This window comes from Algoriphagus aquatilis (assembly GCF_042657405.1).
Taxonomy (GTDB): Bacteria; Bacteroidota; Bacteroidia; order Cytophagales; family Cyclobacteriaceae; genus Algoriphagus; species Algoriphagus aquatilis.
In genome coordinates this window covers 362018-419688 of record NZ_JBHSKS010000003.1, presented here as the reverse complement: position 1 = coordinate 419688, position 57671 = coordinate 362018, and the positions used below count along the sequence as shown (strand labels likewise).

At 44.3% G+C, this 57671-nt stretch carries 43 protein-coding genes (2 of these 43 running past the window's edge); 25 read left to right on the top strand and 18 right to left on the bottom strand.

Annotation, left to right across the window (positions count from 1 at the left end):
* Window positions 1-516, bottom strand: partial view of a glucose-1-phosphate thymidylyltransferase RfbA gene (rfbA, locus tag ACFPIK_RS06160; RefSeq protein WP_377913293.1) — the 5' portion only. 345 nt of this gene lie to the left of the window's left edge; the window shows 516 of its 861 coding nt (coding positions 1-516); its start codon is at window positions 514-516; its stop codon lies beyond the left edge, outside the window.
* A gap of 219 nt (window positions 517-735) precedes the next feature.
* Between rfbA and ACFPIK_RS06155 the strand changes: the two genes are divergently transcribed.
* The 16 genes from ACFPIK_RS06155 (at window position 736) to ACFPIK_RS06080 (ending at window position 20316) form a co-directional block, all read left to right on the top strand.
* Window positions 736-2223: a glycoside hydrolase family 32 protein gene (locus tag ACFPIK_RS06155; protein WP_377913291.1), complete on the top strand. Its 1488-nt coding sequence runs from the start codon at window positions 736-738 to the stop codon at window positions 2221-2223.
* 62 nt (window positions 2224-2285) lie between these two features.
* Window positions 2286-2630, top strand: a complete 345-nt coding sequence (locus ACFPIK_RS06150) for a hypothetical protein (protein ID WP_377913289.1) — start codon at window positions 2286-2288, stop codon at window positions 2628-2630.
* 66 nt (window positions 2631-2696) lie between these two features.
* Window positions 2697-3182, top strand: coding sequence for a hypothetical protein (locus ACFPIK_RS06145; RefSeq protein ID WP_377913287.1), 486 nt, complete (start codon window positions 2697-2699; stop codon window positions 3180-3182).
* Between the two features lie 69 nt (window positions 3183-3251).
* The gene (locus tag ACFPIK_RS06140; RefSeq protein ID WP_377913285.1) at window positions 3252-4901 is read left to right on the top strand and encodes an SLC5/6 family protein; all 1650 of its coding nucleotides are present in this window, start codon (window positions 3252-3254) and stop codon (window positions 4899-4901) included.
* A gap of 247 nt (window positions 4902-5148) precedes the next feature.
* Complete coding sequence (locus tag ACFPIK_RS06135; protein ID WP_377913283.1) at window positions 5149-5715, top strand: NAD(P)H-dependent oxidoreductase; 567 nt, start codon at window positions 5149-5151, stop codon at window positions 5713-5715.
* Between the two features lie 3 nt (window positions 5716-5718).
* A complete protein-coding gene (locus tag ACFPIK_RS06130; protein ID WP_377913281.1) occupies window positions 5719-7629 on the top strand; it encodes a monovalent cation:proton antiporter-2 (CPA2) family protein in 1911 nt (636 codons plus the stop codon).
* Window positions 7630-7699: 70 nt separating this feature from the next.
* On the top strand, window positions 7700-9208 hold the full coding sequence (locus ACFPIK_RS06125; RefSeq protein ID WP_377913279.1) for a tetratricopeptide repeat protein: 1509 nt from the start codon (window positions 7700-7702) through the stop codon (window positions 9206-9208).
* Window positions 9201-10814, top strand: coding sequence for a glycosyltransferase family 2 protein (locus ACFPIK_RS06120; protein ID WP_377913277.1), 1614 nt, complete (start codon window positions 9201-9203; stop codon window positions 10812-10814). Before ACFPIK_RS06125 ends, ACFPIK_RS06120 begins: the two co-directional genes overlap by 8 nt.
* Complete coding sequence (locus ACFPIK_RS06115) at window positions 10811-11962, top strand: glycoside hydrolase family 26 protein (protein WP_377913275.1); 1152 nt, start codon at window positions 10811-10813, stop codon at window positions 11960-11962. Before ACFPIK_RS06120 ends, ACFPIK_RS06115 begins: the two co-directional genes overlap by 4 nt.
* Window positions 11963-12022: 60 nt before the next feature.
* Window positions 12023-12640 (top strand): TetR/AcrR family transcriptional regulator, encoded by a 618-nt coding sequence (locus ACFPIK_RS06110; RefSeq protein WP_377913273.1) that lies wholly within the window; start codon window positions 12023-12025, stop codon window positions 12638-12640.
* A 56-nt stretch (window positions 12641-12696) separates the two neighbouring features.
* Window positions 12697-14052, top strand: a complete 1356-nt coding sequence (locus ACFPIK_RS06105; protein WP_377913271.1) for a TolC family protein — start codon at window positions 12697-12699, stop codon at window positions 14050-14052.
* Window positions 14049-15098, top strand: coding sequence for an efflux RND transporter periplasmic adaptor subunit (locus ACFPIK_RS06100; protein WP_377913269.1), 1050 nt, complete (start codon window positions 14049-14051; stop codon window positions 15096-15098). Before ACFPIK_RS06105 ends, ACFPIK_RS06100 begins: the two co-directional genes overlap by 4 nt.
* Window positions 15095-18130 carry an efflux RND transporter permease subunit gene (locus tag ACFPIK_RS06095; RefSeq protein ID WP_377913267.1) on the top strand — a complete coding sequence of 1012 codons (3036 nt, stop codon included), beginning with the start codon at window positions 15095-15097 and terminating at the stop codon, window positions 18128-18130. The genes ACFPIK_RS06100 and ACFPIK_RS06095 overlap by 4 nt, the downstream gene beginning before the upstream one ends.
* Before the next feature lie 5 nt (window positions 18131-18135).
* A complete protein-coding gene (locus ACFPIK_RS06090) occupies window positions 18136-18384 on the top strand; it encodes an acyl carrier protein (RefSeq protein ID WP_377913265.1) in 249 nt (82 codons plus the stop codon).
* A 95-nt stretch (window positions 18385-18479) separates the two neighbouring features.
* Window positions 18480-19148: a CAP domain-containing protein gene (locus tag ACFPIK_RS06085; RefSeq protein ID WP_377913263.1), complete on the top strand. Its 669-nt coding sequence runs from the start codon at window positions 18480-18482 to the stop codon at window positions 19146-19148.
* Window positions 19149-19239: 91 nt separating this feature from the next.
* Window positions 19240-20316: an MBL fold metallo-hydrolase gene (locus tag ACFPIK_RS06080; RefSeq protein ID WP_377913261.1), complete on the top strand. Its 1077-nt coding sequence runs from the start codon at window positions 19240-19242 to the stop codon at window positions 20314-20316.
* 16 nt (window positions 20317-20332) lie between these two features.
* Here the strand turns inward: ACFPIK_RS06080 and ACFPIK_RS06075 are convergent, their stop codons facing one another.
* Genes ACFPIK_RS06075 through accC form a run of 4 tightly spaced genes read right to left on the bottom strand, consistent with a single transcriptional unit; the run spans window position 20333 to window position 24508 of the window.
* Complete coding sequence (locus tag ACFPIK_RS06075) at window positions 20333-21118, bottom strand: AAA family ATPase (RefSeq protein ID WP_377913259.1); 786 nt, start codon at window positions 21116-21118, stop codon at window positions 20333-20335.
* Between the two features lie 27 nt (window positions 21119-21145).
* Complete coding sequence (locus ACFPIK_RS06070) at window positions 21146-21733, bottom strand: Maf family nucleotide pyrophosphatase (protein WP_377913257.1); 588 nt, start codon at window positions 21731-21733, stop codon at window positions 21146-21148.
* Window positions 21714-23012 (bottom strand): DUF1015 domain-containing protein, encoded by a 1299-nt coding sequence (locus tag ACFPIK_RS06065; protein ID WP_377913255.1) that lies wholly within the window; start codon window positions 23010-23012, stop codon window positions 21714-21716. Before ACFPIK_RS06065 ends, ACFPIK_RS06070 begins: the two co-directional genes overlap by 20 nt.
* Window positions 23012-24508: an acetyl-CoA carboxylase biotin carboxylase subunit gene (gene accC / locus ACFPIK_RS06060; protein WP_377913253.1), complete on the bottom strand. Its 1497-nt coding sequence runs from the start codon at window positions 24506-24508 to the stop codon at window positions 23012-23014. Before accC ends, ACFPIK_RS06065 begins: the two co-directional genes overlap by 1 nt.
* A gap of 182 nt (window positions 24509-24690) precedes the next feature.
* On the opposite strand from accC, the gene ACFPIK_RS06055 reads away from it, so the two are divergent.
* Window positions 24691-25941 (top strand): aminotransferase class I/II-fold pyridoxal phosphate-dependent enzyme, encoded by a 1251-nt coding sequence (locus tag ACFPIK_RS06055; RefSeq protein ID WP_377913251.1) that lies wholly within the window; start codon window positions 24691-24693, stop codon window positions 25939-25941.
* A gap of 102 nt (window positions 25942-26043) precedes the next feature.
* Window positions 26044-26220: a histone H1 gene (locus ACFPIK_RS06050; protein WP_111392415.1), complete on the top strand. Its 177-nt coding sequence runs from the start codon at window positions 26044-26046 to the stop codon at window positions 26218-26220.
* A 69-nt stretch (window positions 26221-26289) separates the two neighbouring features.
* Here the strand turns inward: ACFPIK_RS06050 and ACFPIK_RS06045 are convergent, their stop codons facing one another.
* Window positions 26290-28128 (bottom strand): M1 family metallopeptidase, encoded by a 1839-nt coding sequence (locus ACFPIK_RS06045; RefSeq protein ID WP_377913249.1) that lies wholly within the window; start codon window positions 28126-28128, stop codon window positions 26290-26292.
* Between the two features lie 168 nt (window positions 28129-28296).
* Between ACFPIK_RS06045 and ACFPIK_RS06040 the strand changes: the two genes are divergently transcribed.
* Window positions 28297-31443, top strand: coding sequence for a WD40/YVTN/BNR-like repeat-containing protein (locus ACFPIK_RS06040; RefSeq protein WP_377913247.1), 3147 nt, complete (start codon window positions 28297-28299; stop codon window positions 31441-31443).
* Window positions 31444-31528: 85 nt separating this feature from the next.
* A complete protein-coding gene (locus ACFPIK_RS06035; protein WP_377913245.1) occupies window positions 31529-32809 on the top strand; it encodes an APC family permease in 1281 nt (426 codons plus the stop codon).
* Here ACFPIK_RS06035 and ACFPIK_RS06030 read toward each other — a convergent pair.
* The 4 genes from ACFPIK_RS06030 to ACFPIK_RS06015 form a co-directional block, all read right to left on the bottom strand.
* Window positions 32806-33282 (bottom strand): tryptophan-rich sensory protein, encoded by a 477-nt coding sequence (locus tag ACFPIK_RS06030; protein ID WP_377913243.1) that lies wholly within the window; start codon window positions 33280-33282, stop codon window positions 32806-32808. The genes ACFPIK_RS06035 and ACFPIK_RS06030 overlap by 4 nt on opposite strands.
* A 77-nt stretch (window positions 33283-33359) precedes the next feature.
* Window positions 33360-33803: a DinB superfamily protein gene (locus ACFPIK_RS06025; RefSeq protein ID WP_377913241.1), complete on the bottom strand. Its 444-nt coding sequence runs from the start codon at window positions 33801-33803 to the stop codon at window positions 33360-33362.
* Complete coding sequence (locus ACFPIK_RS06020) at window positions 33800-34630, bottom strand: N-acetylmuramidase domain-containing protein (protein WP_377913240.1); 831 nt, start codon at window positions 34628-34630, stop codon at window positions 33800-33802. The genes ACFPIK_RS06025 and ACFPIK_RS06020 overlap by 4 nt, the downstream gene beginning before the upstream one ends.
* A 78-nt stretch (window positions 34631-34708) precedes the next feature.
* Window positions 34709-36076, bottom strand: coding sequence for a DEAD/DEAH box helicase (locus ACFPIK_RS06015; RefSeq protein ID WP_377913238.1), 1368 nt, complete (start codon window positions 36074-36076; stop codon window positions 34709-34711).
* 234 nt (window positions 36077-36310) lie between these two features.
* On the opposite strand from ACFPIK_RS06015, the gene ACFPIK_RS06010 reads away from it, so the two are divergent.
* From ACFPIK_RS06010 to ACFPIK_RS06000, 3 genes are all read left to right on the top strand, one after another.
* Window positions 36311-37375, top strand: a complete 1065-nt coding sequence (locus ACFPIK_RS06010) for a carboxypeptidase-like regulatory domain-containing protein (RefSeq protein WP_377913236.1) — start codon at window positions 36311-36313, stop codon at window positions 37373-37375.
* 194 nt (window positions 37376-37569) lie between these two features.
* Window positions 37570-39438, top strand: coding sequence for a gamma-glutamyltransferase family protein (locus tag ACFPIK_RS06005; protein WP_377913234.1), 1869 nt, complete (start codon window positions 37570-37572; stop codon window positions 39436-39438).
* 176 nt (window positions 39439-39614) lie between these two features.
* Window positions 39615-39995: a PH domain-containing protein gene (locus ACFPIK_RS06000; protein ID WP_377913232.1), complete on the top strand. Its 381-nt coding sequence runs from the start codon at window positions 39615-39617 to the stop codon at window positions 39993-39995.
* A gap of 44 nt (window positions 39996-40039) precedes the next feature.
* On the opposite strand, the gene ACFPIK_RS05995 is transcribed toward ACFPIK_RS06000, so the two are convergent.
* The 3 genes from ACFPIK_RS05995 to ACFPIK_RS05985 form a co-directional block, all read right to left on the bottom strand.
* On the bottom strand, window positions 40040-40486 hold the full coding sequence (locus ACFPIK_RS05995) for a GNAT family N-acetyltransferase (protein ID WP_377913231.1): 447 nt from the start codon (window positions 40484-40486) through the stop codon (window positions 40040-40042).
* A 205-nt stretch (window positions 40487-40691) separates the two neighbouring features.
* Window positions 40692-42185: a calcineurin-like phosphoesterase C-terminal domain-containing protein gene (locus ACFPIK_RS05990; RefSeq protein ID WP_377913229.1), complete on the bottom strand. Its 1494-nt coding sequence runs from the start codon at window positions 42183-42185 to the stop codon at window positions 40692-40694.
* A gap of 65 nt (window positions 42186-42250) precedes the next feature.
* Window positions 42251-43267 (bottom strand): alkaline phosphatase D family protein, encoded by a 1017-nt coding sequence (locus ACFPIK_RS05985; RefSeq protein ID WP_377913227.1) that lies wholly within the window; start codon window positions 43265-43267, stop codon window positions 42251-42253.
* Between the two features lie 237 nt (window positions 43268-43504).
* Between ACFPIK_RS05985 and ACFPIK_RS05980 the strand changes: the two genes are divergently transcribed.
* Window positions 43505-45121, top strand: a complete 1617-nt coding sequence (locus ACFPIK_RS05980) for a hypothetical protein (protein WP_377913225.1) — start codon at window positions 43505-43507, stop codon at window positions 45119-45121.
* Between the two features lie 21 nt (window positions 45122-45142).
* Here the strand turns inward: ACFPIK_RS05980 and ACFPIK_RS05975 are convergent, their stop codons facing one another.
* The 5 genes from ACFPIK_RS05975 to ACFPIK_RS05955 all read right to left on the bottom strand — a co-directional run bounded on the left by ACFPIK_RS05975 (window position 45143) and on the right by ACFPIK_RS05955 (window position 56933).
* Entirely contained in the window at window positions 45143-46084 is a 942-nt protein-coding gene (locus tag ACFPIK_RS05975) for an alpha/beta hydrolase (RefSeq protein ID WP_377913223.1), read from the bottom strand.
* A gap of 363 nt (window positions 46085-46447) precedes the next feature.
* Window positions 46448-47458 carry a UDP-glucose 4-epimerase GalE gene (galE, locus tag ACFPIK_RS05970; protein ID WP_377913222.1) on the bottom strand — a complete coding sequence of 337 codons (1011 nt, stop codon included), beginning with the start codon at window positions 47456-47458 and terminating at the stop codon, window positions 46448-46450.
* A gap of 62 nt (window positions 47459-47520) precedes the next feature.
* Window positions 47521-50664 (bottom strand): PKD domain-containing protein, encoded by a 3144-nt coding sequence (locus tag ACFPIK_RS05965; protein ID WP_377913220.1) that lies wholly within the window; start codon window positions 50662-50664, stop codon window positions 47521-47523.
* Between the two features lie 26 nt (window positions 50665-50690).
* A complete protein-coding gene (locus ACFPIK_RS05960) occupies window positions 50691-53720 on the bottom strand; it encodes a PKD domain-containing protein (RefSeq protein WP_377913218.1) in 3030 nt (1009 codons plus the stop codon).
* A gap of 150 nt (window positions 53721-53870) precedes the next feature.
* Complete coding sequence (locus ACFPIK_RS05955) at window positions 53871-56933, bottom strand: PKD domain-containing protein (protein WP_377913216.1); 3063 nt, start codon at window positions 56931-56933, stop codon at window positions 53871-53873.
* A gap of 241 nt (window positions 56934-57174) precedes the next feature.
* Between ACFPIK_RS05955 and ACFPIK_RS05950 the strand changes: the two genes are divergently transcribed.
* On the top strand, window positions 57175-57671 hold the start of the coding sequence (locus tag ACFPIK_RS05950; RefSeq protein WP_377913214.1) for an ABC-F family ATP-binding cassette domain-containing protein. The gene runs 1123 nt beyond the window's last position; 497 of the gene's 1620 nt are visible here — the first part of the coding sequence; the start codon lies at window positions 57175-57177; its stop codon lies off the right edge, out of view.

Genomic DNA, 57671 nt, shown 5'->3' with positions numbered 1-57671 from the left:
CAAACCTGGAACGGCAAAATTGGACTTCGGATTTAAAGGTTTTTCTTCGATGGAAATTGCCTTTTGATTATCATCAAATTCAACTACTCCATATCGCTCAGGATCATTTACATGATAAGCAAAAACTACCCCCCCTTCCGGATTCGTATTTTCCAGCAAGGTTTTGTGTAATCCTGAACCATAAAAGATGTTGTCACCAAGCACCAAAGCTACCTTGTCATCACCGATAAAATCTGCACCAATAATAAATGCCTGTGCCAGACCATCCGGACTCGGTTGTACAGCATACTCAAAACGACAACCGACTTGAGACCCATCACCCAAAAGCTTCTGAAATGCAGCTGAATCTTCAGGGGTGGTAATGATCAAAATTTCCCTGATCCCAGCCATCATCAAGACTGACAGCGGATAATAAATCATGGGTTTGTCGTAGACAGGCATCAGCTGTTTGCTGACCGCAATGGTGAGTGGATAAAGTCTCGTACCGGATCCTCCGGCTAAAATGATTCCTTTCATTAGTTCAACAAATTTTTAAAGATCAATTGAAACCAAGCCTTAAAGAATGTCGATCGCTGATCTAATTCTTACCTATTGGTTTCAAAGGAAAAAGAATGAATTAAGCGCAAAGCTAAAATCCTTGGAAGATATTTAAACAGAAAATTTCATTACTGGAGAATTTAATCCAGCTCAACTGAAGAAGAAAGAATAGATTTGAGGTAAAAAAGAATACGAATCATGGTAAAATCGCCTCTTTTGATCTTTATTCTGTCTCTGCTCACTTGGTCTTGTACTACACCACAGGCCACTTTTGAACCTAGCCAATTGGAGCAGTTTCGTCCCGAATACCATTTTTCCCCCGCAAAGGGCTGGATGAACGATCCAAACGGATTAATTTACATCGATGGAGAGTATCATCTGTTTTTTCAGCATTATCCAGATACCACGGTTTGGGGGCCCATGCATTGGGGACATGCAGTTTCCAAAGATTTGATCAATTGGGAAGAACTTCCTATTGCTATTTATCCGGATAGTTTGGGATACATTTTCTCAGGAAGTGCGGTCTATGATGAAGCTAACTCCAGTGGATTGGGCACTACAGAAAATCCCCCATTCGTAGCCATTTACACCTATCATGACATGGCGGGTGAAAAGTCAGGAGCCGGCGATTACCAAAAACAAGCCATTGCCTACTCTTTGGACAAAGGTCGGACTTGGATCAAATTTGAAGGAAATCCTGTCCTTCCAAATCAGGGAATCAAGGACTTTCGAGATCCCAAGGTATCTCAGGTCATCCAAGCGAATGGACAAAGACTTTGGGTGATGACCTTGGCTGTGAAAGATCGCATTCAGTTTTATGGATCTCCCAATTTGAAAGAATGGAGTCTTTTAGGTGAATTTGGACAGGAAATCGGTGCCCACGGTGGGGTGTGGGAATGTCCGGATTTACTACCCTTTACTGCTCCGGATGGCAGCCAAAAATGGGTACTCCTAGTGAGCATTAATCCAGGTGGACCTCAAAAAGGATCAGCAACCCAATACTTCATAGGAACCTTCGAAAATGGAAAATTCACTCCAGATGATACCATGATTCGTTGGCTGGACTATGGTCCTGACAACTACGCCGGTGTGACTTGGTCTAATTTGCCAAAGGAACAAAACCGGACCCTATTTATAGGATGGATGAGTAATTGGCTGTATGCCCAGGTAGTACCCACTTCCACCTGGAGATCTGCCACCACTTTACCAAGAGAATTGAGTCTATTTGATGTAGATGGCACGCTTTTGCTCAAGTCATCACCAGCAAAAGAACTTGCATCACTCAGATCTGCCTCTTTCGAGGGTTCACATGAGGAAACTAACCTACCCTCTCAAGCAGTAGAAATCCTTGCTGAAGTTGATAATCCCGAAACTTTTTCCATCACCTTTAGCAATGAATTGGGTGAAGAAGTAACAGTTTCCAAAGAAATGGGCTTGGTAAGTGTGGATCGAAGCAATGCCGGAAAATCTGATTTCCATGAGGATTTTGCCGCTCTTCACTCTGCTCCAATGAGTTGGGAAGCCAAAGAAATCCGAATTTTTCTGGATGGTTCTTCCATAGAAGTCTTTGTCAATGAAGGTGAGCTGGTCATGACTTCGTTACTTTTCCCAAATTCCCCTTGGAAAAAAGTCAAAGTCAACGGCGACCTAGATCAAATCCAAATCTTTCAGCTCAAAAAACCCTAATCGGTCGCTAGAATAATTGAAATCTTTTCGACTACATTTGAGGTCAATTGGTTTCTAAAGAAATGAAAAAACGGCTTTCTGCTTTCTTTATCTCGCTCTGCTGGGTGGTAGGTATGATGGCCGTTTTTTCATTTCCTCCAAAGATAGACCTGTATGAAGCCAATCCTGCTGGCAAAACAGTTTTAAAAGAACTGTCAAGTCCGGATTTGCATATCAGAACCTCATTCGAAGAGCTCAAAACACCTCCTTTTGAAATCGATTGGAGGTTAAGTGCGAAACTCAATTCAGAATGGATTCCGGGTTTTCTATCGACGGAGATTGCACATATTTCTTCTTCATTTTTTCAGAAATCAAGATCACTTCTTGACATCCGACAATTTTTTATCCGGTATTTCTATAGTTGGTAGGTGAGATTTTCTTTCAAGGCTATATAGCCAATTAAGATTTATTTCTCACCTCATTCTCATCAACTCATGTTTTCAATCGATCCCGTGACAGCTATCCTGTCATTCGTGCTGTTTTGCGCATTCTCAGTACCATTCATTTATCATATTCAAAAAAACAAGGCCAAGGAAAAACTCCTTCTCCAAAAAATCAAAGCTGAAGGACAATCTCAGGGAGTTCAAGCCACCGAACTGGAAACTTGGAGAAATCAATATGCTATTGGCCTCGATCCTTCCAAGAAAGTTCTACTCTACACCTTCCTAGGAGAACTTGAAATTTCGTGTTCAATTCACCTTTCTGATGTAAAAAAAGTGAGTATCTCCAGGAAAACCAGAGAGGCAGGAAATGAAGAGGCCAAAAGAACACTTATCGATAAAGTCGGACTGGAGTTCACACATGCATCAGCCAAGAAAAACACTTACTTCGAATTTTATGATTCTGAGCTGTTTTCAGATTTGGCAGGCGAGACACTTTTGGCTGAAAAATGGGCTGAACTCATTCAAAAACATCTTTGATTCAAGCACGGGATGGACAGGAATCTGTCCATCCTTTCAATTCATCTAGTTTACCTAACCCAATCATCTATGAAAAAAGAATCCTGGGGGTCAAGAACGGGTCTAATCCTGGCAATGGCAGGCAATGCGGTTGGCTTAGGAAATTTCCTGAGATTTCCTGTTCAGGCAGTTCAAAATGGCGGCGGAGCTTTCATTTTGCCCTACCTTATTTGTTTCCTTTTAATGGGAATTCCTCTCCTGTTTACCGAGTGGAGTATCGGCCGATTTGGTGGCAAACTTGGCAATCATAGTACCCCTTACATTTTGGACTCGATGAGCACTAAGTGGTATTGGAAATACATTGGGGTATTTGGAATCTTTACCAACATTGCGGTGATGGCCTATTATACCTACATCGAATCCTGGACATTCATGTATGTAATCCACAGTGTAATTGGGACCTTTTCAGGTTTGGGCAAAGAGGAGATCAGTCAGTTTTTTGATCAGTATGTACTTTTTCAAGGAGCTGATTTCGGCATTCCTCTATTTCCGGTTTTGGTCTATGTAGGAGTTTTGGGACTCAATGTTTACATCCTCTCCACGGGTTTGGGAGGAATTGAAAAAGTGGCAAAAATCGGGATGCCGTTGCTGATTCTTTTTGGAGTTATACTGGCAGTGAGAGGCTGGACCATGGGAAGTGATTTTGCTTCAGAGGCTTTTCCGGATGCCAATGCGTGGGATGGAATTAATTTTCTTTGGACTCCACAATATAGCTCGCTTGCCGATCCTAAAGTTTGGCTGGCTGCGGCAGGACAGATCTTCTTCACACTCTCGGTGGGCATGGGTTCGATCCAATGTTATGCCTCCTATCTCAAAGAAAATGAGGATATCGCGCTCAATTCTGTTACGGCGGGATTTACCAATGAATTGGTAGAAGTACTGCTTGGGAGTGCTATCGTTATCCCGATTGCAGCGGGGTTTTTAGGGTTGGATTGGGTATTGCAAAATGCAGGTTTTGGAATGGCATTTCAGACCATGCCGTACCTGTTCCAACAATGGGGTCCAATGATCGGCGCTATTGCCGGAGTGTGCTGGTTTGGTCTGTTATTCTTTGCCGGCATCACTTCTTCTCTGGCCATGGGTACGCCCTGGATGGGTTTTATGAAAGATGAATTTGGATGGGGAAAAGTCAAAGGAGCAGTTTCCTTTGGCCTTGTTTCCTTAGTTATGGGTTTGCCTACGGTGCTGTTTTTCCAATATGGCTATTTCGATGAATATGATTATTGGGCAGGAACAGTCAGTTTGGTGATTTTTGCTTTCCTTGAAACTTTGCTTTTTACCTGGATATTCGGAATGAATCGGGGTTGGGAAGAGCTCAATCGAGGAGCGGACATCAAGATTCCAAGTGCATACAAGTGGATCATGAAATATGTAACTCCGGTACTTTTATTCCTGGTTTTGATCGCAGCATTTGTCACTCCTCAGGGCAACGATTGGAATGCTGCCATTTCGGGACTCTTCAGTGGTGATGGATGGACACTGGACAACAGTTCCTTGATCTCCAAACTGACTTTTGCAGACCTTCAAGCCCAAGTCGCAGCGGATCCAAACCAAACAGCCTATTTGGAAGCTAAAATGTGGTACTCGGGTCTAGCCCGAACCCAGCTTGCAATGTTATTCCTGGTCATAACAGGCATCGTGTGGTATTCTTCTCTCAACCGAAAAAAATCAACTTTATGAACACTTCAGCTTTCATCCTATCCGTCATTACCCAAGGATTGATACTTGGAGTGACGCTCTATTGCTTTTACCTGGTTTTGAAAAAACCTAACACTGAAAACTAACTCTGCCTAAAGCCTTGATTTTTAATCAAGGCTTTTTTTATCCATTTCGGGCATTTTTCCACCATAGGAAGCTGAATTTGAATTCCTATTTTCTAATTTGTTTGATCCAAAGCACCCATTCCACTTCTTTTGATTATTTCTTCATGAGAAAAGTCCTTATACTCTTTGCTCATCCCAAATTTGAACAATCGGATGTCAATTTTGAGCTCATCCGATCGATTAGAAACTTAGAAAATGTCCAAGTCCGAGATCTTTATGAACTCTATCCTGATTTTAACATTGACATTCAGGCAGAGCAAGAAATCTTATTTGAATACGAAGTGATTATTTGGCATCATCCAATCTATTGGTACTCCTGCCCGCCACTGCTCAAACAATGGATTGATTTGGTGCTCGAATTTGGTTGGGCCTATGGACCGGGGGGAGTTTTCCTGAAAAATAAGTATGTGATGAATGTGGTGACTTCTGGAGGTTCGAAAGAGGTGTACTCAGAAGAAGGAAAAAACCGATACAGCATGGAAGATTTCCTGAGACCCTTTGAAGCCACTGCCTATCTGTGCCTGATGAGGTATATGCCTCACTTTCACATCGGAGGAACTCACCGAATGAGTCCTGATGAAATCAAAGGTAAAGCCGAGGTTTATCGCAATCTGATTTTGACCCTTAGAGATTCGGAAACGATTGATTTTCCCTATATCCAAAAAGGCTAAACCATGGAAAGTTTTTTTGCACAAGCCATCATCTACATAGTTGCAGCGATCATTTGCGTATCGCTTGCCAAAAAACTGGGAATGAGCTCAGTATTGGGCTATCTTCTTGCAGGTATTCTGATCGGACCTTATGTATTTAAGTTCATTTCCAATGAAAGCGAAGGTCAAGATATCATGCATGGAACCGAATTTGGAGTGGTGATGATGCTGTTTTTGATCGGGTTGGAACTGGAACCCAAAAATCTCTGGAGAATGAGAGATTTGATCCTAAAAGTAGGACTCGCCCAAGTATTGCTGACCACCTTGGCTATTTTCGGATTGGGTTTGGCATTTGGTGTGGCCTGGAATATTTCCCTCACGGCTGCGCTTTCGATTTCGCTTTCATCCACTGCTATCGTACTCCAATCGCTCAAAGAAAAAAATCAGCTGGATAGCATAGAAGGCAAGATGTCCTTTGGCGTGCTCCTGCTTCAGGACATTGCGGTCATCCCAATCTTGGCCATCTTACCTTTGCTCGCTTTAACTGCACCTGAAATGATCGCTCAAGGGGATCACAGTGGGTTTTTCGAGCAATTCCCCGGTTGGATTCAAACCTTAGCCATTTTTGCAGCCATCGGACTGGTGATCCTTTTGGGAAGGTATGGTTTTGGACCGCTGTTAAAATTGGTAGTAAAAACACATCTCCGCGAGCTATTCGTAGCCACTGCCCTGCTCATCGTGGTCGGAATTGCCTATCTGATGATATTGGTAGGATTGAGCCCTGCATTGGGTGCTTTTCTCGCGGGTGTGGTCTTAGCCAATTCACCATACAAACATGCCCTAGAAAGCGACTTGGATCCTTTCAAGGGGATTTTGCTTGGTTTGTTCTTTATTGCGGTTGGTTCTACCATCAATTTTTCTCTGATCCTATCAGACCCCACATTGGTAATCGGACTTACTTTGGGAGTGATTTTGGTCAAAGCCTTCATTTTAGTCGGGATAGGAAAATTCAGGAAACTAAGTGTACCTGAAAACCTCAATTTCTCCTTTGGATTGGCCCAAGCCAGTGAGTTCTCTTTTGTCACTTATTCGTTTGCTTTCCAGCTTTCGATCCTAGACCGAGTCACAGCTGATACCCTCATGGCAGTCACCGCCTTGAGTATGGGTTTGAGTCCTATTTTGATGCTCATTCTTGACAAAACCATCATCCAAAAAGAGGGGAAAAATGGAAAAAAAGCCACCGGCGAATCAGATGTGGTCAATGAAAAAAATCAGGTAATCCTTTTGGGGTTTGGCAATTTTGGTTCAACTGTAGGGAGATTTCTCCGCGCAAATGGCGTAGAAGCCACCATCATGGACTCAGACCCTGACCAAGTGGATTTTCTGAGGCAGATGGGATTCAAGGTGTATTTTGGAGATGGCACGAGGCTGGACCTACTGCATGCCGCAGGTGCTGAACATGCCAAAATCCTCATCTCAGCCATCGATAGTACCGAACACAGCATCAAGATTGTGAAGCTTTGCAAAGAACATTTTCCGCATTTAGAGGTAATGATCCGCGCCAGAAACAGATTTGACGCCTATGAACTCATGGATGTCGGAGTGGAAAACATCTACCGTGAGCACTTGGATACCTCCATCCGAATGGGAGAAGATGCTTTGAGAAAACTGGGATTCCGAGCACATACCGTCCACCGATTGGGTAAGCAGTTTAGAGACTATGACGAAAAAGCGCTAAGTGTCCTGGTGCAGTTTAAAAACAACAGGCAAGAGTATATTTCCAAAGTGAGAAAGCAAATCGAAATGCAGGAGACCCTTCTCTCCGGAGAATTGAGTAAAAAATTCTCGCTCAATGACCATGCATGGGATAGTGAGCAAATGAAAAATTCGACAGATCAAACCAACAATTCCCCAGAATCCAGTGCTAACCACTAATACTCAAATTTCCATTAAAGTCACCTTGCCCAGAACTAGGGTTTCTTGGAAATTTCAACAGGTATACCTCTTGACAACCATTTTCCTGTTGGTTTTTGGAATCGGAAAAGTAAAGGCTCAACGTTTCTATGATTCCCTTGAAAAAGCTCGATTCTATCTGAATGAGGGGAATTTTAAAGAAGTCTTTTTGTTTTTGGATGCATTGGAAAAAGCAAATCCCGGTGAGGAAAACATGATCCGCCTCAAAGGTCAAGCCTTCTACTGGTCAAAGGACTTCGAGCAAACCAACGTCTTTTTCAGAAAAAAAATCTCCGAATACCCTGAGTTGCAATGGATCAAACTTGATTATGGAAGGATCTTATACGAATTGAATCTATTCAAGGAGTCACAAGAAATAGTTTCTTTATTTCTTAAAGATCAACCTGAACATCCTGAAGCCAACCAAATGATGGCCGCGATGAATTATTGGACGGGAGGTAACCCAAAAGTTTCCTATCGATACCTTGACAAGATTCTTACTACCTATCCAGAAAATCCAGCGGCAAATGACTTAAAGTCTTCCATTCGGCTAGCCACTGCACCCTATATCATCGGCAAATCAGAATTTTCCACAGATACCCAACCCCTTCAATTTTTCAGATTTTCTACGTCAGGATCTTTCTACCAAAACACCTACTTGCAGCCTGGATATTCGCTGGATGCACGATCCTATACTATCGGTTCAGGAATTTTCTGGGGCCAATTTTGGAATAAATCCACTTTGCCGGCTACGGGTACTTCTTTAATGTTTCGGGCAGGATTAGCCAATTCTTCAACTTGGAGTGCTTCCGTAGTGACCTATGGGATAGCTGTCAGCCAAAAAATACCCGGCTCAATGACTTTAAGCGCATCCCTGGATAAGGAAGCTTATTTTTACACCTTAGCCAGCTTGAGTGAACAAGTATTGCCCATGAGCTACAGACTGGAAATCGGAAGAGATCAAGCTGAATCTTGGACTGGGAAAGCCATGGTCCAAAGAGCTGAATTTGAGGATTCGAATTGGGTTCAGACTATTTCTGTTTGGGCATTGTATCCTGTACTAAAAATCTCCACCATCCGAATGGATTTGGGATATGCATTTAATCAATCCAACTCAAAGGAAGTACGCTTTGAACCGAATCGCCCCATTCTGAATAGGCAAAATTCCACACCGTCCGGAGCCATTATTCCAGGGGTATACACGCCATATTTCACTCCTATCAACCAGCAGATTCATGCTGCACTTGCCAAAATTCAATTTCAATTATCAGATAAAATCACCCTCAAGCTCACCGGAAACGTAGGGGTTAAAGCTCAAATCGACAATCCCAACACGGTATTTTATGGGAATCCGGGAAATGGAAATGCTCCTATCAAAGAAAGTGATATCGTGCTGGAACTCTACCCTACTTCCTACACTCCAGTTGAACTTTCTACCGAGTTTAACTTTAAACTCACCAGCAAAGCAAATCTGGTAATTCAGCATGCCTATCAACGCACGATTTTCTTCGAAAGCAATACAATGGGAGCCGGTATTAATCTTAGAATCTGGAATGATTAACCCTTCTTTTCAAAAGCTCTGGAAATTTACCCAAGCTAAGTCGGTTTCGCGATGGGAAAAACTTGGCTTGGGAATCCTAGTCATTGCAGGGATTGGATCCATCCTGCGTATGGCGGAATGGTGGTTTCGGGCCCAACATGTAGGCAATCTATGGCTTTACCTTATCCTATCCTTTGTATTTTGGTATGGTATGGCCCGATTGATCATTAGTTGGGTCAATTATTTGGGAATAAAAAAACCGGTCAAACCTGAAACTCCAAGAGGTCTAAGAGTGGCTATTTTCACCACCAGCTCTCCGGGTGAGCCACTGTCCATGTTTGAAAAGACCTTGGAAGCATGTGCTCAAATCAACTACCCGCATACTACCTATCTTCTGGATGACACCCGAGATCCTGAATTTAGAAAAGTAGCTGAAAAACATGGAGCCGTCTGGCTCGAACTGGTAGGAATTCCGGGTGCAAAAGCAGGGAAAATCAATGCAGCACTTTCCAAAACTGAGGAGGATTTTATACTGGTTTTAGATCCCGATCATATTCCTTTTCCCAATTTCCTGGATGAGGTACTGGGATTTTTCAATGACCCTCAGGTAGGTTATGTTCAAGTTTCACAGGGGTATTACAATCAATATCGATCCTTTACAGCATTGGCTGCTGCAGAGCAGACCTATACGTTTTATGGCCCAACCCAAATGGGAATGCACGGATACAATTGTGCAGTGGCCATTGGTGCCAACTGCACCTTCAGAAGAAAGGCCTTGGAAACTGCAGGTGGTCATGGCGTAGGATTGGCTGAGGATCTCGTCACTGCTATTCGCATTCACGCAGAAGGTTGGAAATCTATTTATCATCCCGTGATTGTTGCGCGGGGATTGGTGCCTGAGGACTTTGGCTCCTTTTGCAAGCAACAACTGAAATGGGCTCGTGGAGTCCATGAAGTCTTGTTTGATGAAGTCCCACGACTTTTCTCCAAGCTTAGCTTTTGGCAAAAACTTTCCTATCTCACGATTGGCACCTATTATCTGGAAGGATTTACGACGCTGATCTATTTATTGATCCCATTTTTATACTTCTGGACAGGTTTGCTCCCTGCTCAAATGTCATTTTTGGAATTTATTACCTATGGATTTCCTGTTGTAATTTTCTCCTCAGCGATTTACCTCTATGTCCAAAAGTGGCTTTGTGATCCTGATACAGAAAAAGGAATCCATTGGAGGGGAATGATCATGAAATTTGCTTGTTGGCCGGTATTTTTTCTGGGTTTTATTCTTTCACTTTTGAATAAAAAAATCCCCTACATCCCCACAGCCAAGCAAGCTGTCATTGGAAGTATCTCTCCATTTGCAAAACCATTACTAATTCAAATGGCACTTTTCATCTTGACAATAGGGATAGTTTTGTACCAGAGAATCGGAGTACTCAGTGATGTTCAACTACTCAGCACAGCCGAAATAACTTATGGAATGTTATTTTTCGCCCTGATTCCATTCTTGATGGCATCAGCTGCAATGTATGCAGTTTGGGAATCGGGTAGATTAGACATTGCATCACCTTGGGAGAAAGTAGACATCCTAAACCTATTGAAGACAAAGGAGAATAAGGAAAAATGAAAAAGATCCTCACCCGATTTTCTGTTGTATTTACTGCCATCGTTTTGGGCTTGACCTTGGTCTACCTATTGGCTTTTCTTGGAGATAAATCATCTGGACCAGCGGAAAATTTTCTGAAGTCGCTCAATCAGTCGGTTTTCGAATGGGAGGAAGAATATATTCTAAAAAACAAATCCCAGACAAGGGCACAACGATTGGAATGGTTAAGTGCCTCCCTGAGGAATAAGGACTCCCTGCAGCAGCTTGATCAATTTTTATTGGGTGCCTATGACAATCAGGTAGATATTTCCTTTCAGCCAATTATTGATTTGGAAGATTCACTCAGAACTACATTTTCTCTTTTGCATATTTACACAGCTTGGGGAAGCAAAAAAGAACAAAGGTTTCCCATCGAAAAAGTAAGAACCATCGCTGCCTTGGGATCTATTCCCATGATTACCTGGGAACCTTGGCTCAATGATTTTACCGGAGGTGAAAATGAGGGGATTGCTGCCAATCAGGATCCAAACAAAGGTGGACTTAAGCGAATCATAGAAGGGAAATATGATGCCTACCTGTCTCAATGGGCCGAAGATGCAAAAAACTCCGGCGTTACCATTTTCCTGAGATTGGGACATGAAATGAACGATCCCTATCGCTACCCTTGGGGACCTCAAAACAACAGGCCTGAGGACTTCATTGCAGCATGGAAACATGTGGTGAGCCTGTTCAGGAGCGCTAAAGCAGAAAATGTGATTTGGGTTTGGGCGCCGCATTTGGCTTATGGAGAGTTGAATTCCTTTTATCCCGGAAGTGAATGGGTGGATTGGATTTCTACCGGCACGCTCAATTATGGAACCGTAGCACCCTGGAGCCAATGGTGGAGTTTTGAAGATATTTTCGGAAAGCACTACCCGGAACTTTCACTTTACAAAAAGCCTATTCTAATTGCCGAATTTGGATCATTGGCAGTGGGAGGAAATCGAGCGAATTGGTATGCACAAGCATTGAGAAATTTCAAAACCAACTATCCTCTTGTCAAATCCCTGATCATCTTTCATCATGGAAATGACAATAGCACTACTTACCAAAGCTTGGATTGGAAAATCTCCTCTGATCCAGTTGTCTTGGACTCCATTCGTCCTTTAATCCAACTTATTCAAAAATAATATTCTAAGGTTTTGGAAAATTAAACAGTGTTTAATTACATTTGAACGTTCAATAGAAAAATGGGAATCAGCGATCGTAAAGAAAGAGAAAAAGAAGAGCTACGCGAGAGAATCCTCGTGGCAGCCAAATCCTTGTTTCTCCAAAAGGGAATCGATAAGACTTCCATCAGAAATATCGCTGATCTGATCGAATACAGTCCTGGGATCATTTACCATTATTTCAGAGATAAGAACGAGATCTTTCATGCGCTGCATCAAGGAGGATTCAGCCAGTTGATGAGCAAAATGAGCGTGCTATCCTCGGTGAGAAATCCATTGGAAAGACTCAAAGCAATGGGAAGTATTTATGTAAGATTTGCTATGGAAAACCCTGACATGTACGATCTTATGTTTATCAAAGAAGCCCCCATCGATCACGTCGCCAACTCCGAGCATGACGATTGGAAAGAAGGCGGCGGCACGTTTAATTACCTCCGATCCACCATTGCGGAATGCATGAGCCAAGGGTATTTCCAGGGTCACGATACGGAGGCACTTTCCTACATGATATGGTCTACTGTCCATGGAATGGTCTCTCTAAACATCAGAAAACGCTGCGAAGTCATTCTGCCTGAGCGGCAGCATACCATCGTGGAGGAAGGATTGGAAGAGTTCTTTAAAATGCTGGATCGAATCTAAAAAAATTTACCCCATTATTAAACACTGTTTAATTTAAAAACACTGAATAATCATCTATGAAAAAATCCTTGCTAATTCTTTTGGGATACTTGGCTTTTTATCCTTCGACGAGTTACTCTCAGTCTATCTTGGACGGTTACCTCGAAGAAGGAATCAAAAACAACCTGGTCCTCAAGGAAAAAAATCTTGACTTGGAACGAAGTCTCCTCGATCTGAAAGATGCTAAAAGCTACTTTCTGCCTTCCTTGGATTTCAATGGCAATTACACCCTGGCAAGTGGCGGACGAACCATTGATATTCCGATAGGTAATCTGTTGAATCCAGTATACACTACACTCAACCAACTGACCGGCTCCAGTGCCTTTCCACAGCTGGAAAATGTCTCTGAACAGTTTCTGCCGGATAACTTTTATGATGCTCGATTTCGGGTTTCGATGCCTTTGTATAACCGCGACCTGATGGCTCAAAAGCAAATCCGGGCAAATCAGACCTTGCTTTCCGAATACGAGCTGGCCATCTATCGCGCAAATCTGATTCAGGATATCAAAACCGCCTACTACAACTACTGCATGGCAAGCACCGCAGTGGAAGTAATTGAAAGCAGTAAAAGCTTGGTGGAGCAAAACCTAAAAGTAAATCAATCGCTCCAGGCCAACGGCAAAGCACTTCCGGCTGCTGTTCTTCGTGCAGAAAGTGAAGTAGAAAGCATCGAAGCCATGCTCATCGAAGCCAAAAACCAACAGAAAAACGCAGCCAACTATTTCAATTTCCTGCTCAACCGACCTATGAATACCGAAATCAACAAAGAGGATTTGTCCCAATTCCCTTTGGAGTTGATGAGTGAATCTGGTGAATTTTCCATTCAAGGAAGACCGGAAAGTCTGAGAGTGCAAACGGCCACCTTGATTCAGCAGACTGCCTTGAAAGCAAATCAGAACTTTTGGGTACCGAAGATCAACACCTTTGCTGACTTAGGGTCGCAGGCTTTTGACTGGAGATTTGACAGCCAGTCCAGGTACTTGATTTGGGGGCTAAATCTGAGTGTACCCATCTTCCAAGGCAATCGAAACAGAAACCAGATCCAACGTGCTCAGCTTAGCATTCAATCCCTCCAAAACCAACAGCAACTCCTCGATCAAAAGTTGGAAATGGACTTACAGCTGGCAAAAAATGAATTAATCAGTCAAAAAGCCGCCTTGGAATCTGCCACCAAGAAACTCAGCTCAGCCACTGCCTATTTCAGACTGGTGGAGCGAGGCTACCGAGAAGGAGTCAATTCCCTGATCGAATTCATTGATGCCCGCAATCAACTGACCACCGCATCGCTTCAAAAAAACCTCAGCACCTACAAACTGCTCAAAGCAAACGCCCAACTAGAAAGACAACTCCACTCTGTAACTCCTAAGCCATGAACCATTTTTCAAAAGTAATCTTACTCCTAGTCACAGGCCTAAGTGTAGCCTGCGGCAAAACTGAAACGGAATCTTCACTTCCCCAAAAAGGAGCTGCCATTCCTGTAGAGGTGATTTCCTTGCAACCGGGTTCCTTTTCCTCCGAAATCACCGCCAGCGGCACGTTTACTACCAAAGATGAAACTTTACTTTCCTTCAAAATCGGAGGAGTCATTTCCAAAATTCTTGTAAACGAAGGGGATGCAGTAAAAGCAGGACAAGTCCTTGCCACCCTAGATTTGACTGAAATTCAGGCCGGCCTGACTCAAGCCAAACTAGCCTACGAAAAGGCACTGAGAGATCAGCAGCGCGTAGAGCGATTATTCAAGGACAGCGTGGCCACCTTGGAGCAGCTGGAAAATTCAAAAACAGGATTGGATATCGCTGCTCAGCAAGTAAAAACAGCCGAGTTTAACCTGAACTATTCACAAATCCGAGCCTCAAAAAGCGGCTTCGTTCTCCGAAAATTCGCCAACGCAGGACAATTGATTGCCTCGGGAGCACCAGTCCTGCAAGTCAATGGGGCCCAGGACGATAATTGGATCCTTCAGGCTACAGTGACTGACCAGCAATTGAACCAACTTTCTTTGGGAGACTCTGCCACCATTTATCCAGCTACCAGTGAAACCGGAGTAAGTGGCACCCTCATCCGAAAGAGTCAAGCTGCAGATACCCAAACAGGCACCTACTGGATCGAAGTCAGTCCTATTTCGAAAAACGGACTTAAACTAGCCGCAGGAATGTTTGGAAAAGTCACCCTCTCTCCTTCTGCCCAAAAAGACGGATGGCAAATCCCTTACCAAGCACTCTTGGATGCTCAGGGTGATACAGGTTACGTGTTTGTGACTGCAGACGGAAAAACCTGCAAGAAAATCCAAATAAAACTGGGTAATATCTCTCAAAATACCGTGCAAGTGATTTCTGGCCTGGAAGGCTACACGCAGCTCATCGTGACAGGCAGTGCATATTTGGCAGATGGTTCTACAATCGAAATCAAGAACAAATGAAAATCTCAGATTTTGCTGTAAAGAACTATCAGTTTACACTGGTCATCTTCCTGATGACTGTGGCGGTGGGATTGACCACCTTTCTGAACATGCCGAGAAGCGAGGATCCCGTGATCGATTCTCCGCAGTTTCCCGTGATTGTAATTTATCCCGGTGCCAGCCCCGAAGACATGGAAGAGCTCGTGGTCGATCCATTGGAAGAGGCCATCTATGCACTGGAAAGCATCAAGCGGATCAAAACCGAAATCAAAGACGGGGTAGCCGTAATGGTGGTAGAATACAACTACAATGAAGATGTAGACGAAAAGTATCAAGAACTCGTCAGAGAAGTCAACGCGGTACGCCCTGAGCTACCTGAGAATATCTTCTCCATCAAAATCAACAGGGTCCGACCATCCGATGTGAATGTGCTCCAGATTGCCCTGATCAGCGAAAATGCATCCCGAGAAAGCCTGAAAAAATCAGGGGAATTACTGCAGGATGAGTTGGAAAAAATCACACAACTGAAAAAGGTGGATTTATTCGGCCTACCTGATCAGCTCGTTCGGGTAGATCTTCGGCTGGAAAAAATTGCTGAAATGAATATTCCGCTCAATGCCATTTTGGGAAGTATCCAAAGCGAACTGAGCAACATTCCCGGAGGGCAGGTAGAAGCAGGCAGCAAATCTTTTAATGTCAAAACCAGCGGTAACTATACTACTACCGAGGAGATTGCCGAAACCATCATTTACAGCTTTCAGGGAAAAAACGTCAAGCTAAAAGATGTAGCAGCTGTTTACGAGGATTTTGAGGAGTCCAAGCATTTGACACGGTTGAATGGCTATCGGTCGGTTTTTGTGACTGCAGCACTCAAAGAGGGAAATAACATTTCCAAAGTGCAGGAAACCTATCGATCAGCGATTGAAAAAGTTGAAAAACAGCTTCCCGAAAACATCGATTTGGTCGTGGCCTTTGATCAGGCTGACTATGTCAACAGACGCCTGAGTGGTTTGGGAATGGATTTCTTGATCGCCATCGCCTTGGTTTTCATCACCTTGCTCCCGCTAGGTAACAGAGCCTCCATCATTGTGATGATTTCCATTCCCCTTTCCCTAGCAATCGGATTGGTCTTGCTCAATGCATTGGGCTATGGACTGAATCAGCTGAGCATTGTGGGCTTGGTAGTGGCCTTGGGGCTTTTGGTAGATGACAGTATTGTGGTGGTGGAAAACATCGAACGCTGGATTCGCGAGGGATACTCCAAAAAAGAAGCCGCCCTAAAAGCAACCAAGCAAATTTCACTTTCGGTGGTAGGCTGTACCGTGACCCTGATCATTGCCTTCTTGCCTTTGGTTTTCCTTCCTGAGGGTTCGGGCGACTTTGTCCGCAGTTTGCCGATGGCAGTCATCATGAGTGTGTTGGCCTCAATGCTGGTCTCGCTGACCATCATTCCATTTCTTTCTACCTGGATGCTCAAAGACAAAGGTCCGGATCATACCAACAAAGTATATGACTGGTTTCAAAAAGGAATCCAACTCAGCTATGCTCCGCTATTGGAGAAAGCACTCCGGAAACCGGTGGCAACATTGGTGATTGCAGGAACTGTCTTTCTAGGATCCTTAAGCCTATTTCCGGTGATCGGATTCAGCTTATTCCCGCCTTCGGAAAAACCGCAGTTCCTGGTAAACATCACCACCTCTTTGCAATCCAACCTGACCACTACGGATGAGATCACCCGAAAAGTAGAAAGTGAATTATCAGGTATACCGGAGTTATTGAATTTTGCCACCAACGTGGGAAAAGGAAATCCAAGAATCTACTACAACGAGATTCCTGAAAATGAGCGAACCGACTACGGGCAGATTTTTGTCCAGCTCAAGCCGGAAACCTCCCCTCCCCGAAAAATGGAAATCATCGAAGAGCTCAAAACCAAGTTCTCCCAAATTGTCGGTGCAAAAGTGGAAGTAAAAAACTTTGAGCAAGGACCGCCGGTGACCGCGCCTGTGGAAGTAAGACTATCAGGTGAAAACTTGGATACGCTGAGAAATCTTGCACTAAAAGTCGAATCCATGCTCAAGCAAACAGCTGGTACGATTTACGTCAACAACCCCGTAGCTAATTTAAAAACAGACATCAAAGTCGACATCAACAAGGACAAAGCCCGTCAACTAGGCATCAATACCGCCGACATTGACCGAACTGTCCGGTTGGCCTTGGCAGGACTCAATTTGGGTTCATTTACAGATCAAAATGATATCGAGAGAAGCATCTTGGTGACTTCTCCTCGACCGGAAAAAGCCACGCTAACATCTTTTGACAACTTGTATGTCAATAATTTTCAAGGGGTAGGAATCCCACTTTCTCAGGTAGCCAACTTGACCTTTGAAAGTAGCACCTTGTCTATTGACCACTTTAATAAAGAGCGATCGGTTTCTGTGTCATCCTTTGTGAATCAGGGAGTCCTTGCCGATCGAGTTATAGAAGATGTGATTGCGAAAATGGATGAAATGAAGCTTCCGGATGGGTATTCCTACAAAATGGGAGGAGAATACGAAACCCGGCAGGAGTCCTTTGCAGGCTTCAACACGGTAATTATTGTCACTGTCTTCCTATTTATCGCTGTTTTAATTTTGCTTTTCAAAACTTTCAAGAGCACGATCATCGTTTTATCCGTGATTCCACTCGGTATGGTTGGGGCGTTGATTGCACTTTGGATTACCGGGAACTCTTTGTCCTTTGTAGCGATTATTGGCCTGATTGCGTTAGCTGGAATTGAGGTAAAAACCTCCATCCTCTTGGTAGATTTTACCAATCAACTGAGACAGGAAGGCAAGCCACTGGATGAAGCCATCCGTGAGGCAGGTGAAGTGAGGTTTTTACCAATCGTGCTTACCACCATTACCGCTATTGGAGGATTGATTCCGATAGCACTCAGTACTAATCCGTTGATCTCTCCGTTAGCTATCGTGCTGATCGGAGGATTGATCAGTTCAACCGTATTATCCAGAGTAGTCACCCCTGTGATGTATAAATTATTACCTCCAAAAATCTGAAAACTATGAACCAACAATTCTCACAATTGAAAAAAGCGGTGGAGGTTTTTCACTCCTACGGCATCACGTTAGCAGGTCCGAGAAAGCACGATCATTTTATAAAACAGCTCAATATGGATCCGGTCTTTGTCAATGGGCTCATTTTTGAATTGGAATACAACCTGAAAGTATTTCTACAAGATGAACTTTTGGGCAAAGCCTGCACACCTAAAGAAGTCATTCAGCTTTTGCTGAATATCCCTCAGGACAACTGATAAACCAAAGCCTCTCCATACGAGAGGCTTTTTTTTGGAAAAGATTTTATCCATATCAAAAAATAAATGGCTCCTCCATTCGTCATTTGGTAGGCATGAAAAAAGCACTTTTAATTTTACTCCTCCTGATCTCCTCGAATGGATTTACCCAAACCCAAGCAGATCGTAATTTTTTTGGATTATCCCCTTCCGAGTTTTTAAATCTTACTTCACTCAACGAACCCATAGTCTTTCAAAAAGTCGATTATCCCCTGCTCCATGCAGCTATTTTTCACCTGACTAATGCCGAAAGAGTCCAACAAAATTTACCTCCCCTTTCCTTTTCCAAAGAAGCCCAGCTAGCCGCCGAAAGTCATGCGCAAGACATGGTGACCCACCGATTTTATTCCCATACCAGCCCGATCAAGTTCAAAAGAACACTCAGAGATCGGCTCAATAAACAAGGAATCAATCCCAAGTATATCGGCGAAAACATCAGCAGTACATTTGGAATACAGTATGAGGAAGGTAAAAAAGTAGCCAAACCGAGGATTCCAGGAGAATTCAGCTACTTAGCTGCATCGTATTCTGCACCGATTCCACCCCATACCTATTTATCTTTTGCCAAGACGGTAGTCAGACTTTGGATGAACTCACCCGGTCACCGGCAAAACATCCTAAACCCCATTTTCACGCACCTCGGATGCGGTACGAAAGTGTATTTTGATCAGAATTTCTACCAAATGCCCTACTTCATGTCGGTGCAAAACTTCATCAAGAAGTAGCATTGAAGTCACAAAATCAGAAATCAGATGAATCTATACCCCATTAAACTTTCCAAGAAAAATGGCTGTTAATGACTTCATCAACACAATTATGAAAAGAAGAACTTTTCTTACAGGACTAGCCGGAATCGTACCTGCCAGTGCCCTGATGTATTACCTCAGCCCCGAAGAAGAAATCACTGTGAGCCATACCTCCAATCCCAAACTGCCCTACCTTAAAAAGCCAAGCGACTGGAAAGGCACCCCGCTCCGCAGCGATGGAACCTTCCAAAACCTTCATCATCCCTTCAGCTCGAGCATGTATGAAGTACTGAAATGGAAGCTTGGAGGCAATCCCCAGGAAGAGGAAAAGAAAAAGGACACCAAAAGACTCTCAGTTGAAAAGATAAATGGACTTCCCCCAGATGGCAAAGACCAGCTTATTTGGCTTGGACATGCCAGCTACCTGATCCGAATCGGTGGAGTTACACTACTGACTGACCCCGTTTGGCTGGACAATTGGGTGCTGAAACGCTATTCAGAACTGCCCATCGATCCTCAACAGTTGCGGGATGTGAATTACATTCTCATCTCACATGATCACCGGGACCATTGCGACGAAGCTACGCTGAAGCTACTCGGAACGATTCTGCCCAATGCCAAAGTCCTGACAGGGCTGAGCATGACCTCTCTGCTACAACCCTGGCTACCCAAAAATCAGATTCAGGAAGCCGGTTGGTTTCAATCCTATGACTTAAAAGAATCGCTCCGAATCACCTTTGTGCCTACTCGGCACTGGTCCAGACGGGGATTGCTCGATACGAATCAGCGGCTTTGGGGTGGGTTTTTTATAGAAAGTGATGACAAAAGCTTCTACTTCATGAGCGACTCAGGATATGGTGAGCATTTCCAACTGATTTCCGATACGATGGGATCTCCCGATTTTGCCATGATGGGCGTGGGTACATTTAAGCCGGAGTGGTTTATGCATCCTGTGCACGTGAGTCCGATGGATGCAGCCAAAGCCTTTCGGGAGATGGGAGGAAAGCACTTCGTGCCCATGCACTTTGGCACCTTTGACCTCTCCGACGAGCTGCTGCTAGAGCCCTTGGATTGGTTGAAAGCAAATCCAAGCGAGGTCAATCATTCCCTAATCGAGCCCATCGTAGGTAGAAACCTTTTGGTATAAGAGAAAAAAATTCTTGCTATAAAAACCTCAAAAAGGCTTCAGGATTATTGAGAAAGCTTTTCATGATCGTGAAATGCTCAGTGTCTTCCACGGGGACATTTTTCACCTGATCCTCAAACTGAAAAATCTGCGCATCCGGTAGGCACATCAGGATCGGCGAGTGCGTGGCAATGATAAACTGACAGCCTTCATTAGCCGCCAGATTTTTGATCAGAGAAAAAAGCGCGAGTTGCCGCTGAGGAGAAAGCGCCGCTTCAGGTTCGTCAATGAGGTAAATCCCTTCCGGCTGGATCCGAGATTGCAGTACTTTCAAAAATCCCTCTCCATGCGACACTTGAGTGAGGTCTCCGTATTTGCGCTGCAAGGCATCCTTCTGCCCATGCATCGCGCCTACCGCCACTTTGAGCCCGTAGCCACTCAGATTTTTTTCAAAATCCACGATATCACCCTTTAGCTCTTGATCAATGCTTCTCAGCCTTTTCACAAAACCAAAGTAATCCTCTGCTCTGAAGAAGAAGCCCCGATAGGCTTTATTTTTCCAGAGAGATTTTATTCCATCACTGAACGCTCTGAAATTATTCAGTGTATCATCCAGCTCGAGCTCCAGGCTCCCGATCGCTGGCAGATTGATTTTCAGAGCAAGGGCCTTGAGTAAGGTAGATTTACCGGATCCATTTTCTCCCACAAATACCGTAATCGCTTTTTCAAACCGGAGATGATCCAAAGACTGAAAAGCAGGAATGCTAAACGGAAACCGGCTTGGATCGCCTTGAGGTAGCTGTATGGAGTCGAGGTAGTACATGCCTGCGGGAAAAGATCACGGGGTGAGTTACCACTTTTTCAGCTGCTGATAGACCAAATGCTGCGGAAATCCCATGACGGTGAAATAGGACCCTTCAATACTGGTGACTCCCATGAATCCAATCCACTCTTGAATGCCATACGATCCCGCCTTGTCAAAAGGTCTATACCTTCTCACATAGTGCCAAATCTCATCTTCTTCCAAAAACCGAAAGGTCACTTTGGCCTCATCTTCCAAGGTGATTCGTTTTTTCGCACTCTTCATGGTCACCGCTGTCATGACGGAATGTGTGGTACCTGATAGGCTTTTGATCATGTCAAAAGCCTCCCGTTCCGAATTGGGTTTCCCTAAAATCCGACCCTTTTCGATCACCACGGTATCAGCGGTGATCAGAAGCTCATTGTCTTTCAACTCATGGGGAAAGCTATCTGCCTTCAATTTGGATAGGTAGGCAGCCGCAAATTCGGCAGGAAGCTCAGCGGGTACAGTTTCATCCACAGGATGTACCATGACCTCAAAATCAACTTCCAGACCTCTGAGAAGTTCTTGTCTCCTGGGAGAATTGGAGGCTAAAATGATGCGAATATCCTTCAGTTTACTTAAAAAAGGCTCCATAGTCATAGTCAAATTCATCTTGCTTTATACTGGCAAACAACAATCCACCCAGGGCTTTTGGATAAAAGTAGGTGGATTTTTGCGGCATTACCTGTCCGGATTTACAGACTTCAAGCACTTGCTCGAGTTCTAGTTCCCGGGTGATAATTGCGAAAGTAGCCTTTCCTCCCCTGACCTCACGGACACATCGGGAAAAATTTCTTTCAAAGGCCAGTTGATCCGAGCTTCGTTGCTTTTCCTCAGTCAATCCCAAGATCTTTTCAAATAAAATATGGTGTAGAATCACCAGGTCAAGATTTCTCAGCACCTCAGGGAGGTCAGGCCTCACTTGATTAAATTTCTCAGACTTGAATTTTATCACAAAAGCTTCATCCTCCCAAATCAGTCCAAAGGACCACTTTCTTTGAAAAGAATAATTGGCCAATTCCTCTGCTTCTCCGATCGATCTGACCTCAAACCAGTCTTGAATTTTGACTAGAAACTCCGCTTTAGAAACCTCCAACCCATAAAACAAACGATGGGTGGGCAAAATCGTCACGTGATTGCCGTGTACATTGGTCAGGTACATCAGATGATAATCATACCCTTTCCAGGTCGCCTCGGAAAATCTCCATGCTTGGGATTTTCTATAAGCGATCGCACCTTCCAAACGATGATGCCCATCCGCCAGAATGATAGTTTTGTCTTTCAGCTTATCAAGAAATCTGGAAATAGTCTGCACATCAGTAATGACCGCTAACACCTCCCTCACGCCCTGATAATCCTCCAATTCGTAAAGCGGTTGAGCGATGGCCTTATCCATCAATCGCTCGAGCTCATTACTTTCATCTTCATACAGTCCATGCGTAGGACTAGCCTGTATTTCTGTCGCTTGCAAAAGAGCTGTTCGGTCATTGACCGCTGAGACAATGGTGTTTTCATGTCTATGGATGACACCTTCGTTCCAGTCTGTCGCTTTGATATGCACCATAAAGCCCTTGCGGCAACGCTCCTCGTGCTCACCCGGTAGTCGGAAATACTGGTAATACACATAGATTCCAGGCACAGGATCCTGCTGAATAACTCCTTCAGCTTTCCATTTTTCCAGGATGACTCGAGCTTCTTGAGCAGGATTTTCTCCTTGGGGGACAGAGAGATGAATGCTGTTTAAAGGATTTTGATAAAGCGTTTCTCGCTGTTTGGCAGATACCACATCAAAAAGAGGAGCAGTCAGCTCCTCCAGATTTTTGCCCAATTCCTTGTTGTATCTCCAAGCTCTGAATGGTAATAGTTCAGCCATCAGATCAGGCGGTTTTTCCAGTTGGTCGAGGGCAGGGATTTCACTGCCTCCCGAGGATTGATTTTACGGTCGTGTTTCTCAAAAAACTCCACTGCCAGAGCGGCCAGCATTTCTTTTTCCTGATCAGTGAAAACCGGTTCTAGTTTATCGGGAGTAAAATAGCGCTCAACAAACTTGGTATCAAATTGCCCTGAGACAAAAGCCTCGTGTTGCAAAGCAAATCGGCAGAAATCCAAGGTGGTCTGAATGCCTGTGATTCGGTAATCATTGATCGCTCGAATCATTTTATCGATCGCTTCCTGACGATTGGCACCGTGAGTGATCAGTTTGGCGATCATCGGATCGTAGTAGATTGGAATATCCATCCCCTCTTCAAAGCCATCGTCGACTCGGATCCCAGGACCCTGAGGTCTTCGATAAGTGATCAATTTTCCGATATCCGGAAGAAAGTTGTTTTTGGGATCTTCGGCATAAACCCGGATCTCTACCGCATGACCATAGATTTCCAAATCTTCCTGTGCAAAAGACAGTGGGTTACCTTCTGCAATCAAAATCTGCTCGCGAACCAAGTCTTTGCCTGTAATCATTTCCGTCACAGGATGCTCCACCTGAAGTCGGGTATTCATTTCCAAAAAGTAGAAATTAAGCTTATCGTCCACGATAAACTCCACGGTACCTGCACCATAATAAGTACAAGCTTTCGCAACTCCGACAGCAGCTTCACCCATGGCCTTTCTCATCTCAGGTGACACGACTGCGGAGGGCGCTTCCTCGATGACCTTTTGGTGACGACGCTGGATGGAGCATTCTCTTTCGAAGAGATACACCGTATTGCCGTGCTGATCTCCCAAAATCTGAATCTCGATATGTCTGGGAGAAGTGATGAATTTTTCGATAAAAACCGCTCCATCTCCAAAGGCAGAATGCGCTTCGGACACTGCCCGCTGCATTTGCTCTTCAAATTCAGCTTCTGATTCGACGATTCGCATCCCCTTTCCGCCGCCGCCTGCGGAGGCTTTGATCAGGATAGGATAGCCAATTTCGGAGGCTTTTGCCTTTGCGGCAGCAAGGTCTGAGATGGCTTCTTCCGTACCCGGAACCAAGGGAATGTTGTATTGGGCGACAGCTTGCTTGGCTGCGAGTTTAGAGCCCATAACCTCGATAGACTCAGGGGAAGGACCTACGAAAATAATCCCTGAATCGGCCACCTTTTGTGCAAAAGCAGCATTTTCGGAAAGAAAACCATAGCCTGGATGGATGGCGTCCACTCCAAGGTCTTTGCAGGCTTGGATAATTTTATCTGCAACCAAATAGGACTGATTGGAAGGAGGAGGACCTAGGCAGACTGCTTCATCCGCAAATTTGACATGCGGAGAAAGGCGATCTGCTTCTGAATAGACAGCAACGGTAGCGATTCCCATTTCACGGGCTGTTCGCATGATTCGGAGGGCAATTTCTCCGCGATTAGCAACCAAAAGTTTCTTGATTTTTGCCATGTTTTTCTAAAGTTTTTTTGGGTTGGCTCCACAGCCTGAGACGAAATAAGGAAATAAATCTGAGCTTTTTGGAGTCCGTTTTTTCATAAAAACAGTTTTTTGCTTCAAAGGTAGAATAGTCTTATTTTTGGCCGTTTTTAAAGAAAAGTCTTATTTCCCCACTATTCTAAATTCAAACTGCTTTGGATCTATTTGCAAAATTAAAAACGAACATGGGCCCATTGGGCAAACACTCTGAGTTTGCTGACGGCTATTGGTCATTCCCAAAACTCGAAGGTGAGATTGCTCCAAGAATGAAATTCAAAGGTAAGGAAGTACTTACCTGGAGTTTGAACAACTACCTGGGCCTTGCTAACCATCCAGAAGTCCGCAAAGCGGATGCAGATGCAGCAGCCAAATGGGGAGCAGCTTATCCAATGGGTGCACGAATGATGTCCGGCCAAACCAACCTGCACGAGCAGTTGGAAGATGAATTGGCGGCGTTTGTAGGCAAAGAGAAATCCTACCTTTTGAATTACGGATACCAAGGAATCATGTCTGTGATCGATGCGATCTTGGACAGAAAAGACGTGGTTGTCTACGATTCAGAGTGTCATGCCTGCATCATTGATGCCTTGAGAATGCATTTGGGCAAGCGTTATGTATTCCCTCACAATGACATCGAAAGCTGCGAAAAGCAACTGGAAAGAGCTACCAAACTTGCTGCTGAAACCGGCGGAGGTATCTTGGTGATCACGGAGGGTGTTTTTGGTATGACGGGTGATCAAGGCAAACTGAAAGAAATCTGTGAACTGAAGAAGAAATTCGAGTTTAGACTCTTGGTTGACGACGCACACGGCTTTGGTACGTTAGGTGAAACGGGTGCTGGTGCCGGACAAGAACAAGGTGTACAAGATCAAATCGACCTTTACTTCTCCACCTTTGCCAAGTCCATGGCATCCATCGGTGCCTTTATCGCGGGTGATGCAGATGTGATTCTCTTTTTGAGGTACAACATGCGTTCTCAGATTTTCGCCAAGTCACTTCCTATGCTGTTGGTAGAAGGTGCATTGAAGCGTCTTGAGCTGATCAGATCACAGCCGCAGTTGAAGGATAATCTATGGAAAATCGTCCATGCCTTGAGAAAAGGTCTTCATGAAAATGGATTCAGCACCGGAAAATCAAATTCTCCTGTAACTCCTGTCGTCCTAAACGGCACAGTGGGTGAAGCGGCTGCACTATCCATGGACTTGAGAGAGAATTACGGCATTTTCTGTTCAGTGGTGATTTATCCTGTAGTACCTAAAGGAATGATTATCTTGAGATTAATCCCAACTGCTGTTCATACCTTGGAAGACGTGGAGGAAACTGTAAAAGCTTTTGCGGCAGTTAAGGACAAATTGACTTCAGGCATCTACAAAAATTCAGAGTTGGCACTTTCTTTTGGAGAATAAAAAAAAATTCAAAAAAAAAGGCCTCTGGATTGAAATAGAAAGTATTTGGGCTATATTGGTTCTCAATAAACTTATCATCAACCTAAAAAATAAACTTTTACTATGAGCAGATTTAGTGAAGTAAAAAATCTTGTAATGAGCTTGGAAGCTGATTTCGAAAAGTTCTACGACAAAGGCAATCAGGCAGCTGGTACCAGAGTTCGTAAAGGAATGCAAGAATTGAAAAACCTGGCGCAAGAAATCCGTACTGAAGTACAAGACAAGAAAAACGCTGGTTGATCCGGAAAATAAAAAAAGGTGGTTTTAAACCCACCTTTTTTTATTTGATCAAATTGCTAAAGTGGAGCCTCAAAACTCCACTTTATTATTTTCAGGCTGTAGGTCAGCCAATCGCTTGCTTGGATCAATTTCCACTGATTTGACTTCAGCAAATGGTCTGGCAAGTTGAATGGTTTTGGTAGGATTAGTCCAAGGCCATGCATCAGTCAATACTCTTTTTGGCATTCCTGCTTCTTCTGATTTTTCCCCTCTCATTATCACCAAGGGGAGGTAAACCATCTCCTTGCTTCCATCTTTATAGGTCACTACCAAGTCCACCGGCATCGGCATTAAGCCAATTCGCTCCAACGTTACATCTGTTCCTGCACTTGAAGCTTTTACTTCTTTCACTCCATAATCAATTGTTTTGATGGAATTGACAAAATATTCCTTGTACCAATCCAGCTCGAGGCCGCTTTCTTTTTCCATCACTCGGATGAAATCATTCACATTCGGATGCTTAAACTGCCAGGTATTCCAATAGCGGTGCATGCCTCTGTCTCTTACTTCAGATCCGATGACATAGCCCAACTGTTCCAAAAACACTGCCCCTTTGGAATAAGCCGCAGAACTGTAGGCAGAATTGGTATGGTAATGATCGGAATGGGTAGACATGGGTTCTTCGAGTCCTGACTTAGCCAAGCGGAAATAACCGGCATACGATCCTCGATGAGGGCTTGCAGATGGCTGAAAAATAGACGCCATTGTCAAATTGGTGGCGTAAGAAGTAAATCCCTCATCCATCCAAGGATAAAGCGATTCGTTGGTAGCCAGTACTCCATGAAACCAACTGTGAGCCAACTCATGAACCATCACTCCCACTAGACTATTCAAAGGGCGCTGCCCTGTAATCAAGGTAGACATCGCATATTCCATCCCTCCATCTCCGCCTTGTACCACCGAAAACTGCTTGTATGGATATTGACCAAACATTTTTGACATATACTCGATGGCTTTGGGGGTGTATGCCTTCAGCTTTTCCCAATTTTCAGAAGTCTTTTCTCCTGGAATGTAGAAATGATGAACCGTGATACCATTGGCCATCTGGACTTTATCATGCTTGTATTTCGGATCAGCAGCCCACATAAAGTCATGCACCTTCGGTGCCACGAAATGCCAGGTTAAGGTATTTCCTTTAGGAGCAGGTACTTTCACACCTGCGTCTTCATAGCCATGTCCGATCTCATTAGGATTTTGGAGATAGCCCGTACCGCCTAGGACATAGGTTTTGTCAATGGTAATTTTCACATCAAAATCCCCCCAAATCCCATAAAATTCCCTTGCTACATAGGGATTGGCATGCCAGCCTTGTTCGTCATAGTTCGCCATTTTGGGATACCATTGTGACATGGAATAGCGCACGCCCTCTTCACTGTCACGACCGGAGCGACGTACTTGAAGCGGCACCTGACCGTCAAATTCCATTTCAAAAATCACCGAGGAGTTAGGCAAAATCGGCTCAGGCAAATCCACTTCAAGAATGGTTTCAACCTCTTTAAACTTGACAGATTTACCATTCATTTTCAGACTTTTGGTATGAAGGTATCCGATTTCATCAGGCTTGAGTTTGGAAATTCGATCCTTAACCCGAGCATCAGGATCTGCAATGGTCCTGGATCGCACATCCATCATACTTCCAGGCTGGAAAGCATTATAATAGAGGTGGTAGAACACCCGTGACAGCGTGTCAGGGGAATTGTTGGTGTACTTGAGGGTTTGTATTCCGGTGTATTGGTTGGTTTTGACATCCATCTTGACGTCCATTTTGTAATCCACCGCCTGCTGGAATCGGCCATTTTGAGCCGAAACCGAAGTGATTCCTACAAAAAGAAAAAGCCCAACCGCAGGCTTCATCCAATTTTTGATCATATGACTGTTTTTTCTTTAAAGAAAATCAAAAGTCAAAGTCTGCCCAAACCAACCGTAAAATTAGAATCGCATTTTATCCCTTATCCATTTTCCTTTGGAATAAATCGAGCTTCCCATTCCAAAACTTTTCCTTTAATTGAGGACAAATTTGAAAACCACCTTAGTCAAATGAACAAAATCTACCTTTTGATTGTGGCGGCTATGCTGAGCTTTGCAGTTCAGGCTCAGCAAGTCAACATGGATGAATTTAAATCCATGAAAGCCAGAAGCATCGGTCCAGGCGCCATGAGTGGGCGTATCACGGCAATCGATGCAGTCCATGAAAACCCGAATATCATCTACGCAGGATCTGCCTCAGGCGGTCTTTGGAAATCTACCTCAGGTGGGATCACTTGGGAGCCGATTTTCGACAATGAGCGGGTGCATTCCATCGGGGCCATTTCCATTTATCAGAAAAACCCAAATGTCATCTGGGTAGGTACCGGAGAAGGCAATCCAAGAAACTCACTCAACATGGGTTATGGTGTCTATCGCTCTCTCGATGCCGGAAAAACTTGGCAGCTGATGGGGTTGGAAAAAACCCGTGCCATTCACCGAATCATCGTTCATCCGGATGATCCCAATACCGTTTTCGTAGGAGCAATCGGTTCACCTTGGGGCACTCAGGAGGATCGTGGGGTTTACAAAACCACAGACGGTGGAAAGACTTGGAAGAAAATCCTTTACGTGGACTCCAAAACCGGTGTAGGCGAAATGATCATGGATCCAAATAATCCGAATAAGATTTTTGTGAACATGTGGGAGCATCGCAGATACCCTTGGTTTTTTGAATCAGGTGGAGAATCATCCGGTCTCTATGTGACTCAGGATGGTGGCGAAAACTGGAAAAAACTCACCGCCGAAGAAAATGGAATTCCAAAAGGTAAATTGGGAAGAATGGGATTGGCAATCTCCAAGGCCAACAGCAATAAGGTGTATGCCTTGATCGAATCTTCCAAAAATGCATTATATGTTTCTGAAGACGGAGGCCAAAAATTCAGTATGATCAATGACAAACCTGAAATTGGCGATCGACCTTTCTACTACTTTGAAATCTATGCAGATCCAAAGAACGAGAATCGTCTTTACACTCTATATTCCAGAGTAGGTATTTCCGAAGATGGAGGAAAAAGCTTCCGCGAACTACTTTCTTACGAAGGGGTGCACCCGGATCACCACGCTTGGTACATCAATCCAAACGATCCTTCCTTACTGATCAATGGAAACGACGGAGGTCTCAACATCTCTCGTGACATGGGTAAGACTTGGTTTTTTGCCGAAGGCATCACAGTAGGACAGTTTTACCACATCAATGTAGACAATGAACTTCCATACAATGTCTATGGTGGCATGCAGGACAACGGGTCTTGGACAGGACCTGCTTACCTTTGGAGATTAGAAGGCATCAGAAACACTTACTGGCAGGAAGTATCTTTCGGAGACGGTTTTGATGTAGTATCACATCCTTCCAACTCACGCTATGGCTACACCATGTCGCAAGGAGGAAATGTAAGCCGATTTGACAAGTTAACTGGTCACAACCGTACGATCCGTCCTACCCATATGGATAAAGATGTGTTCTTGAGATTCAACTGGAATGCAGCCATTGCACAAGATCCGCATGATGCGAATACGGTGTATTATGCATCTCAATTCCTTCACAAGTCCACGGATTCAGGCGAAACTTGGGAGATCATCTCACCGGATTTGACCACGAATGATTCCACCAAGCAGCGTCAGCAAATGACAGGTGGCTTGACCTTTGACATCACCGGTGCTGAAAATCACACCACCATCATTGCCATCGCACCTTCTCCGGTAGACAAGAATGTCATTTGGGTGGGTACAGATGATGGCAATCTCCAAGTGACAACCGATGGAGGTAAGACTTGGACTAATGTTGCAGCAAAATTGACTGGCTTACCAAAAGCGTCATGGATTCCTCAGGTTCAGGCTTCCAAATACAATGCCGGTGAAGTATGGGTAGTAGCAAACAACTACCGAAACAATGACTTTGCGGCCTATGCTTACCACAGCTCGGATTTTGGAAAGACCTTTACCAGAATTGCAGATGACTCTAAGGTTTGGGGATATACCCTTTCTATCAAGCAAGACACCGAGGAACCTAACTTGGTATTCCTAGGTACTGAATTCGGATTGTACGTTTCATTCGACAAAGCCAAAACCTGGAACAAATGGGAACACGGCTATCCTAAGGCTGTTTCTACCTACGACATGACCATTCAAGAAAGAGAAGCTGACTTGGTGATTGGTACCTTTGGTCGTGCGATCTATGTCTTGGATGACATTCGTCCATTGAGAGCTTTTGCTAAAAACGCTGGAAAAGCACCTGCAGGAAAAGTAACTGCATTTGCTACTCCTGATGCCTATCAGGCTGAAATCCAGCAACCACATGGAGAGCGCTTCATGGCTTCTGCCAAGTATGCTGGAGAAAACAGACCATTTGGTGGCCGATTGAGCTTCTATATCAATGACGATAAAGAAAAATTGGATACAGTAACTGTCAAAATCTTCAACGCTGCCGGTGAACAAATCAGAACCTTGAAGTCGGTTCCTACCAAAGGAGTCAACCGTATGATTTGGAACCTAGACCGCAAGTCTACCGCTGAAATGACCGGTGGATTTGGCGTAGGTGGCCAAGGCGGCGGAAGAAGCAGAGGTTTCTTCGAACCAAGCGGTGGCGATGCACTTCCAGGTACTTACAAAGTAGTCTTTGAATACGGTGGAGAATCTTCTGAAACTTCGATCAAGGTTCATGCAGATCCTAGAATTGATCCAAAATTGGCTGATCTCCAAGCCAGAGAAGTCTTCGTCAAAAAAGTCGAGGCACTTTCTTCTGAAGTCACCGCAGCTACCAGAAAACTGGACGATGCTCAAAAGGTAATCGACAAGGTTAACGCAATGATCAAAGATGTCAAAACCGATGAAGCAAAAGCATTGGAAACCGCAGCTAAAGACATCAAGAAAAAGTTGGATACCACAAGAGAAGCATTCAACGGTCCAAAAATAGAAGGCCAAGGAATCGTGAGAAGCCTCTACCCTACTACCATGACGCGTCTCTTTGCACCACGCAGCTATGCTAACTCAAGCTATGGCGCTCCGGGTGCTACCGAAGAGCGATTATTAGCTCAGGCAAAACAAGCCGCTGAAGAGGCAATTGCCAAGGTAAACGCGTTCATGAACGGAGATTGGAAAGCTTTCGAAGAGAAAGTAAAGGCCACCCCAATTGACCTGTTTGAAGCAGTAAAAAACTAAGTTTCTACTCAAATCCATTTAATAAAGCATCCCGAAAATCGGGATGCTTTTTTTTGTGTTCACCTTTCTTCTAATTTGAGTTCAAATGCAACCTACCTCAAAAATCTCCTGGAAAACCGCCGCAGGCCTGGTCATTGCCAACATGATCGGAACGGGCGTCTTCACCAGCCTCGGCTTTCAGCTTGCTGTGGTTCAAAATACCTGGACTATTCTTATTCTTTGGACACTGGGAGGAGGAATGGCCTTGATTGGGGCTTTGGTCTATGCCGAATTGGGTACTCACTTCCGACGAACGGGCGGGGATTACATTTTTTTATCAGAAACTATCCATCCCTCCATCGGGTATCTTTATGCATGGGTATCTTTAGTCGTGGGTTTTTCAGCCCCGATAGCCATTGCTGCCATGGCAATGAATGATTACCTGAGTCCGCTTTTTGGAGACACTAACCTGCCCGGCTTGTTTTTTCTGCTAGTTGTACCCATCGCGCATATGTTTTCAGTAAGTCGATCCGCTCAATTCCAAGACTTAATGACCTTGGTCAAGATTCTGTTTGTGCTCGTTTTGATAGTGCTTGGGATTGTTTATGCCAGTGACGTGGAGCTTCCGGCTTTAGATTTCTCCGGTTCATGGAAAAATGAAGTCCTTATGCCAGGATTTGCAGTGTCTTTGATCTATGTGTTTTATGCTTATACCGGTTGGAACTCTGCTGCCTACATCATCGAAGAAGTAGATCAGCCTCAAAAAAACCTGCCAAAGGCTTTGATTTGGGCTACCGTATCGGTGATGGTTATCTATATTCTGCTTCAATTGGTCCTACTTAAGCATGCCTCAGTGGATCAACTATCAGGCAAAGTACAGGTGGCAGACATTGCCTTTGGAAATCTTTTTGGTCCTAAGGGGGCCCTTTGGGTAAGCTTTTTTATAGGGATTCAACTTATCGCTACGATTTCGGGCTATTCATGGGTAGGTCCTCGTGTGACCTATGCGATGGCCAAAGACTTCAAGCTCTGGAAGCCACTTTCGAAAGTCAATGTCCATGGTATTCCCACTCGAGCCATTATGCTTAATACATTCATCAGTTTGGTACTTTTTTCTACGGGATCTTTTGAGCAAGTGATGTTGTATGCAGGATTTGTACTTCAGTTGATGGGAACTGTGACTGTATACTCCTCTTTAAGGATCAAAAAAGAACTAGGCTTCAGGACACCCTATAAGCCAGTGCTGCAGGTGATTTATTTGATCTTCAGTACCGCAGTAATGGGATATTTGGTTTATGACCGCCCTATGGAAAGCTTAGCAGGATTAGGGATTTTGGGATTGGGTGGACTGATGTATGCTTTAGACAAGCGGGAAGTTTCGCATTAACCCTTGTTCATACGAAGCTGCCCTAAAATAATCATGGTGGCAAAAAACGTCCACACTACGATTGGAAAAACCAAGTAAGAAAGGTTTGCAGACAGGTCTGACACCATACGACCTACCCAAAGGGCAGCCAAAATCACCACGATATTTCCTGCCAGGCCAAATTTCAAAGCTGAGATACCGGTTAACTTTTCCAACCCTAAGGTATAATAAGCATAACTCGCACAGATAAATGCCAATACCAATGTCATACTTGATAAGTCTTCCGCCTGAATCTGCTCTAGCTTAAATCGCAACAAGGCCAATAGAAAAAAGAGAATCACCCAAACAATCGGAATGACAAAGCCTGGCGGCTCAAACCACAATCGCTTGCGAGCTTCATTTCCTTCAAACTTAAGTCCCAAAAAGTAAGCTGGTACATTGGTCAGAAAAAGAATGGCATAAAACAATAAAAGGTTTAAGAGGAAACTTTGCATAATCTAAAGTAAACTAAAAAGCTGACGTTCGTTTCGAAAATCAGCTTTTTCATCTCACTTTAACAAAATTTGATACCTCATTCAATCATCCTTCGATGATAGTTGATCTGTCCCAGATGGTAGTTGAAATGACCATACAAGTGAATCAAGAAATATCCTATACTCATGGGATAGCCAAAAAAGGCATGAAGAGAGATATCGCTTAATCGCTCTTCCGGAAAATTCAAAAGCGACATTTCCACTATTCTTTTCACCTCCTGCAATTCTTGAAGGATTCCTTCTCTTGGTTCACCTTTGGCACCAAACTCTCGTTCGCGATTTCGCTCATAGGGAAATCCACCCAAATCCAAGCCTACAAAGTGCCTGAGATTACCAATCAGATGAAGGGCAAGATTTCCGGCTGAATTAGCAATCTGATGATCTACAAGCCAAATAGAATGTTCACTGGAGTAGCTCAAAAGCTCTTGTTCAAGCTTAGTTAAATCTCTCTGAAACAAGAGATTGAGTTCTTCTAATTTCATGGTCGGTTGAGATGTTTTCGATAAGCAGCTTCAAGCTTGGTATCGTACTTGTTTTGGGCGAAAAGGGGCCCGTTATAGCAATTGGCAAACTTTGCCCAGTTTTTTGCCTTCAAATGGGTAATACAGCCAAAGGCATTAATGTATCTACCAAAGGCCTCCAACTGATTTCTTTCATGGATGTACATCTGATCCACAAACTCATTAATGGATGCATATCCAAGCTTTTTAAAATGAAAACCCATAATTTGATAACTTCCCCAGGAAGCTGAAGCTAATGCAGCTTCACGCACTTTTGGGTCAGGAAGAAGATTTGCGGCTTTTTCCAGTCGGTCGTATTCTTTTGGGCCACCTACGTAGTGGGTCTTGGTCCATTTTGGATAGAGTACGTCTGCATTGGAAGGATTTGAGATCAAACTCGGGTTGATCCCTCTTTCTTTGAGCTGATTCCAGAAAATGTGACCTTCAAAAAGGATCTTAGGCTTTCCATCCATCAAAAATCCCTTTCCACTGCTTTCGACTTCATTGACTGCTTTGACAGCTGCAAGCTCAAGTTGATGTTTTTGAGCAAAGTCCATGAGATCCTGCTCACCGAGAAACTTGTCTCCCAAAACCTGGGCTGGCTTGGTTTTCTCATTGAGCAAGGTCCAGGTTTTAACTCCTACTTCCCCATCAACGACCAATCCGTTTTTTTGCTGAAAGTCTCTTACCGCATTTTCTGTGATTGTCCCAAAGTAACCTGTAGCTGGGATTGGGTAGCCGAGTTTTCCCAAAAGTTCCTGAAGGTACGAGACAAAAGAACCACTTGATTTAAGCTTTAAATTTTGCATAATGTGCTGGTTTTAAAAATGAAAAGTACTTCAAGATACCTGAAGTACTTTTTAAAAACCAATAGCTACATTCTATTTTTAAGGCTCGATCACATTCTTTCTTTGGCTGTATTTGCTCGGCTTTGATTCTGGCCTTGGAGCTGAATTTTCTACCGACTGATCCGATTTTGGAGCTCTTGTTTCAGGTCTTGGCTTTTGATGCTCTCGAGGGGTTTCTGAAGCCGGACCGCTTGGCTTTTTCTTCTTTTTCTTTTTCTTGTTTCGATCCGGAGCAGCAGAAGAAAAATCCTTTTTAGGCTTATCTCCAGCATATTCGGGGCCTTTTTCCATGGATTCGGGAAGTGGATTTTGAGTCACACTCATTCCGATCAACTTCTCTATCCGGACAAACTTGTGTTGGTCTTTTGGATTGACAAAAGTGATGGCCTCTCCTTCTTTGTCAGCCCGGGCTGTTCTTCCTACGCGATGCACATAGTCTTCAGGATCACTTGGCGTGTCGTAATTGATCACCAACTCGATTCCAACCACATCAATACCTCTGGAAATGATATCTGTACCAATCAAAATTTTAACAGCCTTATTTTTAAAGGCTGACATGATCTTTTCGCGTTCCATCTGCTCGAGGTCTGAGTGAAATGCTTCCACGTCAAATCCTTTTTTCAGCACTTTGTACAATGCCTTGACCTTATCCTTGGTCGAGCAGAAAATGATTACTGCCTCATATTGCTTTTGGGATAGGATGTGACGAACCAATTCTTCTTTTTGCGTGTCGTAAACCGAATACATCGATTGAGTCACTCCCTCTGCCGTCTTTCCGATTGCAATAGAAATCTCCTCCGGTTTATTGAGGATCTTCATGCTAAACTGACGGATTTTTGGAGGCATCGTAGCCGAAAACAAAATCGTTTGACGCTTTTGTGGTAGGTAATTGACGATTTTCAGGATGTCATCGGAAAAGCCCATATCCATCATACGGTCCGCCTCATCAAGCACCAAATGCTCTAAAGTGCTGAGATCCATTTTTCCTCCTGCTAGCAAGGCAATAAGGCGACCTGGAGTAGCCACTACGATTTCTGCACCTGTTTCAAGAGCCTTTTTCTGCTGCTCCCAAATGACCCCGTCACCACCACCGTAGATAGGAACAGAACTTACTCCCAAAAAATAGGAAAAACCCTGGATCTGCTGATCAATTTGAATAGCGAGCTCGCGGGTAGGTGCCAAAATCAGGGTATTCAGCGTACTCGAACCTGATTTGGATATTTTGTTGAGGATCGGAAGAACAAAAGCTGCTGTTTTGCCGGTACCCGTTTGAGCACAGGCGATGAGATCTTTACCTTCAAGAATGACCGGAATAGCCATTTGCTGTATCGGGGTGGGTTGATCAAAACCCATGGCATCGAGTCCTTCCTGGAGAGAGGACTCAAAATTAAAGGACTGAAAATTCAATTTAAGGTGATTTTATTAGGTAAAAAGGAATCGGCAAAACACCGATCGATCAAATATACAGGATTTTAGCTGAAGTTAAGCGGGAAGTATTTCTTGAAAGATGCCTCGATAGGTAAGCATCTATTCGCATCAGAAAGGATAACTTGAAGGATATTTTTCATTTTTTCTCATCCACACAAATCCATTAGCATACCGGGAGAGTTTGGTTTATATTAAAGTTCTGTAAAACCGACCATGAAAGCTGACTTGTTTTTCAATCGCCAATTAATTGTCTTTCTTCTTTTTCTATTCTCTTACATGGGTGCCTATTCTCAAACCTTTACTATCCAAGGAAGAGTCTTAGATGCCGACACGCAAGAATTTATCGAAGGGGCGACAGTAACCTTGAGAAACACTCAATTCGGAGACTTAAGTGGGGCCACCGGCAACTTTTCACTCAAAGGAATCACAGCAGAAAAATACACCTTAGCCATTACCATGTCGGGGTATAATCTCTATGAAAAGGTTGTCAGAATCAGCAGCGACCTCAACTTGGACAATTTGTATTTAGTCAAATTCGGCAGCGAAGGAACAGGCGCTGCTTTGCAAAAAACCATCCGAAGCGCGAATGTAAGCCGCTTGCTCGTGGATAGGCCCAATTTTATAGGAGGGAATATGTTTTACGGAATCCCTCCCGAACCCAAAAAAGTGGAAGGCAATTTTTACCTCGATAAAAAATGGAATCTAGCCTCTATCCTTCTTTACAAAGATCAGCAAGTACTCGAAAATTACAGAGTACGATATAACATCAACGCCAATCAATTTGAACTGCTGGAACCCGAAACCCTACAAGTGACAACGCTGCAAGGGTTGCGAGTTCAAAACATAGTGTGGATGGACAGCAGCTATAAAGTGCCTCGCTACTTTGTGAATGGGATGGATTTCAGAGATGAGGGCGCTCCTATTTTGGGATTTTTTGAAGTGCTTGTCGAAGGGGAATTACCATTGATGCGAAGAACACTTGCGGTTTTCAAGGAATCCAACTACAATGTGGCTCTGATGGTGGGCAACCGGAACGATCAGATTGTGAAGCGAAATGTGTATTACTTCTTGAGAGGAAAGGACATGTTTGAAGTACCCAAAAAACGGAAGGAGTTTTTCCTGATTTTTGGGGACAAAGCAGCCGAAATGGAAGCCTTCGCAGAAGAAAATCAAATTGACCTCAAAGTAGCAGGATCTATCTTTCAGGTCTTCACCTACTACAATTCCCTATTTCCCGGATTTGTGCCCATCATGAGTCAACTCATGGACGAAAAATAAACCCCAATCTTCACCCATATGAAATGCCCATAAGAAGGGCTTTTCACACAGGGAAATGATTAAACTGGGCATTCCATGTGGCATATTAAAATCAAATTATAATCACATGAAATGCCCTTAAGAATGGCTTCTCACACAGGGAAATGATTAAACTGGGCATTCCATGTGGCATATTAAAATCAAATTATAATCACATGAAAAAGATTTACTTCCTGGCATTCCTGCTTATTTCTTGGAATGCTTTTGCTCAAGGATTGCCCGGACTCGGTGCAGGTACCACACCCAACAATCGACCCATTCTTCATGGAAAAAACTGGGTAGCAATCACCGGAAAACCTCTTGCAGCGACTGCAGGCTCCATGATTTTCCAGCAAGGTGGAAATGCCGTGGATGCTGCCTGCGCCATGATTGCCGCTACATCCACCATGTGGGACGTGCTCTCTTGGGGAGGAGAAACCCAAGCCCTGATCTACAATCCAAAGACCAAAAAAGTCATCGGAATCAATGCCATGGGCGTTGCTCCAACCGGTGCCACCGTAGATTTTTACAAGTCCCAAGGAATGGCTTATCCTCCCCAATTTGGTCCTTTGGCGGCTACAACTCCGGGTACTCCAGGTGGAATCATGACTATGTTGGCAGAGTTTGGTACCATGAGTCTGGAGCAAGTGCTCAAGCCGGCGATGGATTTGGCCAAAGGCTACCCGATCGAAGCCCAAACTGCCAATGCCATCGAAAACAACAAAGCCAGAATCAAAGAATGGCCTTATTCTAAAAAGGTGTTTTTGCCTCACTTGGGAGAACAAAGAGAAGCTCCATCCGCAGGAGAAATCTTTGTGCAGGAAGACCTTTACCAAACCCTTCTTAAGCTGGTAGAAGCAGAACGAGCAGCATTGAAAGCCAAGAAAAGCCGAAAAGAAGCCATCTATGCGGCCTATGATCGCTTTTACAAAGGTGACATCGCCAAAGAAATCGTAAGAGGTACGAGAGAGCAAGGCGGTCTTTTCACCGAATCAGATTTGGCCAACTGGAAAGTGAAAATCGAAGAACCCCTCCAGGTCAACTACCGAGGTGTGGATGTGTACAAACTTCAGGAATGGACCCAAGGTCCCGCATTGCTTCAGTCTTTGAATATCCTGGAAAACTTTGACCTGAAGTCGATGGGTTACAACTCAGCCAACTACATCAATACTGTCTATCAGGCGATGAGTTTGGCCTTTGCAGACCGGGATTTTTACTACGGTGATCCGGCATTTGTGAAGTCCCCCATGAAAGGTCTCTTGTCCAAAGAATATGCAAAAGAACGAGCCAAGCTGATCGGAGAGATCAATGATCCGAAAATCACAGCAGGCGACCCCTACCCTTTCCAAGGGGAAAGCAATCCTTACCTCAACCTGCTGAACAAAAACAAGCAAACGGTAGCAGCCCTTTCTCCTGAAGATCTAAAAGCAGGTTTGGATGAAAAATTCCTAGCAGATTTCCAAAGCGGCACCACCTCAGTACAAACTGCAGATGCGGAAGGATGGGTCGTGTCTGTGACTCCATCTGGTGGATGGATTCCGGCAGTCATTGCCGGAAATACCGGCGTAGGCCTCTCTCAACGGATGCAGAGTTTTGTCCTAGATAAAAACCTGAATCCTTACAACCTACCCGATCCTGGCAAGCGTCCGAGAGTGACTTTGACTCCAAGCCTGGCGATGAAAGACGGAAAGCCCTACTTAGCCTTCTCCGTGCAAGGAGGAGACTCACAGGATCAGAACCTCCTGCAGTTTTTCCTGAATGTGGTCGAGTTTGACATGAATGTGCAGGAAGCTGTCGAGGCTCCCAACTTCAACTCTTACCAAATGCAAAGCAGCTTTGGCGACCATGAAATCCGTCCCGGAGCCATTACGCTTAGAGAAGACACTCCGGAATGGATCCGAAGAGATTTACTCCGCAAAGGTTACATCATGGACTTTTGGAATAAAACCTCGGGACCTATCACCGCCATCTGGATTGATTGGAAGCATGGCACCTTCTGGGGTGGTGCGAGTAATTATGGAGATGATTATGGGATAGCGTGGTAATGCAGGATATCGGATTTAGGAATTTTGATTTCGGATTAAAAGGAAAGGAATGGACGGAGGTCCGTTCCTTTTTCCTTTTCAAAGCGATTGAGAAAATGAAATCATAAGAGATTTTGTAGAAATGAGGGTCATGATTTAAAAATTAGGTTAGTTTAGCTTACAAAAAATCAACTACCATGGGACTATTTTCAGCCTTATTAGGCAATGCAGGGGCGGTAAGCCAAGAGGAACTTTCTAAAAAATACGGACAGCTGTTAGCCGAAGGGGAATCATTTGAATTGGGATTCAAACTGGTCAGAGACACCTTTATTTTTACCAGCAAGCGCCTGATTCTAGTCGATGTGCAGGGCATTACGGGAAGCAAGACGGAATACATCTCCATCAGCTACAAAAGCATCTCTCGATTCAGCGTGGAGACTTCGGGTACGTTTGACTTGGATGCGGAACTCAAAATCTGGATTTCCAGCGAGCAGCAGCCCAGTATCCGCAAGCAGTTTAACAAATCGGTCAATGTATACGATGTGCAGCGAGTACTGGCACATCACGTTTGCAAGTAACAAAAATGGCTCTCCGCGTTGAGAGCCATTTTTGCTTTTATCCATTAGGATCGGACCATTTCCACATGAGGAATATCGTCTTCCAGATACTCCTCCCCTTCTGCGACAAATCCCAATGCCTCATAGAATGGCTTGGCATACACTTGGGCACCGATTCGGATAGGTCCTGCACCAAATAGCTCCTCGCAATAGCGGATACCGAGTTGCATGACGATTTTCCCCACGCCCGTTCCTCTGTGGGAAGGCGCAGATATGACCCGACCAATTGAAATTTCCTCATAGGAAACTCCAGAAGGAAGCAGTCGACAATATGCTGCCAAAATATCCCCGTCATAGACCATCAGGTGGAAGCATTTTTGGTCTTTGTAATCCATGTCCTGATAGGGACAGTTTTGCTCCACGACAAACACCTCCGACCGAAGCTTCAAAATGGCATAAAGCTCGTCAGTACTCAGCTCTTGAAATGATTTGAGGGTATGGGAAAGGTTCATGGAAATGACTGAATTTAGCAAGGTGTGATTTAAACGCACAAGTTGCTTCAGATTCAAAGATTCTCCAAGAAGCACATGACTCTTTAATTCTCCACTTCGAAAAAACTTTTCATCACCAAAATTTCAGACCAAAACACTACATTAATTATAAAAACACACCGCCTTTTGGATGAATAAGCGGTGTGTTTTTTGAATTTAAGAAAGCTTAAATCTTCTTGGAATAGACATTTCCAAATCGGTCCTTTACTTCCACTGTTAAGTTTTCCTTGCTTTCAGGTTTGAAGAAAAACATGTGATCATTTAGCTGTGGCTCCACCCAAGTGCGTCGGGCGGGTAGATTTGGCCCTGTATGTAATTCGACACTCCAAGGATCTACCGCAAGAATCTTTTCAGGGGTACCTTTTTTCATGCCATTTTCAAACCAAGAGATTTCCCACTCCGGATCATAATTCCAACAATTAATGGAAATGTGATCGGGAAAATCCTTGTGATAACCTACCAGATAGACTCTAAACTGCTCATTGATGTCCAATCCTGTACCCTTGTACTTCCATCTGAGTTCGGAGCCTTTGGCTTCGTAAACTGCGTAGCCACTCGGAGTACCATCGTGACAAATCGGTCCTGACCACCATGCGCCACATACGGTTCCATGGCAATGTTCGTAGACATGACCATTGATCATATTGTCATTGAAATGGGTGTGGCCAGAGAGAATGTGAACTTGGTAGCCCTCCAGCATTCGATAGAGATGCTCCCGATTACTCACTGTTCCTCCAAGCGTATCATTTTGAGGGTATCGCTTGACTGCGCCTGTGAGTGTAGGAATATGTAGGGAGACTACGACTGTTTTTCCTTTTTCCACTGTCTTCAAATCCTGTTCAAGCCATGCCAATTGCTCTTCAGGCAAAAGGCCAATGTAGCGGGAACCTGTGCCGAGATAAAACACATCATCCAAAACCACATAATGGATCTCCCCTCGATTCCAGGAATAATAGGTTGGTCCAAAGTGGCCCTTGAAGGTGCTCGCCGTCCAGGCATCGGATCGCACTCCAAAATCCATATCATGGTTACCGATTACCTGGAAAAAGGGAATGTTGTACATCTGCACGGACTGATTGTATTCCTTGAAAAGCTCCAACTTGTCATAAACCAAATCTCCACAACCGATTCCAAATGCATTCGGATCGTTAAGCGAGGCAAGGGTTTTCACCACATCCGGAGCTGCTACAGTGAGAAGCTGATGTGCTTCGTACTCATCCTGGATTTGGGTGTCTGACAAGAGGAGAAAATGGTGGTTAGAATCTGATGCTGATGATTTTTTCAATTCAAAACTCAGGGATTGCTCGGTTTTCCTTTTGTCAATCCGTTGGAAAAAGGAAGCCGAACCATTGGAAAGCTTCTGAATTTCAAATCCGGAAGGAAGGGAGACAAATACAAAATCCCGATCTGAACCTGAAATCAAGTCAAATTCTCCGGAAGCATTCGTCTGAACGACCAGCCGTCCATCGGAGACAGATACACCTGCTATTCCTTTTCCGGCGGCACTCACCTTACCTTTAATTCTTATCGGGAAAAACAACAAGGGTTGGTTCTGAAGCGGAAATTCGCGCTGAATATCAGCCAAAACGCTGTCCCCTAAACTCAGCCATGCGGCTGAAGTCAATCCTAGGCTTTTGATAAAATCTCTTCTGTTGAACATGGTTGGTTTGGGTTATGAGTGATATAGTTATTGTTCATTGAGAATTGCTCATTGAAAATTGGTCATTAGTCAAGTTTAATCACTTCACTCGCATATACCGCCCCATTCTCCCCCTTCACCTCAAAAGTGATCTCTCCTTTTTTCCAGTCGATCATCGCCAATCCATAATTCAGCTTAGCGATCAATTCACTGACCCGGAATGAGTTGGTTTCCTCTGCTATTCCACTCCAGGTATGGGTGAGTCCGCTGGATGTGATTTCATAAAGTCCCTTTGGAAACCGAGCATCCTGAAGCTTCATGATCTCTGCAATATGTCGGTCACCGCTGAGTAAAATCGGTGTTTTAGCCCCCGAACTTGCAATCAAGGACAGGAGCTTTTCACGTTCCTGAGGGAAATTAGCCCATTTCTCATAGGCATGCTCGGTGGGAAGCATCTGGATACCCGAAATGATCAGGTTGATTTTTGCTTTACTTGACTTGAGTTCATTTTCTAACCATTTCCATTGATCTGCCCCTAATACTTCTCCCGATTTATTGATTTGATAGACCCGATTGATCCGCTCCAGCGTATCGCGGAAATAGCGGGCATCCAACAGAATGACTTTTACCAGATTTTCTCCTTCTCCAAAAGTATGAGAAGCATACGCGCCTTCTCTGGACCTTTCCGGAGCATCTGCAGGCACACCTAAGAATTCAAACATGAGGTCACGTGATTCTTTCTTTTGAGCGAAATACTTTCCCCCGTCATTGATTCCATAGTCGTGATCATCCCAAATTCCTATGATCGGAGTACTCGATTTTAAAGCCTGATAGTCCGGATTAGCATTTTGTCGCGCATACTTGGCTCTCAGCGTATCCATCACAGGTGAATCCCCATAAATATTATCTCCCATCCACATCCAAAGATCTGGTTGATCAGCTACAATAGATTTCCAAAGCGGCTGGGGAGCATCCTGACGATTACAAGAGCCAAAGGCGATCACCTGAATAGATTTCTTTTGCTGCGCTTTGACATCATCCTTACTGGCGAAAAGCAAAAAGAGACAGAAGAAAAAGGATAGCGGATGGATTGGATTTTTCATGGGCAAAGATTTAGGATCAAAATGCAAAAGTGAATGGAAAAGACCTTCGCCTCTGATCAAATTTCTCAATTTGTTCACATGGAAAGCAGGATCATTTAGCTTCATCCCTTGGAATTATTAGCTGAATTTTTGACCTTAAATCCTGTTTTAAAGGCAGTTGAATTTATTGAATTCAGGATTGAATGAGCTTCAATTCAACTCAGATTTCCACTTTTATCCACCAATTTTTAAAAAATCATGAAGAGAAAATTTTCAGACCTGCATTGCCACAACCACATGAGGGCGCATTTCCAGATGCAGGAAAAGCAAAAGAAATTTACCCGTAAAGGCGAATTCAGCCCCTGGACCGTCATTGCCTCCAATTCTAAAGCGATCGAAGATGGAAAAATGGGTGCCAGCTACAGTCAGATCGATCTCGTAAAGTGCTGGAATGCCAACCTTCGACTCACATTCAATTCGCTTTATCCCCTTGAACGAGAATTTGTTCAGGGCATGGACCCTAAGATCAAAGAAGACAAATGGTACCACTTTTTGGCAAGTGTCCTACTGGGAGATAAAGGTCTGAGAAGGGATTTACTCCAGACTGCTTACATGCGAATCCCGGACAAGGTCGTGGATTACTTCCAATCTCCTGATTACGATTACTGGGAATCCCTAACTCGGGAGAAAAATTTTGTCATCAAAGATTCCGGTATCCGAATCCCAAAGAATGAAATGCATGTTCCTGGAGCAATTTTGGGAGAAAGAAAAGCGGCAGAAAAAAGAGCAAAAGAGGATCCCGCCTCTTATGTCGCAGAAAATGCCTGTTACCGAATCCCAAAAAACAGAGCTGAATTACAAACCTCCTTGGCTGACGATACCGAAATCACCATGATTCTCACCATTGAAGGGGCACACGCATTGGGTACTGACCGAGTCAAGACCGTGCAGGACATCTCTGACCGCGTTCAGTTCATCAAGAAGATGTGGGAGGTTCCTGTCTTTTTCATCACGTTTGCCCATCACTTTGACAATCGACTCTGTGGGCATGCCCACTCGATTCCCGGAATGGGAAAAATCCTGATGAAGCAGCGTCCGCATATGAATGAGGGATTTCGCAGAAATGGGCATCGCATCCTACGAGAAATCTTAGGGCTCAATCTAGCGGGCGAACCAGACTCATCCTTGGGTTACCGCATTCTCATTGATGTCAAACACATGGCTGCTAGGTCACGCGTAGAATATTATGACTTGGTGAAAATGCGTCTGGCAAAAGGTGACCGAATTCCGGTGATTGCTTCCCATTGCGGTTATTCGGGTATAAAAACGCTTCAGGACCATATCACTTTTGAGAAAAAAGAAAAAGACGACTACACCGACCCTTCGGGAAAATTCAATGCCTGGAACATCAACCTTTGCGATGAGGACATTGAGGTGATCGTCAAGACACGAGGTTTGATTGGGCTTTCATTTGACCAACGAATCTTGGGACTCACCTCAGACGATATCAAGAAGGATAAGACAAGGGAGAAAAAACGAAACAGCATTCAGCTGATTTGGGAAAATCTGGAAGGTTTCGTGAAAAGTGCCTATTCCAATCCGAATCTATCGGCCGCTGAAAAAACTTCCATTTGGAAATGCCTCACCATCGGCACTGATTTCGAAGGGTTGATTGATCCGGTCAATCCATTCCCCACCGTGCTAAGCTTCGATTCCATGGCCAATCAATTAGTGGAGGTAATTGACCTTGCGAGAAAAGATCCAAAAGCAACTCACCTTGCTCATTTCAAATCCAGCGCAGACGTGGAAAAATGGGTGGATGATTTTTGCTTTGGCAATGCGGAGGCATTTGTCTTGGAGAATTATCCTGAGTAAGGGCTCAATAAGAAAGCAGGGTCATTTTCTGATAAACTCAATCACACTCTTAACCAAGTCGGTTTTTAGTGGCAGGTCAGCCATGGAATAGGTGGCAATGTTCTTCGCACGATCTGATTCAGCTTCCTTCAAAATATGGTTCATCCCTTCTAGGATGCGCAGTTCGGCCCTTTTTGTTGCGTTAGCCAATTTTTCAGCATCCGCAACTCCTACTTGAAGGTCGGTGGTGCCTTGAATGATCAAAACAGGCTTGTTTAGCTTAGAAAGTTCCTGTCGTGGATCGTACCTAAACCATGAAATAAGGTAAGGCTGAACACTGGGACGGAAAAGCGAAAAAAGCATGGGAGGGACTTCAGCCACTGTCTCTCCCTTTTCCAATTTCTCTAGAATAGGAAGGGATTGCTCCAATACAAAGGGGGGTTGAGGCTTTAATTGCTCGCGGATAATTTCACCTGCCGGAGTACCCACTCCCGCCAAAGAAATGAATTTGTCTACTTCGGAATTTTGAGCTGCAATCATCCCAATCAATGAACCTTCACTATGTCCAAGGATGATAATCTCGGAAAACCTGCTGTCCTTACTTAAAAAATCCACCCAAGCTTGGGCGTCTTGGACATAATGCTCAAATCGTAACTCACTTTCGCTTACGCCTGCATTTTTGCTTTCTCCAATTCCTCGCTTATCATACCTTACAGAGGCAATCCCATTTTCCACCAAGCCTTCGGCCAACATTTTCAAGGAGTTATTTTTCATCACCGGGTTATTCCCATCTCGATCAGTTGGACCCGAACCGGCAATGATCAACACTAACAGAACCTTATTCTTACTTTCAGGAACAAGCAGAGTACCTTCTATATTGCCTGTTTCGGTCTGCAAGGTGATCGGTAAATCAGCCACTTGTGCTGATAAATTAGTCCAGAAGAATAGTAGCGCGAGGAATGAAATCATTTGCTTCAAATGCATAGTGAAGGATTTTGAATTAATTCTAGTTTGAATATCCGCAATCTAAGTATTAAGTAGGTCAACGGCTCTAAAGATCGCGGATATTCGTCGACTGACCACCGACGACAGTCCACAGCACCTCTAATCGGATTAAAACCTTACCTTATTTGGTTACCGGTAGAAAAGCGGAAAATCATCAATTCTAAAAACAGGAAACACTCCGGATTAACCTGTGAAAGATTGGGGTAATAAGCTCATACTCTCAGGGCTTCTTCAAATTTGAAATTTGGAGGTCATATCCTTGGGCTTAGATTTCAATAAGGTTGGGTTTTGAAGATGCAACCCCCCAGCAGCAAAAAAAACGGGCCTAAACCCGCATTTTTTTTACCCCAAACTCTTCTGCCAGTTCCAGCTGTCTCGCATGGAGTCTTCCAGCGAAAACTTAGGATACCAGCCCAGGACTTGGTTGATTTTAGTGGTGTCTGCCCAGGTTTTCACCACATCTCCGGGACGGCGTGGGCCGATGACGTAGTTGAGCTTTTCACCACTTACTTTTTCAAAAGCATGGATCACCTCCAGTACGGTATTGCCATTTCCTGTACCCACATTGAAGACATCATAAAAATCTGCTCCTTTTTCAGCTAGGTACTGAAAAGCCTTCACATGCGCATCAGCCAAGTCCACCACGTGAATGTAATCCCTCACACAGCTTCCGTCTGATGTGTCGTAGTCATTGCCAAAGACGGTTAATTTCTCCCGGATACCTGCTGCCGTTTGAGTGATAAAGGGCACGAGGTTTTGAGGTGTACCGATGGGCAATTCCCCTATTTTACTGCTTGGATGTGCGCCCACCGGATTGAAATAACGCAACGCAATCACCCGGATTCCCGGCTTGCTTTTCACATAATCCACCAAAATATCTTCACAGATTTTCTTGGTATTTCCGTAAGGGCTTTCGGCTTTTTTTCTCGGGGTAGCCTCAGTAACAGGCAACACATCCGGCTGACCATAAACCGTACAAGAAGAAGAAAATACCAGGTCGTGGATTCCATTTTCCTTCATTACTTGGAGAAGAACAAGCAGCGATCCCACGTTATTCTGATAATATTTCAAAGGGAATTGGGTGCTCTCTCCTACCGCTTTGAAAGCGGCAAAGTGAATGACGCCCTCGATCTGATGAGCTGCACAAATCTTTTCTAAAAGCGATTTATCATTACAGTCACCTTTGTAAAACACAAACTGTTTTCCTGTAATTTCTTTGAGCCGATCCAGTACATCCTCATTGGTATTGGATAGGTCATCCAGGATGATCGGCTCCATTCCGGCATTCCAAAGCTCCACCGCCGTATGAGAACCAATGTAACCGGCACCGCCTGTAATCAATATTTTCTTCATGAATTGGGAAAAATTAGCTTTAGCAAAGCTATTCAAATCCTCGGATTAGGAGCTTTAAAAACCTATCGAATCAAGGTAAAAATGCCGGATTTTTCAGAGGTGGTTGCGACACCCTCGAGCAGATACGTGTATCGAATCAAATAGGAATAGGTGGAGATAGGTGCATTTTGCCCTTTGACCCGGCCGTCCCAGCCTTCCGAACCGACAAAAACCAAATCTCCCCAACGATCCCAAATCATGAGTTCGAAAGACACACTGCAATTGGAAACAGGCTGAAAAACACCATCTCTTGGATCAAAGCCCGTTGGCATTCTCAGCTGTGGCTCGGCTTGATTGACAACTGCCAATCCCACCAGTGCACAGCCCTTGGCATCAGTGACTGTATAAGTAAACTCTCCAGGAGGTAATTTGTCGAGGACTGTTCCGGTTTTTCCATTATCCCAAACCACCTGATAAGGAGCTACTCCACCGCTGATTTGCAAAGAAAGCGCACCATCCAAACTTCCCGCACAGCCGGGCTTGAGTACCTCCACTTCGACCTTGATTTCTTCAGGGCCCACGAGTTCGGCCTCCACAGGAAGTGTGCAGCCTTTGCTATCCAGCACGGTAAGTTGATACTTCCCCTGTCCTACTCCTTGTACTCCAAGGAAAGTTCCATCCCAAGTAGTAGTGAATCCCACTGCAGAAAAGGGCGGTGTACCACCCACCAATTTTAGTCTAAACACCCCATCAGTTCCTCCAAAACACGAATTATCCTCAGCTATCACTGGTTCATCCAATCGAATGGGCTGGGGATCTTTAAGCGTTATGATTTGGCTGATCGCTGCACAACCTGAAGCGTCTTTCACGGTGACGGTGTAGCTTCCAGCCTCCAGCCCAGTAGCCATGTTTGTCTGAAGTTTGGCATCATGAGACCAGGTATAGGTGTATTTTCCCGATCCGCCCGACGGCACAAGCTGGATGCTTCCGTTGGATTGTCCCGGACACAGCGGATCAATTGCAGTGGATGTGGCCAGCTTCAGTTCGGGGTATATTTTCACTTCAAGCACCTCAGACACACCTGAGCAAGCTCCGTTGATGTTACTGTTCTCCTCATAAAAAACAGACCTAATCGGGGCATTGATATCCCATAGGATTTCAACCTTGGGCGTATTCTGTCCTGAGATCAGTGTGCCTCCTACCTGGGTCCAGGTGTAGGTTCGGTCCGGAGATGGAAAAGGTACTTCATAAATCAAAGGCAAATTGGGACCGCAAATACCGCTACTTCCTTTAGGCAAATTGGGTTCAAGCGTTTCGGTGATGAGAATGGAAAGCTCCACTTCTTTACCCGGGCATCCCGCCGCTGTAAATGGCATGGCTTTCACTTTCGCAGGCTGCAAAGCTGCACCCCATTTTACTTTGACCTGATTATCCTTTTCTTCTAACACCGTACCTCCTACCACTTCCCACTTCAAACGACCAACTGGTTGGGAGCTGACAAACGTGTACACAAACTCATCAATCAAAGGGCATACTGACTCGGGACCTTCAAGTGTACCAGAAACCTCCAATACCTCCACTTCAAAACGAAAAGTCTCCTCGCTGTCGCACTTTCCTTCCCCGGTAGAGGCCAAAACAGAGACTTCATATTTTCCGGGTTTTTGGAACGTATGAGTCACTTTTTTACCGTCCTTCACCGAACTTCCATCTCCAAAACTCCAAGTAAAGTCCTTGAATCCAGGAAAATCAGGAAAAATCGCCCAAGTCCCTTCCTCACCCAAACAAGCCACTTTATCACCCTCCACATTAAACTTGTACGTAGTCTCCGTTTCAAATTGAATAGCTTCCAAGGTAGCTCCCACGGGATAGGCATAAGACTCTACCGAACCGGAACCGTAGGCATAGGCTATAAATCCTTCTGGATTTTGAAGCCGATTGGCTCCTTCGTTGACAGAGATTCTGGCATACTCATAAGCGGTGTTGGTAGGAACCGGTTTGAATTGATTGCCGATTGGTAAACCATTAAGTATCGTTTGATTGGCAGTTCCTTTTTTGACAATGATATTGACGAGATGAGTTCGGACCCAATTGATTTTCACCGAGGAGAATATCATGTCTTTCATCAGTTGATTGACCGGGCTAAGGGCTACCAAGGAAGGATCTCCATAGCGGGAGTAGGTATCGTTTTGGTCGTTACAGTTTCCGCTTTTGGCGATCATCGAAACTGAAGAAGGCTTGCTTGTCTCTATGGAGACGATGTCATTTCTCCCAAACTCAAAAGTCAAAAATTTACCCTGATTGATTGTTCCTCGTACCTGTCCATTGATACGGACTTGAGTATTGTCTTGGGAAGCGACTACTTTGATGATCTCTCCCGAGGTCCTGTCTGCCAGGGGAATATGGATATACGACTTTCCCCAGGAATTTACCGGATAGGACTGTTGAAATAAATGATCTCCTGAGGTAGCACAATTTTCACCCGCACTTGTCATTTTATTGCCTCCAAAGACTGCCAGATTTTTGCAATCTCCATTTGAGGAATTGACTACTCTCACCCGAGTACCGGTAAGGTCTCCGGTGATCGCTTTCAGCTGAAAGGTTTCCCCTGCATCCAAGGTAATCTGAATCGGCGCCACAGCGGGCACTGGGTTGCCATTCAAATCAACACGGGTAGTCGGATTGATTTCCACATCGGTGTCATCTTCCACAGCGACGATCAAGAGCGTGCTTTCAAAGTTTCTATTGGTAGGTGATACATCCAGACCTGGCTCAAACTCATCGTAATGCGAGGTGATGTAGTAATCCTTTCCCAAAGCGGTCAAGGGCAAAATCACTGAACCGTCGGCACTGGCCTGGCGCTTATTAAATGCATGCACTGCCACCAAGCCAGTGGAATTGATGTAAATGGATTTTTTCTCCACCACACCCGAATTCCGATGAAGGATGAAATCCCGGTTTTCCTCGTAGTCTTTTACAAATTGCTGGCCTGCCTCAAGGGTAAAAAACGTCTTTTGGTTATTATACTCGATGTAACCAGTTGTTTTTTCTTTGGCTGTGACAATGACTGAGCCAGTCACCGGCAAAAAAGAGGTGGCGTGATTTTCTATAAAACCAAAATAAAACTCTTTGCCAAGCGTATTGAGCTGGGCAAATAAGGAAGAAGATTGTCCAAAAAAAATCAGGACAAATAGAAACTTAGCAAGCTTTTTTGGAAAAGAAATCATCATTCTGCCCCGCTATCATTCGTCTCAAGTTACCGGATTAAGGTGAAAACTCCTCGCGTTGAAATCTGTTCAACCTTTCCTTCAATGGAATATTCGTAGGTCAACTGGTAAGTATAGGCACCAATGACGGCATCCTTTCCCTTGATTGAACCATCCCAACCCTGATTTCCCAAATAAACCACCTGGCCCCAGCTATCCCAAATCTGTAAGGAGTAAGAAATCGAACAATTGGAAACAGGTGCAAAAAGTCCATCTGCAGGAATAAAACCGGTGGGTACTCTTACCAATGGAGGTACTTCAGAAATTCTTCCCGTTGCCACCACCTCACACCCATTGGCATCTGTTACTGTGGCGGTATAAAACCCTGAAGGTAATCCGCTGATTGAGGGCCCTGAAAAAGGTAAAGTTTTGGTGGTAGAATTTGATAGAGGATCAATCTGGGCTCCATGTGACCACGAGATCTGGTAGGGAGTTTTTCCTCCTGAAATTGACATATTCAACCCACCGGAAGCCCCTCCCGGGCAACCCGGAGCCACCTCTGTAAAGGAAATCGAAAGAGGCTTATTCTCTGGAATGCTGGCTGAAATAGGTAGTGAACATCCTTTTGAATCTAGAACATAGAGAGAGAAATTTCCGGATGCGAGGTTTCTGACCTCCAAAAATTCGCCATTCCAAGCTGAAGAAATTCCTTCGACCGAATACGGAGGGGTGCCCCCTTTTACTTTAGCCCTGAATCCTCCATCTGAGACACCAGCACAGGTAGTGGGGATCAATTCCAATCCACCAACCAGTCCCACAGGCTCGGGATTGGAAATCGTAACTTCCTTTTTCAAACTTCCACAGCCACTTTTATCTGCTATTGTTACGACATAAGTTCCTGCTTTCAGTCCGGTGGCAAGCGGAGAATTCACCTTTGAATCATGACTCCATGAAAAAGTATACGCTCCAGTTCCTCCTGTGATTGTTAATTCTATTGCTCCATTTGATTCCCCAGGGCAATCGGGTGTAGTCAAAATCAATTTTTCAATCTCAATCGGCGCCAACTTAGCCAATTTCAAAATCTTTGACTCCTTGGAACATGAGTTCGTCGCTGAAGGATCTGTAACGGCGTAAGAGATTTCTTTTTCTGCAGCATTCGCATCCCAGTTTACTTTTACCTCTGAGGAAGACCCACCGGAGACAATCTGACCTCCTTTGACCAACCAGAGGTAAGTTGCAGAAGCTGAAGGTTGAGGAACTTTGTAGGGAATGGGCTCCAAAAAATCTCCACAACTAGTTGAAATTCCTTCAGGAGCTTCAAGAAGCTCGCCTTTCCCTATGACCACGTTTAATTCGATCGGATCACCCAGACAGGCCGGATGTAAATACGGTTGAGCCTTTATGATTCCTTCTGTCGCAGTTGAGTTCCATTTGATCGTAATGGTTTTTTCAGTTTTAGAGAGGATTACACCACCTGTCACTGTACCCCATTCCGCTTTGACTGCAGAGTTTTGACTTTCAATTGTATAAGTTACTTCTTGATCCGGACAGGTTTCCACCGAGCCCTTAATGGTGGCTATAGCCTTTTCGATGACCTCAATCTCAAATTCGTATTCGGCAGAAATATCACAGGAACCTTGACCTGAACTGGCAAGAACTAACACCTTGTATTTTCCCGGATTGGAAAATGTATGGGAAACAACCTTTCCGTCTGCTATGGGAGAACCGTCTCTGAAATCCCATTTAAAGAATGTAAAACGATCGTCTTTGGTAAGAATCTCCCAAGTGCCTTCCTTCCCTTCACATGCGATCAAGTCCCCTTTTATCGAAAACTCATATTGGACTTGGTTGGAATTGGTAGTATTTCCACTCAAATTAAATCCTGCCGAATAGCCATAAGAAGAGCGCTGACCTGCGCCATAAACATAAACTATGGCTCCTTCTGGGCTTGTAAACGTGTTTTTGCCATCGGGAAGAGTCGCTTGAGCATAAGAAAACTCAGGCTTACCGGGCACCGGACTAAACTGTCCCGTAATTGCCACACCATTAAGCCTGATTTGTGACAGGGAAGCTGTTGGGGCTATGATGTTGGCGTTATTGAAAAATTCATTGACAGAATAAAACTCAATGTCTTTAACAGTTTGGTCGTTACTCTGGTAGGTGAGTAAAAAAGGATCGCCGATATTATTGGGTGTAGTATTGCAATCTTGGCTCTTTGCAAGTAAAGTAACTGCAGATGGTTTGGATGTTTCAATGACAGCAACTTCAGAAACCACAAACTCAAGCGTCAAAAACTCCCCTGTATTCAGCGTGCCTTCTAGTTGTCCATCTACTGTCACTTGAGTGCCATTTTCAGAAGCTAAAACCTTTACCAATTCTCCCGAGGTTCTATTTTTCAAGGGAACGTGGATGTAGGATTTACCCCAGAATTCTACCGGAATAGCTTGCTGAAATAAGTGGTCACCTGTTTTTCCGCAATTTCCTGCACTGGTCATCTTATTACCGCCAAATACCGCTACTTTTTTACAATTGCCCTGATTGGCATTCAGGACTTTCACATGGGTGCCAGTCAAGTCCCCATTTGCTTTGACTTGATAGGTCTGGCCTTGATTAAGCGTAATTAAAAAAGGCACACCTGCAGGATTTCCTTTAAAGGTTGATTGGGTGGGCGTGATCTGAATCTGAGTATTATCCTCAGTAGCTATTACCAGCATGGTGCTCTCCGAATTGTCAGGACCGGCAGCCAGTGGGCTAAAATGAGCGGTCACAAAATATTCATCCCCGAGTGCATTAAGAGGCAAAACCAAGGTCGCATCCGAACTATTTTGTCTGAAATTATAAGCGTAGACCGAAACATTGCCGCTGGAAGAAATCGATATTGACTTGGATTCCACCACTTCAGAATCCCGATGAATGACATCCTGGGACGTCGAAACAAATTCTTGAACAATAGATTGCCCCTTGGTAAGAGTAAATAGAATAGTTTGTCCCTGGTAAGAGATTGCACCGGACGCGGCTTCATTGGCCGTGATGACGATCACCGCTTTATCAGGCTGATTAGCTTTACGGTTATTTTCCATAAAGCCAACAATAAATTCTTTTCCAATGGTGCTTTGAGCTGATAACGAATGGCTCAATAAAAATAAAACGCACACAAAAAACAGGGTGAATCTTTTGTGTTGTTTCATTTTAATGCTTCGGGTCTCGCAAAGTAGTTAGGTTTTAGTTTTTTATCTGATTAGGGCAAAAGAACCTTTTAAATTTTGTCGGATGGATTTCCCTTCCAACTGGTAATAGTAATTCACTGAATAGGAGTAGGTTCCCGGCGGGGCGAAGTCTCCAGAAATCATGCCATCCCAACCTTCAGAACCAAAATAAATCAATTGGCCCCAACGATTATAGATGGATAACTCAAATCGGGTGTCACAGTTTGAAACACCTGCATAAAATCCGGTAAGTTGGGTGGGTGCAAAACCATTCGGCATTCGAATTTGGGGAGCTTCCTCGTTCACAATCCCTTTACCGAGCGACACACAGCCCTGATTGTCTTCCACCTCCAACTCATATTCACCTTTGGCCAAGCCTACCACGTACTGCCCACTCAATGTCGGATTGCTCCAGCGGTAGATAAAAGGACCAGAACCTCCTCCAGGAGTGACAAAAAGTTCTCCATTGCTACCTCCGGGACAGGCAGGCTTTTCCAATCTCACATCTACCACCAAGGCTGGAGGGGAAGTAATTTGAAAAGTAACCGGAATCACGCAACCATTTGAATCAATGACTTTCCAATCGTATTGGCCTGCTCCTAGATTTGATAGTTCGATCTGAGAAGAAAATTGATTTTGCCCAGGAGTGTTGACAGAATATGGAGGTACTCCACCTTGGACCTGAATTGAAATGAGCCCATCTTTTTTCCCATAACAAGAAGTGCCTTGAGGGACAGCTTTTGCCAATACTAAAGGCAAGGGTTCCGTGACTTGAATCGCATTAATAGACTTTTCACACCCCAACTTATCGGTGATTTTCACACTATAAACACCAGCAGGCAACTTTTCTGCAAATGGCTGATTGAGCTTGGAATCATGTGACCAAGAATAAGTATAAGGTGGTTCGCCTCCCGTCACTTTCAATCGAATTGCGCCTGTAGATTCTCCCGAACAAAGTATGGTAGTGAGTGTCTCAATCTCCGGTGTAAATTCTTTGGACACTTTCACCGAGATAGCAGGAGCTGTGCCTTCACAAGAATTATCCACTAGACTAAAAGCTGTGTACACTACAGTTCCTACTACATCAGGCTGATCCCAGCGGACTTCAATTTTAGATTGGTTTTGGCCATTCACAATAACCCCTCCAGTTACTGTCCAGGCATAGCCTCGTCCCTGACCCGGATTTGGTGCTGAGTAAGTAAAAGTAACAGACGGATCAAAACAAACCTCATTAGGTCCCACTGCCTCGGTAACTATAATCCGTTGATTGATAACGACCGGATATTCAATCGGAGCCCCAGGGCAACCCGAAGGGGTATAGGGAATCAATCGAACCAATGCATTTGAGTTTGCAGGCCCCCACTTCACAAGAACAGAATCTCCAAAGGATTGCATAATCTCCCCTCCCACCACTTCAAACTTGGTCTCTCCTATATTCTCTTTGTTTTTGATTCGGTACATCACTTCCTCCACATCGGGACACACGGACTGTTCGCCAATAAATACCGCTTTGGTCTCCAACACCTGGACTTCAAATGAAATCTCCTCTTGGTTGTCACAAGAATTGGGACTCAATGAAGCTACGACTCTTACCTCATAAGACCCTGGGGCAGTAAACTTATGGGTTACCTCCTTCCCCACTTTGGTAGTTGAACCATCCCCAAAATCCCAGACAAAATAGGTGAAGTTCGGATTATCCGGATTGATACTCCAGTCCGCATCCTGATTAAGACAAGCCACCTTTTCGCCCGTGACCTCAAATTCATACTTCGTATCCGTTTGAAAATTCAGGTTGTTCAAAGCGGCACCGGCAGCATAGCCATAAGATTCAATTTCCCCAAATCCATACACGTAGGCCGCAAATCCTGAAGGATTGGATAGCTGATGAACCCCCTGAAAAATGGGTATCTGAGCAATCTGAAAATTGGGATCACCGGGCAGCGGAGAAAAATTGGATCCGATGTTTTGACCATCCAGTCGGGTTTGATTTTGATCTCCAGTCTTCACTACAATATTCACGTAATGGTTGACGATAGAAGGCAAATTGATCGCATTAAAAGTTAGCTGGGTCAGAAACTGCTCTACAGGACTGTATGAGATCATAAATGGATCTCCAAAATCCGAGTTGGGAGCATTAGGCTGATTGCAGGAAACACTCTTTGCAAAAACAGTGACGGAAGATGGCTTGGAAGTTTCAATTTTGGCAGATTCATCCACTCCAAATTCCAGCGGAATCCACTGTCCACGGTTGATGGTACCTTTTAAAGCCCCATTCACCCGTACTTCAGTCCCATCTTCAGAAGCTAAAACCTTTACCAGTTCTCCGGAGCTTCTGCCTGCGAGCGCGGTGTGAATAAATGAGGTGCCCCAGGTATTGATGGGATAGGTCTGCTGAAAAAGGTGATCATTGGCATTGCCACAGGATCCCACAGAAGTCCATTTGTTTCCTCCAAAAACAGCTATTTTCTTGCATTCATCTGCATTGTCGCCTACCACCCGTACTCGGGAACCGGTCAGGTCACCACGGGATTTGATCTGATAGCTTTGACCTTGATTTAGAGTAATTTCATAAGGAACACCTTTGGTATTTCCTGAAATAGAATTTTCCGTCAGAGTGATCTCAACCCGAGTATTATTCTCCGAACCTACCACCAACAGGGTGCTTTCGTTATTGACGTTAAGGTTAGATTGGGGATTTATTTCAAAATGAGAAGTAATGTAATGATCTTTTCCCAAGGCTCCGATGGGAAGAACGACTGTTCCGTCCGCACTTCGATACCGTTCATTGAATGCATGCACCGCTATTTTACCGGACGAAGTGATATGAATTCCTTTATTTTCAATTATTCCTGAGCTCCTATGGAGCATGTCAATATCCAGCGAAGAAACTCGCAACGTGTACTGCTGACCTTGACCAAGTGTAAATGCGGTGGAATTTCCTGCGTATTCGATGGCTCCGGTGGTATTTTCATTGGCTGTGATTAAAATAATCCAATAATCCAACGCACCGGCATTGTTAGGACCGCTGGGAAGTATTCGGTTGTTTTCCATAAAACCTACCCAAAACTCCTTCCCAATCGTGGACATTTGCGCAAAAGATACCAAGGGACTGGTCATCAAGACAGTCAGAAAAATAAGGCCCCTAAGAAATCTTTTGAGGAAATGTTCGCGCATTTGATACCAATCAACCTGTCAATATAAAAAACACTTCAAACTTATCTGTTGAAAATTCTTTAAGGGTTAAATTAAGCTAGGCCAAAGCTTGATTTTACCAAGCCGAAAAAATATTATTCTCTATCTTTGCGCCTCTCAAAAACAGAAAATATCCATGATTTCAGTAGATAATTTATCACTCAAGTTTGGCAAAAGGACACTATTCGAAGAGGTCAACCTCAAGTTCACACCCGGCAACTGTTACGGGGTGATCGGAGCCAACGGAGCTGGAAAATCCACTTTTTTGAAAATCCTATCCGGGGAAATTGAATCTACTTCAGGAGCGATCAATATCACTCCAGGTCAGCGAATGGCCGTATTGAAGCAAAATCACTTTGAATTCGACGAGGTAGAAGTACTCAAAACCGTCTTGATGGGGCATAAGAAGCTGTATGCCATCATGAGTGAAAAAGATGCCATCTACCTGAAGGAAGATTTTACAGAGGCAGACGGAATTCGTGCTTCTGAGCTGGAAGCGGAATTTGCGGAAATGGACGGCTGGAATGCCGAATCCGATGCAGCGGCGCTACTTTCAGGTTTGGGTATTTCAGAAGATATCCACTACAGCCAAATGAAAGACTTGGCCGGTAACCAAAAAGTACGGGTCCTTTT

Excerpts from the sequence above, each read along its gene's own strand:
- ACFPIK_RS06155 (WP_377913291.1), top strand. The coding sequence starts at position 736 with ATGGTAAAATCGCCTCTTTTGATCTTTATTCTGTCTCTGCTCACTTGG.
- ACFPIK_RS06150 (WP_377913289.1), top strand. The coding sequence starts at position 2,286 with ATGAAAAAACGGCTTTCTGCTTTCTTTATCTCGCTCTGCTGGGTGGTA.
- ACFPIK_RS06145 (WP_377913287.1), top strand. The coding sequence starts at position 2,697 with ATGTTTTCAATCGATCCCGTGACAGCTATCCTGTCATTCGTGCTGTTT.
- ACFPIK_RS06140 (WP_377913285.1), top strand. The coding sequence starts at position 3,252 with ATGAAAAAAGAATCCTGGGGGTCAAGAACGGGTCTAATCCTGGCAATG.
- ACFPIK_RS06135 (WP_377913283.1), top strand. The coding sequence starts at position 5,149 with ATGAGAAAAGTCCTTATACTCTTTGCTCATCCCAAATTTGAACAATCG.
- ACFPIK_RS06130 (WP_377913281.1), top strand. The coding sequence starts at position 5,719 with ATGGAAAGTTTTTTTGCACAAGCCATCATCTACATAGTTGCAGCGATC.
- ACFPIK_RS06120 (WP_377913277.1), top strand. The coding sequence starts at position 9,201 with ATGATTAACCCTTCTTTTCAAAAGCTCTGGAAATTTACCCAAGCTAAG.
- ACFPIK_RS06115 (WP_377913275.1), top strand. The coding sequence starts at position 10,811 with ATGAAAAAGATCCTCACCCGATTTTCTGTTGTATTTACTGCCATCGTT.
- ACFPIK_RS06110 (WP_377913273.1), top strand. The coding sequence starts at position 12,023 with ATGGGAATCAGCGATCGTAAAGAAAGAGAAAAAGAAGAGCTACGCGAG.
- ACFPIK_RS06105 (WP_377913271.1), top strand. The coding sequence starts at position 12,697 with ATGAAAAAATCCTTGCTAATTCTTTTGGGATACTTGGCTTTTTATCCT.
- ACFPIK_RS06100 (WP_377913269.1), top strand. The coding sequence starts at position 14,049 with ATGAACCATTTTTCAAAAGTAATCTTACTCCTAGTCACAGGCCTAAGT.
- ACFPIK_RS06095 (WP_377913267.1), top strand. The coding sequence starts at position 15,095 with ATGAAAATCTCAGATTTTGCTGTAAAGAACTATCAGTTTACACTGGTC.
- ACFPIK_RS06090 (WP_377913265.1), top strand. The coding sequence starts at position 18,136 with ATGAACCAACAATTCTCACAATTGAAAAAAGCGGTGGAGGTTTTTCAC.
- ACFPIK_RS06085 (WP_377913263.1), top strand. The coding sequence starts at position 18,480 with ATGAAAAAAGCACTTTTAATTTTACTCCTCCTGATCTCCTCGAATGGA.
- ACFPIK_RS06080 (WP_377913261.1), top strand. The coding sequence starts at position 19,240 with ATGAAAAGAAGAACTTTTCTTACAGGACTAGCCGGAATCGTACCTGCC.
- ACFPIK_RS06075 (WP_377913259.1), bottom strand. The coding sequence starts at position 21,118 with ATGTACTACCTCGACTCCATACAGCTACCTCAAGGCGATCCAAGCCGG.
- ACFPIK_RS06070 (WP_377913257.1), bottom strand. The coding sequence starts at position 21,733 with ATGGAGCCTTTTTTAAGTAAACTGAAGGATATTCGCATCATTTTAGCC.
- ACFPIK_RS06065 (WP_377913255.1), bottom strand. The coding sequence starts at position 23,012 with ATGGCTGAACTATTACCATTCAGAGCTTGGAGATACAACAAGGAATTG.
- accC (WP_377913253.1), bottom strand. The coding sequence starts at position 24,508 with ATGGCAAAAATCAAGAAACTTTTGGTTGCTAATCGCGGAGAAATTGCC.
- ACFPIK_RS06050 (WP_111392415.1), top strand. The coding sequence starts at position 26,044 with ATGAGCAGATTTAGTGAAGTAAAAAATCTTGTAATGAGCTTGGAAGCT.
- ACFPIK_RS06045 (WP_377913249.1), bottom strand. The coding sequence starts at position 28,128 with ATGATCAAAAATTGGATGAAGCCTGCGGTTGGGCTTTTTCTTTTTGTA.
- ACFPIK_RS06040 (WP_377913247.1), top strand. The coding sequence starts at position 28,297 with ATGAACAAAATCTACCTTTTGATTGTGGCGGCTATGCTGAGCTTTGCA.
- ACFPIK_RS06035 (WP_377913245.1), top strand. The coding sequence starts at position 31,529 with ATGCAACCTACCTCAAAAATCTCCTGGAAAACCGCCGCAGGCCTGGTC.
- ACFPIK_RS06030 (WP_377913243.1), bottom strand. The coding sequence starts at position 33,282 with ATGCAAAGTTTCCTCTTAAACCTTTTATTGTTTTATGCCATTCTTTTT.
- ACFPIK_RS06025 (WP_377913241.1), bottom strand. The coding sequence starts at position 33,803 with ATGAAATTAGAAGAACTCAATCTCTTGTTTCAGAGAGATTTAACTAAG.
- ACFPIK_RS06020 (WP_377913240.1), bottom strand. The coding sequence starts at position 34,630 with ATGCAAAATTTAAAGCTTAAATCAAGTGGTTCTTTTGTCTCGTACCTT.
- ACFPIK_RS06010 (WP_377913236.1), top strand. The coding sequence starts at position 36,311 with ATGAAAGCTGACTTGTTTTTCAATCGCCAATTAATTGTCTTTCTTCTT.
- ACFPIK_RS06005 (WP_377913234.1), top strand. The coding sequence starts at position 37,570 with ATGAAAAAGATTTACTTCCTGGCATTCCTGCTTATTTCTTGGAATGCT.
- ACFPIK_RS06000 (WP_377913232.1), top strand. The coding sequence starts at position 39,615 with ATGGGACTATTTTCAGCCTTATTAGGCAATGCAGGGGCGGTAAGCCAA.
- ACFPIK_RS05995 (WP_377913231.1), bottom strand. The coding sequence starts at position 40,486 with ATGAACCTTTCCCATACCCTCAAATCATTTCAAGAGCTGAGTACTGAC.
- ACFPIK_RS05990 (WP_377913229.1), bottom strand. The coding sequence starts at position 42,185 with ATGTTCAACAGAAGAGATTTTATCAAAAGCCTAGGATTGACTTCAGCC.
- ACFPIK_RS05985 (WP_377913227.1), bottom strand. The coding sequence starts at position 43,267 with ATGAAAAATCCAATCCATCCGCTATCCTTTTTCTTCTGTCTCTTTTTG.
- ACFPIK_RS05980 (WP_377913225.1), top strand. The coding sequence starts at position 43,505 with ATGAAGAGAAAATTTTCAGACCTGCATTGCCACAACCACATGAGGGCG.
- ACFPIK_RS05975 (WP_377913223.1), bottom strand. The coding sequence starts at position 46,084 with ATGCATTTGAAGCAAATGATTTCATTCCTCGCGCTACTATTCTTCTGG.
- galE (WP_377913222.1), bottom strand. The coding sequence starts at position 47,458 with ATGAAGAAAATATTGATTACAGGCGGTGCCGGTTACATTGGTTCTCAT.
- ACFPIK_RS05965 (WP_377913220.1), bottom strand. The coding sequence starts at position 50,664 with ATGATGATTTCTTTTCCAAAAAAGCTTGCTAAGTTTCTATTTGTCCTG.
- ACFPIK_RS05960 (WP_377913218.1), bottom strand. The coding sequence starts at position 53,720 with ATGGAAAATAACCGTAAAGCTAATCAGCCTGATAAAGCGGTGATCGTC.
- ACFPIK_RS05955 (WP_377913216.1), bottom strand. The coding sequence starts at position 56,933 with ATGTCCACGATTGGGAAGGAGTTTTGGGTAGGTTTTATGGAAAACAAC.